The organism is Nocardiopsis coralliicola, assembly GCF_054779695.1.
The window spans coordinates 1-55,268 of the sequence record NZ_BAAGXT010000042.1 but is presented as its reverse complement, the minus strand read 5'-3'; the positions used below and the strand labels follow the sequence as shown (position 1 = coordinate 55,268).

52 protein-coding genes, 2 tRNA genes and 2 pseudogenes are annotated in these 55,268 nt (G+C 73.9%); 30 read left to right on the top strand and 26 right to left on the bottom strand.

What is annotated here, in order from left to right:
• The coding region (locus tag ACYVGT_RS22610) for a type II secretion system F family protein (protein ID WP_460861911.1) at positions 1-461 on the top strand (461 nt) is incomplete at its 5' end.
• 90 nt (positions 462-551) lie between these two features.
• Positions 552-1,295 carry a type II secretion system F family protein gene (locus tag ACYVGT_RS22605; protein WP_460861909.1) on the top strand — a complete coding sequence of 248 codons (744 nt, stop codon included), beginning with the start codon at positions 552-554 and terminating at the stop codon, positions 1,293-1,295.
• Here ACYVGT_RS22605 and ACYVGT_RS22600 read toward each other — a convergent pair.
• From ACYVGT_RS22600 to ACYVGT_RS22575, 6 genes and pseudogenes are all read right to left on the bottom strand, one after another.
• On the bottom strand, positions 1,273-1,986 hold the full coding sequence (locus ACYVGT_RS22600; RefSeq protein ID WP_460861907.1) for a hypothetical protein: 714 nt from the start codon (positions 1,984-1,986) through the stop codon (positions 1,273-1,275). The two genes, ACYVGT_RS22605 and ACYVGT_RS22600, sit on opposite strands and share 23 nt — an antisense overlap.
• Positions 1,987-2,354: 368 nt before the next feature.
• Positions 2,355-3,053, bottom strand: a pseudogene (locus ACYVGT_RS22595) (hypothetical protein); the annotation flags it as partial.
• Positions 3,054-3,386: 333 nt separating this feature from the next.
• Positions 3,387-3,722, bottom strand: a pseudogene (locus ACYVGT_RS22590) (Rv3654c family TadE-like protein); the annotation flags it as partial.
• A 5-nt stretch (positions 3,723-3,727) separates the two neighbouring features.
• Positions 3,728-4,093 carry a TadE family type IV pilus minor pilin gene (locus ACYVGT_RS22585; protein WP_460861905.1) on the bottom strand — a complete coding sequence of 122 codons (366 nt, stop codon included), beginning with the start codon at positions 4,091-4,093 and terminating at the stop codon, positions 3,728-3,730.
• Between the two features lie 5 nt (positions 4,094-4,098).
• Complete coding sequence (locus ACYVGT_RS22580; RefSeq protein ID WP_460861903.1) at positions 4,099-4,389, bottom strand: DUF4244 domain-containing protein; 291 nt, start codon at positions 4,387-4,389, stop codon at positions 4,099-4,101.
• A 551-nt stretch (positions 4,390-4,940) separates the two neighbouring features.
• Entirely contained in the window at positions 4,941-7,226 is a 2,286-nt protein-coding gene (locus tag ACYVGT_RS22575; protein ID WP_460861924.1) for a DEAD/DEAH box helicase, read from the bottom strand.
• Positions 7,227-7,453: 227 nt separating this feature from the next.
• Here ACYVGT_RS22575 and ACYVGT_RS22570 point away from each other — a divergent pair, with 227 nt between their 5' ends.
• Both ACYVGT_RS22570 and ACYVGT_RS22565 read left to right on the top strand, forming a co-directional pair.
• Complete coding sequence (locus tag ACYVGT_RS22570; protein WP_460861900.1) at positions 7,454-7,801, top strand: STAS domain-containing protein; 348 nt, start codon at positions 7,454-7,456, stop codon at positions 7,799-7,801.
• A gap of 17 nt (positions 7,802-7,818) precedes the next feature.
• Positions 7,819-8,373 carry an ATP-binding protein gene (locus tag ACYVGT_RS22565; RefSeq protein ID WP_460861898.1) on the top strand — a complete coding sequence of 185 codons (555 nt, stop codon included), beginning with the start codon at positions 7,819-7,821 and terminating at the stop codon, positions 8,371-8,373.
• A gap of 111 nt (positions 8,374-8,484) precedes the next feature.
• Here ACYVGT_RS22565 and ACYVGT_RS22560 read toward each other — a convergent pair whose 3' ends face one another.
• The 4 genes from ACYVGT_RS22560 to nth form a co-directional block, all read right to left on the bottom strand.
• The gene (locus ACYVGT_RS22560; protein WP_460861896.1) at positions 8,485-9,150 is read right to left on the bottom strand and encodes a peptidylprolyl isomerase; all 666 of its coding nucleotides are present in this window, start codon (positions 9,148-9,150) and stop codon (positions 8,485-8,487) included.
• A gap of 148 nt (positions 9,151-9,298) precedes the next feature.
• A complete protein-coding gene (locus ACYVGT_RS22555) occupies positions 9,299-10,489 on the bottom strand; it encodes a MarP family serine protease (protein ID WP_460861894.1) in 1,191 nt (396 codons plus the stop codon).
• 3 nt (positions 10,490-10,492) lie between these two features.
• The gene (locus tag ACYVGT_RS22550; RefSeq protein WP_460861892.1) at positions 10,493-11,239 is read right to left on the bottom strand and encodes an NUDIX hydrolase; all 747 of its coding nucleotides are present in this window, start codon (positions 11,237-11,239) and stop codon (positions 10,493-10,495) included.
• 65 nt (positions 11,240-11,304) lie between these two features.
• Positions 11,305-11,961 carry an endonuclease III gene (gene nth / locus ACYVGT_RS22545; protein WP_460861918.1) on the bottom strand — a complete coding sequence of 219 codons (657 nt, stop codon included), beginning with the start codon at positions 11,959-11,961 and terminating at the stop codon, positions 11,305-11,307.
• A 463-nt stretch (positions 11,962-12,424) separates the two neighbouring features.
• Between nth and ACYVGT_RS22540 the strand changes: the two genes are divergently transcribed.
• Positions 12,425-13,108, top strand: a complete 684-nt coding sequence (locus ACYVGT_RS22540) for a Crp/Fnr family transcriptional regulator (protein WP_460861890.1) — start codon at positions 12,425-12,427, stop codon at positions 13,106-13,108.
• 744 nt (positions 13,109-13,852) lie between these two features.
• Here the strand turns inward: ACYVGT_RS22540 and ACYVGT_RS22535 are convergent.
• The 4 genes from ACYVGT_RS22535 to ACYVGT_RS22520 all read right to left on the bottom strand — a co-directional run bounded on the left by ACYVGT_RS22535 (position 13,853) and on the right by ACYVGT_RS22520 (position 16,449).
• Positions 13,853-14,665, bottom strand: coding sequence for an MBL fold metallo-hydrolase (locus ACYVGT_RS22535; protein ID WP_460861888.1), 813 nt, complete (start codon positions 14,663-14,665; stop codon positions 13,853-13,855).
• Positions 14,662-15,555, bottom strand: a complete 894-nt coding sequence (locus tag ACYVGT_RS22530; RefSeq protein WP_460861915.1) for an NUDIX hydrolase — start codon at positions 15,553-15,555, stop codon at positions 14,662-14,664. Before ACYVGT_RS22530 ends, ACYVGT_RS22535 begins: the two co-directional genes overlap by 4 nt.
• 259 nt (positions 15,556-15,814) lie before the next feature.
• Entirely contained in the window at positions 15,815-16,276 is a 462-nt protein-coding gene (locus tag ACYVGT_RS22525) for a RidA family protein (protein ID WP_460861886.1), read from the bottom strand.
• A 2-nt stretch (positions 16,277-16,278) separates the two neighbouring features.
• A complete protein-coding gene (locus ACYVGT_RS22520; protein ID WP_460861884.1) occupies positions 16,279-16,449 on the bottom strand; it encodes a DUF4177 domain-containing protein in 171 nt (56 codons plus the stop codon).
• A gap of 79 nt (positions 16,450-16,528) precedes the next feature.
• On the opposite strand from ACYVGT_RS22520, the gene ACYVGT_RS22515 reads away from it, so the two are divergent.
• The 3 genes from ACYVGT_RS22515 (at position 16,529) to ACYVGT_RS22505 (ending at position 21,518) form a co-directional block, all read left to right on the top strand.
• Positions 16,529-17,605, top strand: coding sequence for an ArsA-related P-loop ATPase (locus tag ACYVGT_RS22515; RefSeq protein ID WP_460861881.1), 1,077 nt, complete (start codon positions 16,529-16,531; stop codon positions 17,603-17,605).
• The gene (locus tag ACYVGT_RS22510; protein WP_460861879.1) at positions 17,602-18,807 is read left to right on the top strand and encodes an ArsA family ATPase; all 1,206 of its coding nucleotides are present in this window, start codon (positions 17,602-17,604) and stop codon (positions 18,805-18,807) included. Before ACYVGT_RS22515 ends, ACYVGT_RS22510 begins: the two co-directional genes overlap by 4 nt.
• A 347-nt stretch (positions 18,808-19,154) precedes the next feature.
• The gene (locus tag ACYVGT_RS22505) at positions 19,155-21,518 is read left to right on the top strand and encodes a penicillin-binding protein (RefSeq protein WP_460861876.1); all 2,364 of its coding nucleotides are present in this window, start codon (positions 19,155-19,157) and stop codon (positions 21,516-21,518) included.
• 90 nt (positions 21,519-21,608) lie between these two features.
• On the opposite strand, the gene ACYVGT_RS22500 is transcribed toward ACYVGT_RS22505, so the two are convergent.
• The gene (locus ACYVGT_RS22500; protein WP_460861874.1) at positions 21,609-22,064 is read right to left on the bottom strand and encodes a GatB/YqeY domain-containing protein; all 456 of its coding nucleotides are present in this window, start codon (positions 22,062-22,064) and stop codon (positions 21,609-21,611) included.
• Positions 22,065-22,188: 124 nt separating this feature from the next.
• Between ACYVGT_RS22500 and ACYVGT_RS22495 the strand changes: the two genes are divergently transcribed.
• The 9 genes from ACYVGT_RS22495 (at position 22,189) to ACYVGT_RS22455 (ending at position 31,190) form a co-directional block, all read left to right on the top strand.
• Positions 22,189-23,103 (top strand): metallophosphoesterase, encoded by a 915-nt coding sequence (locus tag ACYVGT_RS22495; RefSeq protein ID WP_460861872.1) that lies wholly within the window; start codon positions 22,189-22,191, stop codon positions 23,101-23,103.
• A gap of 474 nt (positions 23,104-23,577) precedes the next feature.
• On the top strand, positions 23,578-24,696 hold the full coding sequence (locus ACYVGT_RS22490) for an LLM class flavin-dependent oxidoreductase (RefSeq protein ID WP_460861870.1): 1,119 nt from the start codon (positions 23,578-23,580) through the stop codon (positions 24,694-24,696).
• On the top strand, positions 24,693-25,310 hold the full coding sequence (locus ACYVGT_RS22485) for an FMN reductase (RefSeq protein WP_460861869.1): 618 nt from the start codon (positions 24,693-24,695) through the stop codon (positions 25,308-25,310). Before ACYVGT_RS22490 ends, ACYVGT_RS22485 begins: the two co-directional genes overlap by 4 nt.
• 415 nt (positions 25,311-25,725) lie before the next feature.
• Positions 25,726-26,400: a hypothetical protein gene (locus ACYVGT_RS22480; protein ID WP_460861867.1), complete on the top strand. Its 675-nt coding sequence runs from the start codon at positions 25,726-25,728 to the stop codon at positions 26,398-26,400.
• A gap of 508 nt (positions 26,401-26,908) precedes the next feature.
• Positions 26,909-27,877 carry a hypothetical protein gene (locus tag ACYVGT_RS22475; protein WP_460861863.1) on the top strand — a complete coding sequence of 323 codons (969 nt, stop codon included), beginning with the start codon at positions 26,909-26,911 and terminating at the stop codon, positions 27,875-27,877.
• Positions 27,878-27,978: 101 nt separating this feature from the next.
• Positions 27,979-28,377 (top strand): hypothetical protein, encoded by a 399-nt coding sequence (locus tag ACYVGT_RS22470; RefSeq protein ID WP_460861860.1) that lies wholly within the window; start codon positions 27,979-27,981, stop codon positions 28,375-28,377.
• A 133-nt stretch (positions 28,378-28,510) separates the two neighbouring features.
• Positions 28,511-28,756, top strand: coding sequence for a hypothetical protein (locus ACYVGT_RS22465; protein WP_460861858.1), 246 nt, complete (start codon positions 28,511-28,513; stop codon positions 28,754-28,756).
• Complete coding sequence (locus ACYVGT_RS22460; protein WP_460861856.1) at positions 28,753-29,718, top strand: SRPBCC family protein; 966 nt, start codon at positions 28,753-28,755, stop codon at positions 29,716-29,718. The genes ACYVGT_RS22465 and ACYVGT_RS22460 overlap by 4 nt, the downstream gene beginning before the upstream one ends.
• 188 nt (positions 29,719-29,906) lie before the next feature.
• Positions 29,907-31,190 carry a hypothetical protein gene (locus tag ACYVGT_RS22455; RefSeq protein ID WP_460861854.1) on the top strand — a complete coding sequence of 428 codons (1,284 nt, stop codon included), beginning with the start codon at positions 29,907-29,909 and terminating at the stop codon, positions 31,188-31,190.
• Positions 31,191-31,323: 133 nt separating this feature from the next.
• Here ACYVGT_RS22455 and ACYVGT_RS22450 read toward each other — a convergent pair.
• Positions 31,324-31,397: transfer RNA gene (locus tag ACYVGT_RS22450), tRNA-Pro, on the bottom strand.
• Between the two features lie 153 nt (positions 31,398-31,550).
• Here ACYVGT_RS22450 and ACYVGT_RS22445 point away from each other — a divergent pair.
• The 6 genes from ACYVGT_RS22445 (at position 31,551) to ACYVGT_RS22420 (ending at position 35,833) form a co-directional block, all read left to right on the top strand.
• Positions 31,551-31,877: a hypothetical protein gene (locus ACYVGT_RS22445; RefSeq protein WP_460861852.1), complete on the top strand. Its 327-nt coding sequence runs from the start codon at positions 31,551-31,553 to the stop codon at positions 31,875-31,877.
• A 178-nt stretch (positions 31,878-32,055) separates the two neighbouring features.
• On the top strand, positions 32,056-32,706 hold the full coding sequence (locus tag ACYVGT_RS22440) for a DUF4178 domain-containing protein (protein WP_460861850.1): 651 nt from the start codon (positions 32,056-32,058) through the stop codon (positions 32,704-32,706).
• Between the two features lie 77 nt (positions 32,707-32,783).
• A complete protein-coding gene (locus ACYVGT_RS22435; RefSeq protein WP_460861849.1) occupies positions 32,784-33,320 on the top strand; it encodes a DUF2617 family protein in 537 nt (178 codons plus the stop codon).
• Positions 33,317-33,643, top strand: coding sequence for a hypothetical protein (locus tag ACYVGT_RS22430; protein WP_460861847.1), 327 nt, complete (start codon positions 33,317-33,319; stop codon positions 33,641-33,643). The genes ACYVGT_RS22435 and ACYVGT_RS22430 overlap by 4 nt, the downstream gene beginning before the upstream one ends.
• Before the next feature lie 175 nt (positions 33,644-33,818).
• Complete coding sequence (locus ACYVGT_RS22425) at positions 33,819-34,238, top strand: DUF350 domain-containing protein (RefSeq protein WP_460861845.1); 420 nt, start codon at positions 33,819-33,821, stop codon at positions 34,236-34,238.
• On the top strand, positions 34,238-35,833 hold the full coding sequence (locus ACYVGT_RS22420; RefSeq protein ID WP_460861843.1) for a polyamine aminopropyltransferase: 1,596 nt from the start codon (positions 34,238-34,240) through the stop codon (positions 35,831-35,833). The genes ACYVGT_RS22425 and ACYVGT_RS22420 overlap by 1 nt, the downstream gene beginning before the upstream one ends.
• Before the next feature lie 34 nt (positions 35,834-35,867).
• Here the strand turns inward: ACYVGT_RS22420 and ACYVGT_RS22415 are convergent, their stop codons facing one another.
• The gene (locus ACYVGT_RS22415; RefSeq protein WP_460861841.1) at positions 35,868-38,957 is read right to left on the bottom strand and encodes an AfsR/SARP family transcriptional regulator; all 3,090 of its coding nucleotides are present in this window, start codon (positions 38,955-38,957) and stop codon (positions 35,868-35,870) included.
• Positions 38,958-39,103: 146 nt separating this feature from the next.
• Positions 39,104-39,262 (bottom strand): hypothetical protein, encoded by a 159-nt coding sequence (locus tag ACYVGT_RS22410; protein WP_460861839.1) that lies wholly within the window; start codon positions 39,260-39,262, stop codon positions 39,104-39,106.
• 634 nt (positions 39,263-39,896) lie between these two features.
• Here ACYVGT_RS22410 and ACYVGT_RS22405 point away from each other — a divergent pair.
• From ACYVGT_RS22405 to ACYVGT_RS22395, 3 genes are all read left to right on the top strand, one after another.
• Positions 39,897-40,595 (top strand): hypothetical protein, encoded by a 699-nt coding sequence (locus tag ACYVGT_RS22405; protein ID WP_460861835.1) that lies wholly within the window; start codon positions 39,897-39,899, stop codon positions 40,593-40,595.
• Positions 40,596-40,598: 3 nt separating this feature from the next.
• Positions 40,599-41,357: a hypothetical protein gene (locus ACYVGT_RS22400; protein WP_460861833.1), complete on the top strand. Its 759-nt coding sequence runs from the start codon at positions 40,599-40,601 to the stop codon at positions 41,355-41,357.
• Positions 41,358-41,713: 356 nt separating this feature from the next.
• Positions 41,714-42,394, top strand: a complete 681-nt coding sequence (locus tag ACYVGT_RS22395; RefSeq protein WP_460861831.1) for a hypothetical protein — start codon at positions 41,714-41,716, stop codon at positions 42,392-42,394.
• A gap of 28 nt (positions 42,395-42,422) precedes the next feature.
• On the opposite strand, the gene ACYVGT_RS22390 is transcribed toward ACYVGT_RS22395, so the two are convergent.
• Positions 42,423-43,706 (bottom strand): hypothetical protein, encoded by a 1,284-nt coding sequence (locus ACYVGT_RS22390; RefSeq protein ID WP_460861826.1) that lies wholly within the window; start codon positions 43,704-43,706, stop codon positions 42,423-42,425.
• Positions 43,707-43,877: 171 nt separating this feature from the next.
• On the opposite strand from ACYVGT_RS22390, the gene ACYVGT_RS22385 reads away from it, so the two are divergent.
• A complete protein-coding gene (locus ACYVGT_RS22385) occupies positions 43,878-44,657 on the top strand; it encodes an NUDIX domain-containing protein (RefSeq protein ID WP_460861824.1) in 780 nt (259 codons plus the stop codon).
• A gap of 469 nt (positions 44,658-45,126) precedes the next feature.
• On the opposite strand, the gene ACYVGT_RS22380 is transcribed toward ACYVGT_RS22385, so the two are convergent.
• Entirely contained in the window at positions 45,127-45,936 is an 810-nt protein-coding gene (locus tag ACYVGT_RS22380; protein ID WP_460861822.1) for a PhzF family phenazine biosynthesis protein, read from the bottom strand.
• Between the two features lie 262 nt (positions 45,937-46,198).
• On the opposite strand from ACYVGT_RS22380, the gene ACYVGT_RS22375 reads away from it, so the two are divergent.
• The 3 genes from ACYVGT_RS22375 (at position 46,199) to ACYVGT_RS22365 (ending at position 48,368) form a co-directional block, all read left to right on the top strand.
• Positions 46,199-46,603, top strand: a complete 405-nt coding sequence (locus ACYVGT_RS22375; protein WP_460861819.1) for a hypothetical protein — start codon at positions 46,199-46,201, stop codon at positions 46,601-46,603.
• 106 nt (positions 46,604-46,709) lie between these two features.
• On the top strand, positions 46,710-47,519 hold the full coding sequence (locus tag ACYVGT_RS22370; protein ID WP_460861913.1) for a DUF2786 domain-containing protein: 810 nt from the start codon (positions 46,710-46,712) through the stop codon (positions 47,517-47,519).
• Positions 47,520-47,945: 426 nt separating this feature from the next.
• Positions 47,946-48,368 carry a PPOX class F420-dependent oxidoreductase gene (locus ACYVGT_RS22365; protein WP_460861818.1) on the top strand — a complete coding sequence of 141 codons (423 nt, stop codon included), beginning with the start codon at positions 47,946-47,948 and terminating at the stop codon, positions 48,366-48,368.
• Between the two features lie 57 nt (positions 48,369-48,425).
• Here ACYVGT_RS22365 and dnaN read toward each other — a convergent pair whose 3' ends face one another.
• The 6 genes from dnaN to ACYVGT_RS22335 all read right to left on the bottom strand — a co-directional run bounded on the left by dnaN (position 48,426) and on the right by ACYVGT_RS22335 (position 55,036).
• Positions 48,426-49,577 carry a DNA polymerase III subunit beta gene (gene dnaN / locus ACYVGT_RS22360; RefSeq protein ID WP_460861814.1) on the bottom strand — a complete coding sequence of 384 codons (1,152 nt, stop codon included), beginning with the start codon at positions 49,575-49,577 and terminating at the stop codon, positions 48,426-48,428.
• A 269-nt stretch (positions 49,578-49,846) separates the two neighbouring features.
• Positions 49,847-50,320, bottom strand: coding sequence for a DUF4442 domain-containing protein (locus tag ACYVGT_RS22355; RefSeq protein ID WP_460861810.1), 474 nt, complete (start codon positions 50,318-50,320; stop codon positions 49,847-49,849).
• A 32-nt stretch (positions 50,321-50,352) separates the two neighbouring features.
• Positions 50,353-51,702 carry an acyltransferase family protein gene (locus ACYVGT_RS22350; RefSeq protein ID WP_460861808.1) on the bottom strand — a complete coding sequence of 450 codons (1,350 nt, stop codon included), beginning with the start codon at positions 51,700-51,702 and terminating at the stop codon, positions 50,353-50,355.
• 524 nt (positions 51,703-52,226) lie between these two features.
• Positions 52,227-52,676: a hypothetical protein gene (locus ACYVGT_RS22345; protein ID WP_460861805.1), complete on the bottom strand. Its 450-nt coding sequence runs from the start codon at positions 52,674-52,676 to the stop codon at positions 52,227-52,229.
• A gap of 296 nt (positions 52,677-52,972) precedes the next feature.
• Positions 52,973-53,060 (bottom strand) — tRNA-Ser (locus ACYVGT_RS22340).
• A 71-nt stretch (positions 53,061-53,131) separates the two neighbouring features.
• On the bottom strand, positions 53,132-55,036 hold the full coding sequence (locus ACYVGT_RS22335) for a MinD/ParA family ATP-binding protein (protein WP_460861803.1): 1,905 nt from the start codon (positions 55,034-55,036) through the stop codon (positions 53,132-53,134).
• Positions 55,037-55,268 lie beyond the last annotated feature (232 nt).

Here is a 55,268-nt window from a genome sequence, read left to right as displayed (position 1 = left end):
CTGCGGCGCGCGAAGGCGGCCTCGCCGGCGAGCTCGGCCCCGCGCTGGCGGCGGCCGAGGCGGGTGCCGACCCCGTGCCGCACCTGCACCGCGCCGCGGAAACCCCGGGGCTGGGCGGGGCTGCGCGACTGGCCGCCTGCTGGACCGTCGCAGCGGTCTCCGGGGCGGGGCTGGCCGACGTGGCCGAGCGGCTCGCCGCGGCGCTGGCGCGCGAGGAAGCCCAGCGCGCCGACCTGTCGGCGCAGCTCGCCGGAGCGCGCACCACCGCAGTCCTGCTCGCGGTGCTCCCGGCGGGAGGGCTGCTGATGGCGGCGTTCAGCGGCGGCGCCCCGCTGGCGTTCCTCTTCGGCAGTCCGGCGGGGCTGGCCTGCCTCGCCGGCGGGGCCGCGCTCGACGCCGCCGGCCTGTGGTGGACCCGCGGCATCATCCGCAGGGCGCTGCCGCCGGCAGAGGGGAGATAGGGGAGCGATGTCCGGCACGTGGCACAGGATCCGCCGTATCCGGCAGAGCACCGAACCCGAGCGGCAGGCTGCCTGCGGCGGAGGCAGCGGATGACGGCGGTATTCCTTGCCCTCGCGGGAGCCGCCCTGGCAGGGGCGGTGTTCCTGGCATACGGCGGCAGATCGGTGAGCGCCGTGCGGCTCAGCGCAGCGGCGCCGCAGAGACCGGAGCCGCGCGCGATCGGCACGGCGGAGCGGACACCGGGGCGGGGTCTGCAGGTGGCGTGCGCGATGGCGCCCGCGGCGGCGCTGGCGGCTGCAGCGGGGCTCCCCGCGGCGCTGCTGCTCGGACCGCCGCTGGGGGCGGCGTGCTGGTGGGGACTGCGCCGGACCGCCGGCCGGCCGAGCCGCCCCGCCGCGTCAGCGGCGGGGCTTCCGCTTGCAGTGGACCTCCTGGCGGCGGGGGTGCGCGCCGGCGGCGAGACGACCGCGGTGCTGTCGGCGCTGGCCCCGTCGGTGGGCGGCCCCCTGGGCGCGCTGCTGAGCGAGGTGGCGGACCGGCAGCGCCTCGGCGAGGCACCCGGGCGGGCCTGGGCCGCCGTGGGCGGGCCGCCGGAGGTCGCGGCCGTGGGGCGCACCCTCGACCGCGCCGCGCAGACCGGCGCGCCAGTCGCCGACCTGCTGGACCGGCACGCTGAGGAGGCGCGGGAGCAGGCACGGGTGCGCGCGGCGGCGCGTGCGCAGCGGGCAGCGGTGCTCGTGGTGGCGCCGCTGGGGCTGTGCTTCCTGCCGGCGTTCGTACTGATCGGCGTTCTCCCTCTGGTGGCGGGCCTCATCGGCGGGGCTGCGCCGTGATCCGGCGCCGCCCGGTGTAGCGGGGCGGGAAGCGGGGCCATCCCACCGCCAGCCGCATTCCCAGCACCGCGGCGAGCAGCAGCACCAGCGCCCACGACGCGGCGGCGGACACGGGCGAGGCCGCGGGCGGCGCCGCGGAGTCGGCGGCGGACGAGCCGTACCGGATGATGGGCTCCTCGCTGACCGGAACGCTGCCGCCGGAGGCGGGTTCCGAGCCGTCCTCCTCGGGTGCGGCTTCGGCATCGGCACCGTCCGGTTCCGCGGCGTCGGACGGTTCCTTCTCCGCTGCGTCTTCCGCTGCGTCGCCGGACTCGTCCGCGCCGGGTTCGCCGTCGGCGCCGGTGGAGTCGTCCGGGGCGTCGTCGGAATCGGGCCGGTCGTCTTTCGGCGGGGCTGCGCCGGCGGAGCCGCCGACGGCTGCCGGCGCGGCGGGCGGCGCCGGCGGATCCGGAGGAGCGGGTGCCTTCGGCGGGGCCGGTGCTGCGGGCGGCTCCTTCGGCGGCGCCGCGGGCGCCTCGGCTGCCGGGCGCGGGGCGGCCGCGGTGAGGCCGCCGACACTGACGGACTGGTTTTCCGGGTCGAGCTCCACCGGGCCGATCGGCGTGGTGAACCCGCCGGCGGTCGCGCAGAGCGCGCCGCAGGCGGCGAGGGCGGCGGCACCGGAGCGCAGCCGTGCGAGCCGAAGTTTCATGGCAGGGACCTCTCGGTACATCGGAACGGACGGGGCGGTCGAGACGGAGCACGGGGCGGCCCGAACGGCCACCCGCCGCCCCTCCGCTCGGGGGCCGGGCCGGCCCCGCCTCGACGGCGCCACCGTGACCTGCGGCGGAGCCAGCGCGAGGCCGCGCAGTGCAGCGCGGCCGGTGTCCGCACACGCCGATGCGGTCGGCCCGAAGCCGGGGAAGCATGCTGACCGCTTGATGGGCCGGGCGACAGCGGGGCGGCGGTTCTATTCGGCCGCCCGGTGCGGCCCCTCGGGAGCGGGTCGGATGCTGCGCCGCCGGCCGCCGCCGCGCCGCAACGGCGGCTTCCCGACCGTTGATGGGGGTGGTGTCCTGGTCAGTGGCCGTAGGCGATCAGTGATCGCTCGACCAAGGCGCCGATCAGCCGGTGGGGCCGGACCTCGGCGTTGAGCGCGCAGATGCGCTGGCGCACGCAGAGCGGGAACGTCGGCCGGCACCGGCTCCGCGGGCTCTTCCGAGGCTGGATGAGCTGGATGAGGAGGTGGCCCGGGGGCCTGGGCGGCAGTCTCGACGCCGGCTCCGGTGAAGCCCTTGCCGCACACGATCGGGCACGGCCCCGGCGCGGCCTGCTGGGCGCGGAGCAGGTGCAGGGCCGGTCCGCGCTCGTCGAGTTCTCTGGGGCGGCCAGGGGTACGCGGTGACTGTGCAGTCGGGGGTTGTGATGAGCATGCGTGTGGCGCCCCAAGAAGGCGTGGTGGGAGGCATCGCGGCCGTAGCCCGGCGATCTCGCCCCGGCTGGAGTTCTCGGCAGTGGCACGGCCAGCGCAGCAGCGGAGTGCCGTGCATCAGACGCAGCCTCTCGTGCCAGGTCGGGGCTGCGCGGGCCAACCGCTGTGCGGCGGCGTGCAGGGCGGGGCGGCATCACGCAGGTGGCGGTGGTATTCGGACTGGCCGGGCAGGCGGCTGAACAGGTGGCCGATCCGCCGGGGGCGGTGCGCAGCCAGCGGCGCTCGCCGCCGCAACCCCGGAGTACGCGGGCGGTGGCGCAGGCGAGTTCGGCGCCGGTGAGCAGGCGCGTCGCGGGCCCGCTAGGTGGCACCGCTGGCTGCACGGCGACCGCGAGCTGCCCGGCCGGGGCAGCGGCGGGCGGGCCCTCCGGGCATAGGGCGGCGGTCCGGCTGCTGCCCCGGCGCCGGAGACCAGCGAGCGCTCTCGGAACGAGAGGGGCGGATCGGCGGCACCGCGCCCCTCGTTGGGCGCAGCGGGTACAGCCGCCCGGTGGGCCGCGGCCGGGGCACCGCGCCGGTCGGCTCTGGCTCCGCCGGACGCGCAGTGGCGACCGCGCCGCACTGCGGAGCGGCCGGGGTGGCGCTGCGGCATCCGGCGGGGCGGTGTGCGGGCCGGCACGGGCGCGGGCCGTGGCGGCGGCGCCGGGGAGGGAGCGCGCAGGGAGGACGACCTCGACGACGGCGTCGAGGCCGTGCAGCGTGCAGGAGGTGAGGCGGGCCCCGTTGGCTGCCGCAGTGGCGGCCGCGGCTGCACACGCCTCCGGCTCGCCGCGGGCCGCCGCTCCGGCGGCGGAGATCGCGGCGAGGTCGGCGGCGGAGACCGCCCGGTGCCGGTCGGCGCGGGCGCCGCCGACCAGGACCGCGGCCACCGCAGCGGCCCAGATCAGCAGGGAGAGCACCAGCACCCAGAGGGTGCCCGAGCCCCGGTCTGCCCCCGGGCCGGCCGGAGCGCGCACGGGCGTCACGGCGGGACCGCCTCGAGCGGGGCGGTGGCGCGCGACCCGACGGTGATGGGCACGGCGCCGGTGCCGGGGACGAGCGGGACCGCCGCGGTGACCTCGACCCGCACCCGGTCGCCGTGGTGGGCGACGTCCGCGTCGGCACCGGGCGGGGCGGCTTCGGCGATGACCGCCAGGACCGAGCCGGCGTCGTCGCCGCGGGCGTGCGCCCGGGCTCCGGCGCGGGCGGCGTCCACGCAGGCCAGGTGCGCGGCCACGGCGGACACCGCGGCCACGCCCACCGCAAGGACGAGGACGAGGGCGGGGAGCGCCGCAGCGGTCTCCGCCGTGACCATGCCGGACTGCGCCCGGCCTCTGCGCCTGACCATCGCCGTCAGCCCGTGGACTGGAGCGCGCTGACAACGATCCCGGTGAGGACCTCGCGCACTTCGCCACTGGTGAGAATGGCGTAGAGCACGGCCGCGAAGGCGACCGCGGAAACGGTGCCGATGGCGTATTCCGCCGTCGACATGCCGCGATCGCGGAAGCGGTGCGGGAGGACTGGACCGCTGGGCCGGAAGAGGCGGTGCCGCAGGAGTGCGGCGGCGAGGCGGATGGCGCTGCTGATGCGGTGGATGCGCGGGGTCGGTTCGGGGGCGGACGGCGACGGCGATACTGCGGGCACAGGGCCTCCTGCAGGCGTGGACGTGCCGCGCGACCTGGGGTGTCGCGGGCTCGGAATCCACGGTGCAGCGGATCCGGCGCGCAGGGAATGGGAAATCTCCGGCCTGTGGATAACCGGTCGGGAATTACCCACAGCCTGTGAATTGAGGTGTGGAAAACTCGGCTCGTCCGCATTCTGCTCCGGCTCCCGACAGGGTTGCGGAAGGGCGGATTCGAGTCTTCCCGCCGCGGCCCCGCCTCCCTGATCACGGGCGGATATCGGCCGTTCCAGCACCCCGGGTTCCGGATGGGCGGCTCTCCCGCCCGTCCACCGGCGCGCCGCGCCGAATCCCCGCGATCCCCAGGAATTCCCGGCGTCCGCAACCCGCACCGGCGACTGCCGGGGGGGAGACACACCACGGCGGCCCGCCGTCCACAGGCGGGTGGCGCCGGCGTGCCGGGGACGCCGGCCGGCTCCGAGCCGCGCCGCGCGCAGCCCCGGCAGCCTGCCGGGCCGCCCGGTGTTCACCGCGGTTCTCCGGTGGACCCGCCCCGCTCACTCGCTCGGGCCGCTCAGGCGGGGGCGGCGGCGAGGAGGGCGTCGAACAGGCGGAGGGCGCCGGATTTGCTGAGGGGGTCGTTGCCGCTGCCGCATTTGGGGGACTGGATGCACGAGGGGCAGCCGGCGGCGCATTCGCAGCCGGCGATGGCGCCGCGGGTGGCGGCGAGCCAGTCGCGGGCCGCGTCGAAGCCGCGCCCGGCGAAACCGGCGCCGCCGTCGTGGCCGTCGTAGACGAACACGGTGAGGCGGCCGGTGTCGGCGTGCAGGGCCGTCGACACTCCGCCGATGTCCGAGCGGTCGCAGGTGGCGAAGAGCGGCAGCAGGCCGATTGCGGCGTGCTCAGCGGCGTGCGCAGCACCGCGGGGCTCGACGCCGTCGGCGCGGAGCCGTTCCAGGGCCTCCTCCGACAGCGTCCACCAGACCGCACGCGAGTCCAGCGGCCGCTCGGGCAGGTCGAGGCTCTGCTCGCCGAGGACGGCGCCGGTGCGCACGTCGCGCTTCAGGTAGCCGACGACCTGCCGGCCCACCCGCACATCGCCGAAGCCCACGGTGTGCGGACCCCACGCCTGCTCCCGGAGCGTCGACCGGATTTCGATCTCGGTCACTTCGCGCGCGAACGTCGCGTAGCCCGGCTCCTCGGCGTGCACCAGCGCCACCCGGTCGTCCAGGTCCAGCTCGTCCACCAGATAACTGCGGCCCTGGTGCAGGTAGACGGCGCCCTGGTGGACGCTGCCGAACGCCGCCGCCTCGTCGATCGAACCGAGCAGCTGGCCGCTGCCGCCGTCCACGATCTGCACCGGGGGGCCGCCCGCGCCGCGGATGTCGGCCAGGTCGCTGGCCCGCTCGCGGCGGGTCCAGAACCAGCCCCGCGGCCGCGCCCGCAGCAGGCCGCGCTCGACCAGGCCGGCCGCGACCGCGCCGGCCCCCGGGCCGAACGCCTCCAGGTCGCCGGCGGTGAGCGGTTCCTCCTGCGCGGCAGCACACAGGTGCGGACCGAGGACGTGCGGGTTCTCCGGGTCGATCACCGAGGCTTCGACCGGCCGGCCGAACACCGCGCCGGGGTGGTGCGCCAGATAGGTGTCGAGGGGGTCGTCGCGGGCCACGAAGACGGCGAGCGCGTCCCGCCCGCGCCGCCCGGCCCGGCCCGCCTGCTGCCAGAGCGACGCGCGGGTCCCGGGCCAGCCGGCGATGACCACGGCGTCCACCCCGGTGATGTCGACGCCCAGCTCCAGCGCGTTGGTCGTGGCCAGTCCGAGCAGCGAACCCTCGCGCAGCGCCGCCTCCAGGCCCCGCCGGTCGCCGGCGAGGTAGCCGCCGCGGTAGGCGGCGACCTTCTCCGCCAGGTCGCCGCGGCCGCCGTCGGCGAGCAGGCGCTGCGCGGTCAGCGCCACCACTTCGGCGCCCTGCCGCGACCGGACGAACGCGAGCGTGCGGACCTGCCGCGCGACGAGGCCGGCGAGGATCTCGGCGGTTTCGGCGGGTGCCGTGCGGCGCACCGGGGCGCCGTTCTCGCCGGTGCGCTCGGTCAGCTCCGGTTCCACCAGGGCGAAGTCGACGGCGGGGCGCGGCGAGGCGTCCCGGGTAACGGCGGAGACGGGCGCCCCGACCAGCCGCTCCGCGGTCTGCTCCGGCGTTCCGGTGGTGGCGGAGGCCAGCACGAACACCGGCGCGGTCCGGTACCGGGCGCAGACCCGCTGCAGCCGGCGCAGGATGAGCGCCACGTGCGAGCCGAACACGCCCCGGTAGTGGTGCGCCTCGTCGACGACGATGTAGCGCAGCCGGCGCAGGAACCGCGCCCACGAGGAGTGCCAGCCGAGGATCGCGTGGTGCAGCATGTCGGGGTTGGTGAGCACGTAGTCGGCGTTGGCGCGGATCCACGCCCGCTCCTCGCGCGGGGTGTCGCCGTCGTAGACCGCGGCCAGCGGGCCCTTCGGCAGCACCTCCTGCGCGGCGCGCAGCTGGTCGGCGGCGAGCGCCTTGGTGGGGGCGATGTAGAGCACACTGCCGCCGTCCAGGAGCGCCTCAGCGGCGGGCAGCTGGAAGCCGAGCGACTTGCCGGAGGCGGTTCCGGTCGCGATGATCACATTCCGGCCGGCGCGGGCGGCTTCGGCGGCGTCCACCTGGTGCGTCCACGGCGCCGCGATCCCGGCGCCGGCCAGGGCCGCGCGCACCTCGGGAGGTGTCCATGCGGGCCACTGTTGGGTCTCTCCGCCGCCACGGGGGAGTCGCTCGACATGTGTGACCTGGGCAGCGCGGGTAGGGTCACGCCACGACCGACCGAGTGTCGCCTCCCACAGATCCGCCCGATCCACCTGCCGCTCCCCTCCGTCCGCTCGATTTCCGCGCCCGCTCAGGCCGTCTGCGGTTTCGCACCGGCTTCCGGGGGAAGAGACGCGCGGAGCCCCCGTTTTCTTCCGGGAAGCGTGAGGGCGCAGTCGGCGAGCGTGGTTGAATGCCGCTCTGTGGGGTAACGCCCGGCACAGATCACTCGCGATATTCCGCGGTTCGGCGTTGGAGGACTCTAGTGGACCTGAAGCTTGATCACTACAGCAAGGACGACACCGAGATCGTCGTTGTCGAGGGTGAGATCGACGTCTATACCGCGCCCCGGCTCCGTGAGCTGCTGATCGACCTGGTCAACAAGGGCAACTTCCACCTCGTGGTGAACATGGAGAAGGTGGAGTTCCTCGACTCCACGGGGCTCGGTGTGCTGGTCGGCGGACTCAAGCGGGTCCGCGCGCACGACGGCACGCTCGACCTGGTGTGCACGCAGGAGCGCATCCTCAAGATCTTCCGGATTACCGGCCTCACCAAGGTATTCGGCATCTATGAGTCGGTGCAGGAGGCCATCGACAAGCGCTCCGCCAAGTAGCGGGCCGAGCGAGAGAGATGGCCCTCGTCCAGCTGACGATCAGCGCGCTGCCCGCCCATGTGCGCACGGCCCGCCTCATGGCCACGGCCGTGGCGCGCCGGGCGGGCATCGCCGAATCCGCCCTCGACGAGATCCGGCTCGCCGTCGGGGAGGCATGCTCGCGCGCCGTGGAGGCGCACCGGGCGCACTGCCCCTGGCGGCCGATCGAGATCGAGCTCATCGACGGCTCGGCCGACGGCATGCGCCGCGGCGGGGCCGCCGAAACCGCCCCGGAAGGGGCCGGCGCCGCGCCGCGCCGGTTCGAGGTCGCGGTGTTCGACCGCGCCCCCGCGAAGGAGCCCGACCCGGTTCCGCCCCCGGCCGGAACCAACGGCACCGCCTCCGCAACTGCACCGGAGGCGGTCCGCCTCTACCCGGGGGAGCACACTCCGCCCGGCGGTGTCACCGGCCTCTCTCCGGATGTGGGCCTGGCGGTGATCCAGGGCCTTGCCGACGAGGTCAGCATCGAGCCCGACGAGCGGGGCACGGTCGTGCGCATGAGCTGGCCCCTGGAGGAGGCCGCCGCCGCCTGAGCCGCCTCTCCGGGCTCTCCCGCTGCGCGGGGCGGGCCCGGAGCGCAGCGCCGCACAGGCGCGCGCACAGCGCCGCTCACGGCGCTGTGCGCGCATCGGGCCGAAGGGCGGCTACCCCTCGCGGTGGATCTGCACCGATTCCAGGACGATGTCGTCGACCGGCCGGTCGTCGGCGTCGGTCTCGGCACCGGCGATCTCCTCGGCGACCGCCAGGTCCTCCTCGCTGGCGACGCGGCCGAAGATGGTGTGCGCCCCGTTCAGGTGCGCCGTCTCACCCGTGGTGATGAAGAACTGCGAGCCGTTGGTGTCCGGCCCGGAATTGGCCATGGCCAGCACCCCGGGCTCGGTGAACTCGAGTTCCGGATCGATCTCGTCGCCGAAGGTGTAGCCGGGGCCGCCGGTCCCGGTGCCGGTCGGGTCGCCGCCCTGGACCATGAAGTCCTCGATCACCCGGTGGAACACCGTGCCGTCGTAGAACTCCTGCTTCCCGGTCTCCGGGTTCTCGCCGCGCTCGCCCTCGGCGAGTTCGGCGAAGTTGAGCACCGTCTCCGGTGCCGACTCCGGGAGGAGCTCCAGCTCGATCTCGCCCGCGCTGGTCTGCAGCGTCGCCCCGGTGATGCCGGCGGCAGCGTCCAGATCGGCCTCCGGGGCACCCGACTCCGGGCCGCCCGGTGCGCCGCCGTCGGCGGACGCCTCACCGTCGGAGCCGGACCCGCCGCAGCCGGCGGCGAGCAGCACGGCCGCGCCAAGGGCGGCGAGGGGCACGATTCTGGGCATAGGACGTCTCCGCGGTTGAAAGGCTGCAGGGCGCGCCCAGATTAGCCGGAGCTGCCGCTGCGCGCCGCGGAGCACCCGGGCGCAGCCCCGCGCGGCGCCCGGCCCGGCTACCGGGCGTGCTCGGCCGTCCGGAACCGGGCGCCGGCCGTCAGTCGCACTGCATCGTGTCGACCTGCTCGGTCGCGGAGCGGCCCTCCGCGGCGTTCTCGGCGACCTCCTCCGCGGTGAGCACGTAGCCGGTCTCCTCCTCGTTGGTGGCCGCCGCGAACACCACGCCGTACACGGTGCCCTCGGGCGACAGCAGCGGCCCGCCCGAGTTGCCCGGCCGCACCAGCGCGCGGACCTGGTAGATCTCCCGGCTGACCTGCTTCTCGTGGTAGAAGTCCGGCCCCTGCGCGGTCTGCTCGGCGCGGATACGCGCCGGGACCGCCGTGAAACCGCTGTTCTTCGGGAACCCGGCGACGACCGCGTCGTCGCTCTTCTCCGCGTCAGGCTCGAACTCCAGCGGATCGAGGCCCAGGCCGGGCACGTCGAGCACCGCCGTGTCCTGCTCGGGGTCGTACAGGACGACCGTGGCCTCCAGCTGCTCGCCGGAGCGGGTCACCACGCGCAGGTCCTCGGTGACGCCGGCGACGACGTGCGCGTTGGTCATGATGCGGTCCGGCGCGTAGGCGAATCCGGTGCCCTCCACGCGGCGCTGGCAGGACGGCGCCGTACCGAGCACCTTGACGATGCTCTGGCTGGATGCGCGGAGCTCCTCGGTGGTCAGCACGGCCGGGTCCGGCGGCTCCACCTCGGCCGGCTCGCCGGTGCCGAGCCCGCTGAAGACCTGCGGGAACGCGCTCTGGTCAACGATCTTGCGGAAGGTGGAGAACCAGGTGTCGGCCTGTTCCGGCATGACCCGGTCGACGGCGCGCAGCACCCGGGAGTGCTGCACCTGGTCGGTGACCACGGGCAGGGACGAGTTGGCGACCGCGCTGCCCACCAGCCACGCGACGAGCAGCACCGATGCGGCGCTGACCAGGGAGCCGCCGACCGCGTCGAGCACCCGCGCCGAGTCGCCGGTGACCCGGTTGCGGAGTACGGCCCCGATGTAGGAGGCCACGAACTGGCCCATGGCGGCGGAGAGGAACACCACCGCGATGGCGAGCAGCGCCTGCCGCCCCGGATCGGAGACGAACGACTGGATGATGCCGGGTGCGCCGAGCGCGGCCAGCACGCCGCCGCCGATGAACCCGGCGAAGCTCAGGACGCCGACGATGAAGCCCTGCCGGTAGCCGGAGCCGGCGAAGAGCAGGACGAGGACGATCAGCAGCGCGTCGAGGAGGAGGCCGTCCATCCGTCACCCGGTCCCGGGCGATGCGGGTGCGTGCGCACCGGGACCGTCCGGCGCCGGCGCACCGGACGGGGGCCCGGCGGGCGGCCCGCCGGGCGGTACCGGGGCGGGCGTATCCGCCGGCGGGGTGAGCGGAACGACCGGCGCGGCTCCGCCGGCGTTCCACGGCTGCTCCCAGCCCCCCATCCGGAGCAGCTCGTCGACCACGCCCGCGGTGAAGCCCCACACCAGCAGGTCGCGGACGCGGAAACCGGGGCCCGCACGGCGGCCGGCGACATCGACCACCACCCGGTTGGCCGGGTCGGACAGCTCGGCGACGGGCACGGTGACGGCGTTGGCGACTTCGCCGGCGTCGGCGGCGTGCACCGCCGAAGGGGTGCGCCACCAGGCGATGACGGGCTGCACGCGGAAGCCGCTGTGCGGGATGTAGAGCTCCGGCATCCGGGCCAGCGGCTCGATGCCGCCGGCGTCGACGCCGGTCTCCTCCACCGCTTCGCGGACCGCGCACTCCTCGGCGCTGCGGTCGCCCGCCTCGAACGAACCGCCGGGGAACGCCGGCTGGCCGGAGTGCCGGCGCAGGCCGTTGCGGCGCTGGATCAGCAGGAGTTCGGGCCCGCCGGCGCCCTCGCCGAAGAGCACGAGCACGGCCGAGCGGCGGCCGCCGTCCACCGGCGGGCGGAGCAGGGCGGGGACGCGCATGCGCGGCGCCGCGTCGGCGAGTGACGCGAGCCAGGGGGGCGGTGCTTCGTTCATGGTCGCCTTTCCACTTCCGCGGCCGGCCGCACCGGAGCCTGCCCGGAAACGCCGCTGCGGACGCGTCATGACCGGGGCCCGTCGCGCAGAAGGGCGCGCGCCTCGTCGGGGTCGGTGGGGCCCTCACCGTAGGACGGGCACAGCGGCGCGAGCGTGCAGGCGCCGCAAGCGGGCTTGCGGGAGTGGCAGACGCGGCGGCCGTGCCAGATGACCCGGTGCGAGAGCATCGTGTGGTCCTTCGGCGGGAACAGCGCCCCGATCGCATGCTCGACCTTCACCGGGTCGGTCTCCGCCGTCCAGCGCCACCGGCGGACCAGCCGCCCGAAATGGGTGTCGACGGTGATGCCGGGGACGCCGAACGCGTTGCCGAGGACGACGTTGGCGGTCTTGCGGCCGACACCGGGCAGCTTCACCAGCGCGTCCAGGGTCCCGGGCACTTCGCCGCCGTGCTCCGCGCAGAGCGCCTGGGAGAGCCGGATGACGCTGTCGGCCTTCGCGCGGAAGAACCCGGTGGGGCGCAGGATCTCCTCGACTTCGGCGCGGTCGGCGCCGGCCAGGTCGGCGGCAGCGGGGTAGCGGGCGAACAGCCGGGGCGTGACCGCGTTGACGCGCTTGTCGGTGGTCTGCGCCGACAGCACGGTGGCGATGAGCAGTTGGAGCGGGGTCGTGAAGTCGAGCTCGGCGCGCGCGTCCGGATAGACGTGCACGAGCTCGCGGTACATCCGGCGGGCGCGGCGGACCAGCGCGAGGCGGGTCTCGCCCGGCTTGCCCGCCGGTCCGGCGGGCGGCGCGGCGGAACGCGCTCGGGCGCCGCCCGCGGCGCGCCCGCGCGCGGCGGCGGTCGACTTCGGTTCACCAGGCACACCCGAAGCCTACGTACTCGCCCGCCGTTCCGCCGGATTCGGCCCCGCCGGCGGGCACACAGCGGCTGCGCCGCACGTCGGAGGGGGCGGGCCGGAGCGCCCCGACGCCGGGTGGACGGTGATCCAGATTATGTCCGCATTGGCCGGTTAACGGCGGTGGCGGCACGGTTCGGGGAGCAGAGGCGATTAAGATCATGGGGGCTGACGTCGGCTGTGACGGGCTGGTCGGTCACCCGGACGACAAGCCGAGATAACGACCTGGTTTCACACACAGGTGCGATATAGGTCACACTGTTGACGGTCAGGTTGCTAGGAGGAAGCGGTGGACGAGACCAACGAGGTGCTGCGAAAGGCACCCCTATTCGAGGCGCTCGACGAGGATGCGACCAACGCGCTGCGCGCGTCGGTCAGTGAGGTGCGCCTCGGCCGGGGCCAGACCCTCTTCTCTGAAGGCGACGAGGGCGACCGGCTCTACGTGGTGCTGAGCGGGAAGGTCAAGCTCACCCGATCCGCGGTGGACGGCCGGGAGAACCTGCTCGCGGTGCTGGGGCCGGGGGAGATGTTCGGCGAGCTGTCGCTGTTCGACCCGCGCCCGCGCACGGCTAGCGCGATCGCCGTCACCGACACGGTGCTGGCCGGACTCGGCCACGACGACCTCCGCCCGTTCATCGCGAACCAGCCGCAGGTCGCCATGCAGCTGCTGAAGGCGCTCGCCGCGCGGCTGCGGCACACCAACGACGTGATGAGCGACCTGGTCTTCACCGATGTGCCGGGCCGCGTTGCCAAGCAGCTCCTGGAGCTCGCCGACAAGTTCGGCAAGGAGGGCGAGGACGGCCTGCACGTCCACCACGACCTCACCCAGGAGGAACTGGCGCAGCTCGTCGGCGCCTCCCGGGAGACGGTGAACAAGGCGCTCGCCGAGTTCGCCCTGCGCGGCTGGCTGCGGATCGAGGCCAAGGCCGTCGTACTGCTGGACGTCGAGCGGATGCGCCGCCGCGCCCGCTGACGCGCTCCAGCACGGCACCTGCACACCGCGCAGCGCCGCCCTCAGCCCCGCCGGAAGGCACGGGCAGGGCGGCGCGCGTCGTTTCCGGCCCCCTCACTCGCGCTCCGCGCCGCGCCGCCGCCGGGCCATGCCCACCCCACCCGCTTCGGCCGGGCGCGCTCTCCACGCGGCTCAGCGCCGCACACCGGCATCGCCGGGCAGCGAGGAGCCCGCCACCGGGGCCGGGCGCGGCCGGCTGGGATGCAGCCGCTGTCCGGCCGCGCACCCGGGCAGCAGCGGGAACCGGGCGCGCCGAGAAGCCAGCGGGGCTGCAGCGGGCAGCCGCGCCCTCCCCGGGTGCCGGCCGTGCGGCCCGCGCCGGAGCGGCTTCCGCGGCACCCGCCGCGGCACCGCCGCCAGCGGCATCCGAGCGAACGGATGGGCGGGGCGCCGGAGCAGCCGGAGCCACGGCGGGTCTTCACCGGAGGATGCCGCGGGGGCCGGATACAGCTGAGGGCGCAGCACCGCGGAAGGCGCAGCACCGCGGAAGGCGCGGCCGCCCCGCCCCGCACCGGCTCAGCAGGACGCGCATCCCGGGCGGGCTCGGGCTGCGCAGCCGGGAGCAGCACGCTCGGACGCGGGCGTTCGCGCGGCGCCGCACCGCGGGGACTGGTGCCGGCCGGGCCGGCCCCGGCCCGGCCAGCGCGCAGTCGCGGCCGGCCCGGTCCGCGGCGCGGAAGGGGCGGCCCGGCAGCGTGCCGCAGCTCAGGCTTCGGCGAATTCGGGCGGGACTTCGCCGCGTGCGGCCAGGTAGCGGAGCTGGGAGCGGGCCGAGGACTCGGCGGCGGCGCGGACCGAGGGGTCGACATCGGCGTAGACGTGCGCGACGACCTCGGCGGACGTGGCGGCGCCGGCCGCGACTGCGGCGGCCACCTGGGCGAGCCGCTCCTCGCGGTGCGCGATGTAGCCGTCGATCGCACGGCGCGGGTCACCCAGGACGGGGCCGTGGCCCGGCAGCAGGGCGCGGAGCTCGGCCTCGCCGGCAAGCGCGCTCAACCGGCGGAGGGTGTCCATGTAGGGGGCGAGACCGCCGTCGCCGTCCATGATCACCGGGGTGCCGCGGCCGAGGATGCTGTCGCCGGTGAGCAGGACGCCGTCGGCGGGCAGGTGGATGCAGACCGAGTCGGCGGTGTGGCCCGGCGCGGCGATGATGCGCAGCCCCAGGCCGCCGGCGTCGATCACGTCGCCGTCCGCCAGCGGTGCGCCGCCGATGAGGAACTCGGGCGAGACCGACCGCACCGGCGATCCGGTGAGGTCGGAGAAGTACCGGGCGCCGCCGGTGTGGTCGTCGTGGTGGTGGGTGAGCAGCGTCAGGACGACGCGGCCGCCCTGCTCCTGGACGGTGCGGGCGACGCGCTCGAGGTGGCGCTCCTCGTGCGGCCCCGGGTCGACCACGACCACGTCGCGCGAGCCGGGCTCGCGCAGCACCCAGGTGTTGGTGCCGTCGAGCGTCATCGGGCCGGGGTTGGGGCAGAGCAGGCAGCCCGCCCGCAGCGTCCCCGATCCGTCGATCCTCATCGGACCCCTCCGTTCTCCGCTCCCCGCTGCGCGGCCCGGGAACCCGCGCTCGCGCCGGCGGCGCTTGCCGCACCCTCCGAGCTGACCGCGCTGTCTGCGCCGCCCGCGCGCGGAGGCGACGGGCGCCCCTGCGGCATCGGATAGCGCGTGCCGTCGGGCGCGACGATGCACAGGCCGCCGTCCACCGCTTCCAGGCGGGGCAGGAGCGGCTCGATCGTGCGCTGCTGCGCCATGACCCCGGCCGCGGTGCCGCACGCGTCGAGGTCGAGGCAGGTGGAGACGGTGGGCGCGAGCATGAACAGGGCGCCGTCGCGCCACTGCTCCACGGCCCGCTTCGGCCGGACCCACTCCACCCGGTCGGCTTCACCGCCGACGTCCCGCGTCTGCTGCCCTTCCGGCAGCAGCGCGGCGAAGAAGCGGGTGTCGTAGCGGCGCGACTCGCTCTCCGGGGTGATCCACTGCGCCCAGGCCCGCAGCAGGTCGGCGCGGAGCACCAGGCCGCGCCGGCGCAGCATCGACGCGAACGGCAGCGAGCGGTCGATCAGGGCGGCGCGGTCGGCCTCCCACTCGGCGCCGCGGGTGTCGGCCACGACGGCATCCGGCGACGGGCCGGCGAGCAGCACGCCGGACTCTTCGAAGGTCTCCCGCACGGCGGCGCAGACGAGCGCGCGGGCCGTGCGGACATCGGTACCGAGGGTGTGCGCCCAGGACTCGGGCGGCGGGCCTGCCCAGACCGCGTCGGTGGCGGGGTCGGCGTCCCGCTCGTCGACGCGGCCGCCGGGGAACGCGTAGACGCCGGGCGCGAACGGCATGGAGGGCGCACGGCGCAGCATGTAGACCTCGACGGCGCCGGCTCCGGCTGCGGGGCCGGGGGCGTCGCGGACGAGCATGACGGTGGCGGCGTCGCGCGGTGCCACCGGCGCGCCGGGGCCGGTGCCGGACGCGGGCTCCGGCGGAGCGGGGACCGCCGACGTGCCGGGCGCCGCAGCCGAAGCGGCCCCGGATGCGGCGCGGGGGGCGGGGCCGGGTGTCGGGGACGGTTCGGCCATGGTCGTCCTCCTCGGGGCTCAGAGGCACGGCGGCGCGGGGCCGCCAGGGCGAACGGTACTCCGCGGCACCGCCCGCCCCGCCGGCCGGGTGGCGCCCAGTTCAGGCCACCTCGACGATCATCTCCACCTCGACCGGGACGTCCAGCGGCAGCACCGCGACGCCGACGGCGCTGCGGGCGTGCACGCCGGCCTCGCCGAAGACCTCGCCGATGAGGTCGCTGGCGCCGTTGATGACGCCCGGCTGCCCGGTGAACGCCGGGTCGCTGGCGACGAACCCGACGAGCTTGACCACGCGGCGGACCGCCGACAGCTCGCCGACCTCGGCCTTGACCGCCGCGATGGCGTTGAGCGCGCAGATCCGGGCGAGCTCGGCCGCCCGCTCGGGCGTGACGCCGGCGCCGACCTTGCCGGTACCGGCCAGCGCGCCGCCGGCCACCGGGAGCTGGCCCGACACGTAGACGTGGCTGCCGGTGCGCACGGTGGGCTGATAGGACGCCAGCGGCGGCACGATCTCCGGCAGCTCCAGGCCGAGCTCGGTGATCCGCTCCTCCGGCGTGGCCACGGCTACTTCTCCCGCTTCATGTAGGCGACCAGCTGCTGGTTGCGCGGGTCCCCGTCCACCGACGGGCCGGGGATCACGGTGACGAGCTCCCAACCGTCCTCGCCCCAGTTGTCCAGAATCTGCTTCGTCGCGTGCGACAGCAGCGGCACCGTCGCGTACTCCCACTTCGTCATGGCGGCAAGCCTACTCACCCCGGTCGGCCCCGTGCTGCGCTCCCGCCGGGCTGTGGATCACCCGCATAGACTTCCGGAGGTGAGCGGAGGCGAACCCCACCCGAGTCCCGGCGCGCGGCTGCACGTGGTCACCGGCAAGGGCGGCACGGGCAAGACGACGGCCGCGGCGGCGCTGGCACTGGCGCTGGCGTCCGGCGGCGGCCGGGTGCTCCTGGTCGAGGTCGAGGGGCGCCAGGGCATCGCCGAGCTGTTCGGGCTCGACCCGCTCCCCTATGAGGAGCGCCCCATCGCCGAGGCGCGCGGCGGCGGTGCCGTATCGGCGCTCGCGGTCGACGCGGAGGCCGCGCTCCTGGAATACCTGGAGATGTTCTACGGGATGCGCCGCGCCGGGCAGGCGCTCACCCGGTTCGGCGCCGTCGACTTCGCCACTACCATCGCGCCCGGCGTGCGCGACGTGCTGCTCACCGGCAAGGCCGTGGAGGCGGTCCGGCGCCGCCGCGACGGGCGCCGCCTGGGTTCCGGCGGCGGCCCGTCCGCCTACACCGCGGTGGTGATGGACGCCCCGCCGACCGGGCGCATCGCGCGCTTTCTGAACGTCAACGCCGAAGTGGCCGGGCTCGCCCGGGTGGGGCCGATCCGGACGCAGGCCGACAAGGTGATGGACACGATCCGCTCGGCCGCCACCGCCGTGCACTTCGTGGCGCTCCTGGAGGACATGCCGGCCCAGGAGACACTCGACGGGGTCGCCGAGATCCGCGGCGCCGGCATGCACCCGGGCCGCCTCATCGTGAACATGGTGCGCGCTCCGCTGTTCGCGCCCGGGGTACTCGCGGACGCGGCGGCGGGTGCGGTCGACACCGGGGCGCTGGCCCGGGGCGCCAAGGCCGCCGGGCTGGATATGCCCCAAGAGGTGGCCGCGGGGCTCGCCGGGGAGATGGCGGCGCACGCGCAGCGCATCGCAGCCCAGGACCGGGTGCGCCGGCGCCTGGACCCGCTCGGCCTGCCGGCGGTCGACCTGCCCTACCTCGGGGAGGGGGTCGGCGTGCCCGAGCTGTACCGGCTCGCGGACCGCCTCGCGGCGTCGCTCGGCGAAGGCGGCGAAGGCGGCGAAGGCGGCGAAGGCAGTGGAGGCTCCGGCAGCAGGGAGGACGGGTGACCGCGGATCCGGGCGCACGGCCCGGCGGGGGCGGCGGCCGCCCCGCCGGGCGGCTCGACGTCGATGCGCTGCTGCACGACCGCAGCATCCGCACGGTGGTGTGCTGCGGATCCGGCGGAGTCGGCAAGACCACCACCGCCGCCGCCCTGGCGGTACGCGCGGCCGAGGCGGGCCGGGACACCGTCGTCATCACCGTCGATCCGGCGCGCCGGCTCGCGCAGTCGCTGGGCCTGACCGAGCTGGACAACACCCCGCGCCCGGTGGCGGTGCCGGGCGCAGCGGCGGCCGGCGGGTCGCTGCACGCGATGATGCTCGACATGAAGCGGACCTTCGACGAGATCGTCGAGGCGCACGCAGACCCGGAGCGGGCGGCGCAGATCCTGGCCAACCCCTTCTACCAGTCGATGTCGGCCAGCTTCTCCGGCACGCAGGAGTACATGGCGATGGAGAAGCTCGGCCAGCTGCGCGAGGCCGGCGAGTGGGACCTGATCATCGTGGACACCCCGCCGAGCCGGTCCGCCCTGGACTTCCTGGACGCACCCAAGCGCCTCGCCCGGTTCCTGGACGGCAAGCTGATCCGGGTCCTGGCGGCGCCCGCGCGCGCGGGCGCGTTCCGCCTGCTCGGCGCGGGGGTATCGCTGGTGACCGGGATGGTCTCCAAGATCGTGGGCGCGCAGATGCTCAGCGACGTGCAGTCCTTCATCCAGTCCTTCGACACGGTCTTCGGCGGCTTCCAGGAGCGCGCCGAGCGGACCTACCGGCTGCTGCAGGAGCCCGGAACGGCGTTCCTGGTGGTGGCGGTGCCCGAGCCGGACGCGCTGCGCGAGGCGGACTACTTCATCGAGCGGCTGGCCGCGGAGGGGATGCCGCTGACCGGCCTGGTGCTGAACCGCACGCACCGGCCGGCGGTGCCCGGACTCTCCTCCGCCGCGGCGCTGGAGGCGCGCCGCGCCCTGCAGGAGCTGCCGGACGGGGCCGCCCACCCGCTCGCGGAGCAGGCGCTGCTGCTGCACGCTCAGGCCGCGCGCACGGCCGAGCGGGAGGCGGAGCTGCGGGCGCGGTTCGCCGAGCGCCATCCGCGGGTGCGCACGGCCGAGGTGCCGATGCGGGCCGAGGACGTGCACGACCTGGCCGCGCTGCAGGACGTCGGCGGCGCGCTGGCCGGCCGTCCGGCTGCCGGAGGCGGCCAGCCCGAGGGGTGACGCATCCCGCCCCCTCCCCGGCCGGTCACTCCCGGCACTCCGGCCGCCGGGGCCGCTCCCGGAACCCGCGTCACCCCCGCTTCTGATCCGGACGCGCACCCCGCTGCGCGGCGGCCGCCGGAGCCCGGGTACACCGGCGGTGTGTCAGGATGAGGACAGTGCGTGAGAGACCACTAAGCGGACCGAAAATCGGGCCTTACGGTGGGACGAGCGCCGCCGCCGTCCCTTCTCCGTGCTCACACACCGGGCGGATATCCCCCTTCGCCACCGTTTGCCCCGTGAGCCGTCGAACACATGCACCGCGGGCGCTCTGCCGTACGTAGTCTGATGGGGTGGGTCAGGGGAGAATGCTGCAGAGAATCGGTCAGCTGGTCGGAGTCGGCGTGATCGCCGGCGTACTCGTCGCGGCGCTTGCGCTGCCCGCGTTGGGCGGGCTCGGCATCACCGCGCGCAACGTCGCCACCGGCTTCATGAACATGCCGAGCGACCTGGAGACCCCGCCGCCTCCTCAGCGGTCGGTCATCTACGACAACGAGGGCGGCGTCATCGCCGAGATCTACGACCAGAACCGCGAGCTGGTCGGCCTCGACAACATGTCGCCGGTGATGCAGGACGCGATGATCGCGATCGAGGACTCGCGCTTCTACGAGCACGGCGGCATCGACATCTCCGGCACGTTCCGCGCGGCGCTGCGCACGCTCAGCGGCTCCACCCAGGGCGGCTCCTCGCTGACCCAGCAGTACGTGAAGAACGTCCTCGTGGAGAGCGCCAGCACCCAGGCCGAGCAGGAGGAGGCGCAGGAGACCAGCCTCGCCCGCAAGCTCCGCGAGCTCCGCTACGCGATCACCATCGAGAAGCGGATGACCAAGGACGAGATCCTCGAGGGCTACCTCAACATCGCCTACTTCGGCGACGGGGCCTACGGGGTGGAGTCCGCGGCGCAGCACTTCTTCGGCGTCCCCGCCTCCGAGCTGGACCTGGCGCAGTCGGCCACGCTGGCCGGCACGGTCCGCTACCCCTACCTGTACAACCCGCGGCTCAACTCCGAGGACGCCCAGGACCGGCGCAACGTCGTCCTCAACCGGATGGTGCAGGTCGGCGCGGTCTCCAAGGAGGAGGCCAAGGAGGCCAAGGAGGTCGACCTCGAAGAGCAGCTGGACATCACCAACCCGTCGAACGGGTGCGTCCCCTCGGACCAGCCGTTCTTCTGCGATTACGTGGTGCAGGAGATCGAGAAGGGCGACCGGTTCGGCGAGAACGAGACCGAGCGCGCCCGCTGGCTGCGCACGGCCGGCCTGAAGATCCACACCTCGCTCGACCCGGACATGCAGGACGCCGCCCAGGACGCGGTCGACAAGTGGGTGCCCCGCACGAACGAGTCCCGCAAGGTGGCCGCCGAGGTGCTGGTCGAGCCGGGCAGCGGGGAGATCCGATCGATGGCGGTCGGCCGCGACTACGGCCCGGACGAATCCAAGCTCGGCGAGACGTCGGTCAACTTCGCGACCGACGCCGACCGCGGCGGCAGCACCGGCTTCCAGGCCGGGTCGACGTTCAAGGCGTTCACCCTCGCGGCGGCGCTGGAGCAGGGCAAGGGCTTCGGCACCGGCTACGGCGGCGGTTCCTCGACGACCATCACCGGCCAGCGCAACTGCAACGGCGATCCGCTGGCGCCCTGGCCGGTGAAGAACGCCGGCGACACCGAGGGCGGCTCGAGCAGCATGGTGTCCGGCACCAAGGGGTCGGTCAACGTCTACTTCGCCCACCTGCAGAAGGACGTGGGCCTGTGCAACACGATCGAGATGGCGGAGAAGCTCGGCGTGCACCGGGCCGACGGCCAGTCGTTCGACAACCCGCAGACCAACGCGAACAACTCCTTCACCCTCGGCAGTGAGGAGGTGTCGCCGCTCACGGTGGCCAACGCCTACGCGGTCTTCGCCTCCGGCGGCACCTACTGCGAGCCGCAGGCCATCACCTCGATCGAGGACCGCCAGTCGGGCGAGACCATCGAGATCGAGTCGGAGTGCGAGCGGGCGATCGACAAGGACGTCGCCGCCGGCGTGAGCTACCTGCTGCAGCAGACGTTCAAGGGCGGAACCACCGACGGCCTGGGCATCGGCCGGCCCGCTGCGGCCAAGACCGGGACCACCGACGGATCGGCTGCGGCGTGGTTCGCCGGGTTCACGCCGAACCTGGCGGGCGCGGTGTTCGTCGGCGACCCGCGCGGCCCGCAGAACTACCCGCTGCGCAACGTCAACATCGGCGGCCGCCACTACGGCGCGGTCTACGGCGCCACCATCCCGGGCCCCATCTGGCAGGACACGATGGAGAAGGCAGTGGACAAGGTGCCCGAGGAGAAGTTCCCGGGCGCGCCGTCGAAGTTCCGCGGCGGCGGCTCGGCGTCCGGCCCGTCCGCGCCGAACATGACCAACGCCTCCGTGGACGGCGGCGTGCCGGACGTGGTCGGGCTGCGGGAGAGCGAGGCCGTCGCCGAACTGGAGGAGGCCGGCTACACGGTGAACGTGTCCGGTGCGGGCGTCCGGTCGGGCGAGGCGGCGGGCACCGTCGCCGCGATCAACCCGGACCCGGGCACCGACCTGCCGGAGGGCGCCACCGTCAACGTCTTCCTCAGCCAGGGCTCGGAGCGCCGCACCGGCGCCGCAGGCGGCGCCCCCGAACCGCCGCAGTACGCGCCGGCCCGCTGGGACGAGTAGCCCGGAGGCGGCACAGCCGCCGCACAACCGAACGGGCCGGGGCCGGCGCTGCAGCACAGCGCCGGCCCCGGCCCGTTCCGGCCGCCCGGCTCAGCCCGCCAGCTGGCGCTTGACCTCGGCGGCGACGCGCGAGCCCTCGGCGCGGCCGGCGACCTTGGGGTTGGCCAGCTTCATGACGGCGCCCATTTGCTTCGGACCCGTCGCGCCGGCCTCGCTGACCGCGTCGGCCACTAGTGCGGCGAGCTCGTCGTCGCCGAGCTGGGCCGGGAGGTAGTCGGCCAGCACGTCGGCCTCTTCCCGCTCGGCGGTGGCCTTGTCCGCACGGCCGCCGGCGTCGAACGCGTCCGCGGCCTCGCGGCGCTTCTTCGTCTCGCGGGTGAGCAGGCGGACGACGTCGTCGTCGCTCAGCTCGCGGGCGGCACCGCCGGAGACCTCCTCGGTGGAGACGGCGGTGAGGGCCATGCGCAGGGTGCGCAGGCGCACCGCGTCGCGCGCTTTCATGGCGGCGGTGAGGTCGGACTTCAGGCGGTCTTTGAGTTCGGACATGGCAACGATCATAGGGTGGACCGGCCCGGGCGGCACGGGAGTATCGGCGGCCCGCAGCGGGAGCGGGCGGATGCGGCGGGTGCGTAGGCTGCAGCAGCGACGACCACGAGGAGAACGGCGAACAGTGAGTACGGGACGAGGACTGCGGCGCGCGGCGGCGGTGGCGGTGGCGGCCGGCGCCGCCGGAGTGGGGTACGCGGCGCTGATCGAGCGCAACTGGTTCCGGCTGCGGCGGCACACGGTGTCGGTCCTGAACGGCACTCTGCCGGACGGCCGGACGCGGCTGCGCGTGCTGCACCTGTCCGACGCCCACCTCTCCCCCGAGCGGCGGCGGCTCATCGAGTGGGTCCGCGGCCTCGACGCCTACGAGCCCGACCTGGTGGTGAACACCGGCGACTCGCTCGGCCACCCCGATGCGGTCGAGCCCTTCCTGGAGGCGCTGGGGCCGCTGCTGGACCGGCCCGGCGCGTTCGTGTACGGCTCCAACGACCTCTACGGGCCGACCGTGAAGAACCCGGCCCGCTACCTGTGGCGGAGCAGCAAGGCCGACTACGAGGAACGCGGCGAGCCCGACCTGCCGTGGCGGGAGCTGGGCGCCGGCATGGTGTCGGCGGGCTGGCTCGACCTCAACAACCGCAAGGGCCGGATCAGCGCGGGCGGCTTCAGCGTCGCCGCCGCCGGCATCCACGACTCCCACATCGGCCTGGACGCCTATGGCGACGTCGCGGGCCCGGCCGCCGACGCGCACCTGCGCCTGGGGGTGCTGCACTCACCCGAGCCGGGCAATCTGGACCGGTTCACCGGCGACGGCTACGACCTCCTGCTCGCCGGGCACACCCACGGCGGCCAGCTCTGCCTGCCCTTCTACGGCACGCTCGTCACCAACTGCGGGATCGACCGCCGCCGCGCCTGGGGCCTGAGCCGCTACGGCAGCTCGTGGCTGCACGTCTCCGGCGGTCTCGGGACCTCCCCCACGGCACCGGTCCGCTTCGCCTGCCGGCCCGAGGCGACGCTGCTCGACCTGGTCGCCGCGGAGTAGCACGGCGCCGCCGGCTTCCCCGGCCGGCCTCCTCCCCCGGCTGTGCCCCGGCCGCTGCGCCGGGCAGCGGGAGCGTGTCCCGGCGACCGCCCGGCACCGGGTGCGGCCCCGGGGCGGCAGCTCCCCAGGCAGCGCTGCGGTGCAGGCACCGGCGCTGTCCGGCGGCGGTCCGGCACCGAAGCGGCGGTGCCGCGCTGCGCGCAGCTGCGCGCGGAGGGGGCTCCGCTTCGATTCCGCCGCTGCCCTCCCCGCCCCTCCGCCGCCCTGTGCCCTGCCGGCCGGCGGTGCGGAGCTGAGCACCGCCCCTGATCCTGCCGCTCATCCATGCCCTGACCAGCTCCGATTCTCCGAGCACGGGAGCCCGCTCGGACCGGTGGAGAAGGCGGGAATGGAATCGGGCAGGGTCGTGTTCCCTGGAAGTAGTTGAAATTGGAACCAAAATGGACGCGGTTGGGCGTCTGGAGGGCGGAGAGCATGCAGTTCGGGATCTTCTCGGTCGGCGATGTGACGACCGACCCCACGACGGGCCGCACGCCCACCGAGGGCGAGCGGATCAAGGCGGTCCTGCGGATCGCGCAGAAGGCGGAAGAGGTCGGCCTGGACGTCTTCGCGACCGGCGAGCACCACAACCCGCCGTTCGTGCCGTCCTCGCCCACCACCCTTCTCGGCTACGTGGCAGCCAAGACCGAGCGCATCGTCCTCTCCACCGCGACCACGCTGATCACCACCAGCGACCCGGTGAAGATCGCCGAGGACTTCGCGACGCTGCAGCACGTCGCCGACGGCCGGGTCGACGTCATGATGGGCCGCGGCAACACCGGCCCCGTCTACCCCTGGTTCGGCCAGGACATCCGCCAGGGCATCCCGCTGGCCATCGAGAACTACCACCTGCTGCACCGGCTCTGGCGCGAGGACGTCGTCAACTGGGAGGGCAAGTTCCGCACCCCGCTGCAGGGCTTCACCTCCACGCCGCGGCCGCTCGACGGCGTCCCGCCGTTCGTCTGGCACGGCTCGATCCGCAGCCCGGAGATCGCCGAGCAGGCCGCCTACTACGGCGACGGCTTCTTCCACAACCACATCTTCTGGCCCAAGGAGCACACCCAGAAGATGGTGGCCCTGTACCGGCGCCGGTTCGAGCACTACGGTCACGGCAAGGCCGAGCACGCCATCGTCGGCCTCGGAGGCCAGGTGTTCATGCGCAAGAACTCCCAGGACGCGGTCCGCGAGTTCCGGCCCTACTTCGACAACGCGCCGGTCTACGGGCACGGGCCGTCGCTGGAGGACTTCTCCCGCGAGACGCCGCTCACCGTCGGCAGCCCGCAGGAGGTCATCGACCGTACGCTGGGCTTCCGCGACTACATCGGCGACTACCAGCGCCAGATGTTCCTCCTGGACCACGCCGGCCTTCCGCTGAAGACCGTGCTGGAGCAGCTCGACATCCTCGGCGAGGAGGTCGTCCCGGTGCTGCGCCGCGAGTTCGCGGCACGGCGCGCCCCGGGCGTCCCCGACGCCCCGACCCACGCCTCGCTGGCCGCCGCGCAGGGCGACCGGGAACTGCAGGCCGCCGCTGCGGCCGGAGAGGAGCAGGAATGAGCGAACGCCGCATCGCCGCCGTCTCCGCGGGCCTCAGCGTGCCCTCGTCCACGCGGCTGCTGACCGACCGGCTGTCCGCCGCAGCCCAAGGCGCCCTGCGGGCACAGGGGGAGGCGGCAGCGGCGTCGGTCACCGAGCTGCGCGACCAGGCGCACGCCCTGACCGACAACCTGCTGACCGGGTTCCCGGCCGGCGACCTCAAGGCCGCGATCGACACCGTCGCCACCTCGGACGGCCTGATCGCGGTGACGCCGATCTTCAACGCCTCCTACAGCGGGCTGTTCAAGACGTTCTTCGACGTCCTTCCGGAGGGCGCGCTGCGCGGGAAGCCCGTGCTGATCGCCGCGACCGGCGGCTCGCCGCGCCATTCGCTGGCGCTGGAGCACGCGCTGCGGCCGATGTTCGCCTACCTGCGCGCGACGGTCGTGCCGACGTCGGTCTATGCGGCGTCGGAGGACTGGGGCACCGGGGACACGGCGCACAGCGCGCTGACCGAGCGGATCGAGCGCGCGGCCGGCGAGTTCGCCGAGCTGGTGGCCGCCCGCACCGGCGGTCCGGCCGACGACCCGTTCGCCGAGCCGGTCCCGTTCGAGCAGCTCCTCGCCGGCGACTGACCAGGTCCCGCTGCCGACCTACTCCGCCCCGCTCTGCATGCGAGCGGGGCGGAGCCGTGTCAGGGGCCGGCTTCGGCCACCTTGAGGCAGACGGCCGACCGGAAGGCCAGGTACTCGTCCAGGGGGTCGCCGCTGTACTGGTTCCACGGGTAGGACGTGGCATGCGGGCCGAGTTCCAGCAGGTGGCCGTATGCCTCGTCGCAGCGGTCCTGTGCGAGTAGGGCCCCGCCGATCCCGCCGCCGAACCCGACCGAATACGGCGTGGCTGATTGCCGAGGACAGAAAAGAGGAAAGAAAAAGGGCCCGCTGGTTCCCTGCCGACAGCAGGCGTACGCTTTCAGCGCCCAGTAGGGGGACCCATCTGTGCCGCAGCAAGGGCAGGTCGCGGTCGTCTGCCCAGCCGAACGGATGGCGTATGGAACTGCGCGACGATCTTGCCGCGCAGGTGCAGAAGTACTATGACGGGCAAACCAGCCCCGCAGCGGAACTCAGGCCCACCGATACGAGCTTCAGCGAATGCGTCCTCTCGGGGATGCACCGGGCGGATATCGTCCAGGAGCTCTGGCAGAACCGAGCCGGAAACGACGTCTGGAAGTGTATGACTCCCCTTCGCACACTGGCCGCGGCGGCAGCAGTCGCCCTCCTATTTACCGGCTGCTCTATCGGGTCCACAACGGACCCCCGACCGTCTCAGTCACCGTCGCCCTCTCACGCGTCCTCCCCCTCCGGCTCGCCGGAGGAGGTCATTGCCGAGATGACCGACCTCACCGTGCCCGACGGGGCGAAGGATGTCGTCGCCGAAACCGAGACGAATAGGGACGGTCGCCTAGTCCTCTCCGCTTCGTTTACCACCGACCGCGATGGCGCCGAGTCCTTCTGCGAGGGCGAGAATCTCGGGGTCTACCGGGACCCCGAGGGCCCGTCCGAAGAAGCCCGGAAGACGCACGACACCGCCGTGGAGACCGTAGACGGGGCCATTGAATGCCGCGGCGTCAAACCCGATACCGGCACTATCCAGCGCGAAATCCTCATCCTCTACCCGGAGGAGGACAGCGCCGAGGTGCACGTCAGCGCCTTCGAGGTCGATTAGAGGGACCGCCGGTCATCCGCACATTGCTGCAGCCCTCAGCCGCCGCGCCGGGTCCACCGTCTCGCCACATCACTTTTCCCAACTGGCTTCATTCACAAGTCCAGGCAGGCGGACTCCTTCTCCACAATGCTGTATCTGCAACCCGATACCAACTCTCTCCGCCCCGCGACCTACATCGGCCGTGGCGTGATCCGGCCAACCCGCCCGGGGCAGAGGCGGGCGCGCGAATCCTGGGCGGCCCGGCAGCTGACTTGTCCAGCCGGAGAAGGCCAGTGAAGACGAATCGGAGTCGTTCCACGATCGGCACCGCCGTTCCGCGAGTTATGCGGACCCCGTCCCGTAAAACGCCCGACTAATTTGGGGCCCCAGAGCCTCCAGCGCACCCCGCCGACTCCGCATAAGTTTTCCCTCGATGAGGTCCCCCCGCCTTGAGGAGCGCCCCGTGTTTTCGGAACGGCAGCCACTTCGCCAGTGCGAACGGGGCGCCGGCACAGTGGAATACGCTGCGGTGATCCTGCTGGTGGCCGCGGTGGCCGCTGCGGTGTTCGCGGCGGCCGTTCCCCAAACTGTCGGTGCTCTGTACGAGGAAGGGATATGCCGGATCGAGCAGCGCGGCGGCTGCGATGAGATCGGCGAGCAAGGGGGCCCGGACGGAGGCGAAACCCTCGTCGAGCCCCGCATGGAGGATCCCGGCATCCCCACCGCTCCTGTCTGCGAACCCCTCTGCGAAGCGGTGCCCGGCCACGTCAACCTCGCAGAATGGCCCGATCCGCCAACGCACCCGGAACGGCGCACCGCCCAGGAGTCCCAACTCGCCCACGACAGCGCCAACGTGGACGACATCTCTCGCAAAACGTTCTGGACCTGGCCGTGGACGGTGCTGGAGACCAAGAAGCAGGACGCCTACCTCGTGGCAAACGGCGGGGCCTTTCGCGGGATGTGGACCGCCCGACGAGCGCTTCTGCACTTTCTGGACGGCTCTGGCAACGACTTCGAAGTGGATGTCGATGAGGTCCTGGAAGATGTCCCCGAGTTCCGCGAAGCAGTCGCCGACCAACGGCAGGACATCGGGCGCCAGGCCATTCTTCAAGCGCAGGAGGATGGTGCCGAGGGCCCGGTCACCTTTCCTGTCTCCAGCGAGTGGAACGCGTTCGGCACCGACCCCGACGGCGGCTACATCTACGACGACTCCGATTGGATCAACACGTTAGGAAGTTGGAACCATGCCGAAACCGGCGAGGTCACAGTCTTCCCCCCTGAAGATCCTGGGGGCGAGTGGACCTACGAAATGCGCTCAACGACCCATCTGCAGAAGTACTACGACTGGGACCGGGACGAAACCGGTCCAGTGCTTGACGTAGGACCGTTCGACTCGTCTTTTAGCGAGATGGACCTCTCAGAGATGCACCGGGCGGGGATCGCCCAGGAGTTCTGGGCCAAGGGCGAGACGGGCGCAACCACCACGGGCACGCTCTGAGTAAATCGGACCTCGTCAAGAGAGTCTCCAAAGGGCGCCCCTTGCTCCGGTCCGCAGCCCACCGGCCCCCGGCCCTGCGCACTACACAGTCAGGAGAACCGATGCGCCTTACCGTCACGCTCGCCGCGTCCGTCGCAGTCTGGGTGCTCGGCACGGCAGTGCTCGCGCTGACCCTCCTCTGGCTCGTCCCCACCGAGCACTTACTGAACCCCCCCGGGATGATCCTTTGGACCGCCGTTCCCCTCGCGGCGATCAGCGCAGCCCTGGTCCTCACTGCCGCAGCGGTCCACCGCCACCAGACCCCAGCCGCCGACTTGACCGCGGCTGCCGCCCTCGCGCCCCCGTCCCTGGGCGTGGTGTGCTGGATCATCCTGCAGTTGTCGCTCCTCATGCCCGCCTACCTGCTGGCGGCGCAGACGCTCTGCTGCGCCACTGCATCCACAGCGGTCTGGCTCGTGATCCGCCGCATTCAGAACCGCTCCGCCTTCCGCATGAACTGACAGCGCCCCAGGCCTCCCCACCGCTCTAGCCCAGATGCGCTGCGGCCCCTTCCGGGCTGCCGCGAAGGGCGGACGCTTCACCTGCCCGCAACCCAGGTTGACAGCCCGACCGTGCGCAACCTAGGTTGACATCATGGACGCTGTTGAACTGGCGGCGACCGCTTCGGACACCTCCGCACCGGTGGACGGCCTGCGGTCCGTAGCCGCACTGCGGAGGCTGGTGGACTCCCTGGAGCTGCTGCAGGTCGAGCACGCCCTGCGCGCGGGGGAGTCCTGGACCTCCATCGCGGCGGCGCTCGGAGTGACGCGGCAGGCCGTCCACAAGAAATACGCCGCGCGGCTCAGCCATATCGACCCCACCGAAAGAGGCAGACGATGACGAATCCGTCCGCGAAGCCGACCTTCCTCAGCAAGGGGTTCGACCGCACCATGATCGAGGGCGCGGCGAGCAGCGAAGCCGTGCGCGCGGGGCATCCCGAAGTCGACTTCGAGCAGCTCCTTCTCGGCCTCCTGGTCTGCGGCGGGCCGGCCGCCCGGCGGCTGATGGACGCGGGCGTGGACTTGGCCGCAGCCCGCGTGGCAATCGACGAGCTGCACCGCGAGGACCTCGCCCTGCTCGGGGTCCGGATCCCGCTGCCCGTACCCGACCCCGCCGCGGCCGCGAGTGCGGCGGGGATGCAGCGGCTGACGCCCCGGCTCCGCGAACTCGTCGACGAGTGCCCGACGGCCGGCGGCGACCGGGCCCTGCTCGCGGCTCTCATCGACGACGAGGGAGGCCGCGTCCGGCGGGTGCTGGACCGGGTGGGCGCCGACACTGACCGGATCCGCGCCGATATGGATGCGGCGCTCGACGGCGAGAACGGTGCGGATGCCTCCGCGGGCGGCGCCACCGCACGCTCCGGGTCAGCGGAGGGCGGCTGGCAGTACGCCACCTACGACATCGAGCTGCCGGTGGCCGCGGAGCTGGTCTGGAATCTGGTCAGCGACCCTGCGCGCCACGGCGAGTGGGAGCCGTCCGCCGTATCGTCGCAGGTGACCGCGGACGGGTCCGTGGAGATGACCGACCGGGAAGGCGCGACGACGCGCACCTGGATCGCGCAGGCAGTCCCGGGCCGCGAGGTCACCTGGGAGAAGGAGCCGCCGGCCAGCGGCATCCCCGCCAGCACCCTCCGGGTGGCCGTCGAGCCCCTCGGCGACCGCTCGCGCCTGCACCTCCGCACCGAGGTGCGCAGCGCCCTCGGCGACGGCGTGCGCGGACGCATCGGCAACCGGATGGTCCGGTGGATCATCCGCAACCAGCTCCGCATGCGCGCCCAGGCCATCGCGCAGTCGGCTGCCTGAGCCCGGGCCGGAACACCGGCGGAGTTCTGCCGATGGGCGATGTGCGCGCCGGTCCTGCGCACCGAGGGGCGCCGGACCGGCGCGCATTCAGCAGCAACGCGGCGAGATCCGGGGGCCCGCGGATACACTGGGCGACGCGATCCCGGAATCGGCCGGGATAACATCCCCCCGCGATTGTGAATCCGATGATGAGCGAATCAGAAAACCGCCTCGTTCCCCTTGCAGCGGCGACCGTGCTCACGCTCACCCTTTCCGCGTGCCAAGGCAGCGGCGAAAAAGAAGGACCGCACCCGGACGCCGAATCCAGCGAAGAGGTGAGCGAAACCGAGCCCTCGCTCGGCGATCCGGGAATTCTCGCCGCCTCCTGTCCCGAAGTCGAGCCGTTCTCGATCGACAGGGAACTGCTGCCGTTCACCTTCACCCTGTTCTCGCACGAGGACGGCAGCCAGATCGTCAGCCGCCGATTCAGCGCCGACCTCACCGGCGCCGAGGTTCCGGACTTCCCCGGCGGACGCGCCACCGAAGGCAGCGTGGAACTCCCCGAATGCTCCGCCAGCCAGTCGGACAACCGGAAGGCGGCATCCGAGCTGCCCCAGACCCTGATCCCGGAGCAGGAGCTGCTCCTGGTCGAGATCGAGGAGGACGTGGGCGGAACCGCCACCCCCTCCGTCGGCGTGCTCGACCCCGAGGGGAACCTGTCCGCCCTCACCGGCGGCCAGGATCCCGGCGACTTCGAGACGCCGGTGGAGTACACCGGCGCGGTCTACGATTCCACCCGCAACCGCGTCCTCTACCGGGAGGCGGGGACGGACGGAAACCCCGACCTGTTCCACGCTTTCGACCTGGAGACCGGGGAAACGTCCGAAGCATTCGAATGCCCGCTGCACTGCGGCAACCACTGGATCGACCAGAACAGCGGACTACTGGGCTGGAGCGACCCCGGCCAGCGGGGCGAGAAAGGCCTGCTGATGTCGCCCGACGGCGCCATCATCACCGAACGCGCCGATCACGCCGGGTACTGGAGCGCCGATTCGCCGGAGGCCGCCGCCGTTTACCGGGGCGAATCCGGAGAGGACGGCGTCCTCGACGAGGCATCCGCGTACTACATCGGCGCAGCCAAGGACACGGACGGCTCCGCGGTCGGATTCGTCTCGGACAGCGAACTGCTTTTCGGCGGTGACGAGCTCCCGGTCTTCGATGTCCGCGAAAGCGAGATCGCCGACCTGTACGAAGAGGACCGGTTCACCGCCAGCGAACCCGTCGTCGCCTCCTACACGCTGGTCCCGGAGAGCCCCCGCACCAACGAGTCCCCCCTCATCACCCCCGAGCGCGACGAGGTCGTCTTCCTCTCCACCACCGACACCGGCGACCGCAGCTGGTACCGGGTCCCCGCCGACGGCTCCGAGGATCCGACCGAAATCGGCCCCGTCACCCTGGAAGACGACCAGGTCCACGGCGTCGCGGTCCACTAGGGCGGGCATGCCTGCCTCCCCGGCCCGGGCCCGCCGGCTCCGCCCCGCACCCGGTTACCCGCCGGCCACCCCAAGGACGCCCCCGCACACAACAAAGAACGGGTGCCCACCTCAGTGGACACCCGTTCTGCTGTCGGGGTGGCGGGATTTGAACCCACGACCTCTTCGTCCCGAACGAAGCGCGCTGCCAAGCTGCGCTACACCCCGTGCAACGGGATTAAGTCTAGCGGACTCGGAGGAGTGCTCGCACACGGTTTGCCGGGGGTTCCCGGGCGGGTGGGGGTGAAACGTCTCTGCAGAAGTCGGCCGGGGGTGGTCGGGGCGGTTGCCGGGCGGGCGGATGGCGCTCACCTTCGGGGCATGGGTGCCGATCTCATCCCTGACCCCGATGACATGCGGCCGGCCCCCTGGTGGGTGCGGCTGTCCCGCTGGCTCAACGGCGCACGGGCCTGCGCCGTGTCCGACTGCATCGGCCTCGCGGAGTCCGGGCTGTACTGCGCCGAGCACATCGACGCCATCCGCGAACTCCGCGCCCGCGAGGGGCCGCGGCTCTGCGCGCGCGACGGCTGCCCCGAACCGCGGCACGGCGGCGCCGTGCACGGCGAGCTGTGCCGGGCGCACGGCGACGAGGCGCTGATCCGCGGGTGCTGGGGCCGCGGCCGGTGGGACACCGGGGCGCGCCGCTGACTTCCCGCCGCCCCTCCAGCGGGGCAGCGGGCAGGCGCCGGATCCGCGTCCGCGCGCGTGTGCCGGGGTAGGAGGCGGGGCCATGTCCGGCCCCGCGGAACCACGCAGCGGGCGGTTCCGTCACAATCCTGGACGGGGCGCGCTGCGCCGCCCGACTGCCCAGGAGGAGTCCCCCCGCGTGAACACGCTGCCGCTGCTGATCCTGCTCGCCGCGCTCGTCGTCATCGCCGCGCTGCTCGTGCTGCTGCTGCGGCAGCGGCCGCGGCCGCGCACGGCAGCGCCGGCCGCGCCCGCAGCGCGCCAGGACCCCTTCGGCGACGTCGGCGCGTCCGGCGGCGACCCGCTTGCGCTGCGCGTCGGCGACATGGTCGAGTTCGGCGCCGAGCGCGGGTGGGTGCGCGGCACCCTCCGGCTCAGCGAGGGCGGCAGTGACTGGGCCGAGCACTTCATCCACCTGGACGACCGGTACGGCACCGCCGACGAGGTGCCCGGCGGTTCCGGGCCCCGCCGGTGGCTGTCGGTCGAGGCCGACCCCGATGTGCAGATGGCGCTCTGGACCGGCCGGCCCGAGGCCGACCTCGCCCCCGGGCCGCGCACGCTGGACTTCGAGGGCCGCACCTACCGGTTGTCCGAGCGCGGCACCGCCGCCTACCGGTCGGAGGGGACGACCGGGCTGCGCGCGCAGGGCGGGATGGACTACGCCGACTACGAAGCCGACGACGGCGCCCTCCTCGCGTTCGAGCGCTTCGACCACGGACGGTGGGAGGCCGCAACGGGCGCCCCGGTCCACGCCGGCGACGTGCTCATCTACGGCTCGGGCGCCGGATGAGGCCGCACTCCGCCGCCGTTCCCGTCCCGGCCGCAGGCGCCGGCCCGGCACGGAGCGGCGCACCCGCACACGCCGCAGTGCCGTTCGCCGACACCGCGGCATCCGATCTCGTGTGGACCCTGGCCGCGCCCCCGGCCGCGGCAGTGGCGCAGGCCGCCGCGGTGCTCGGCGGCGTACGGCTGGAGCTGCGCGTCCTCGCCGCCTCGCACCAGGTGGCTGCGGAGTCCGGGGGCACTCCGCTGATCGAGACGGTGGCCTGCCGCCCGGGGGCCGCGGGCACCCGTCCCGGCGCGCTCCCGGCCCTCATCGACGACCCCGCGCGGGGCTACCGCTTCCGGTGCAGCATCGCCGTGCACCGGCCAGACGTGCTCCGCGACCGGGTTGCCCGGCTCCTGACCGCGGTGGAGCAGCATCCGGCCGCGGTCGCCGCGGTGTTCCCCGGCGATCCGGCGGCGGCCACGGCGCTCACCGCCGACGCGCCCGCGCCGGGCACCGTCCGCTGGTCGACCTGGCACGCCTATCCGCAGACCGGCGAGCTCGTCCGCACCGAATCGCACCTGGTCTTCGGGGATCGCAGCCCTGCACGCCCCGCCCCAGGGAGGGAGTGGCCATGAACGACTCCGGCTCCGCGTCCGCCAACACCGTGTGGGTGTTCATCATCGGCGGCGTCGCCGTCGTCGGACTGCTGTCGCTGCTAATGCCCGGGATGAGCGGCAACCCCCGCTGCGGCGACTACAGCCTGCGCGGCGGCGAGTACATCCGGACCGAGAACCGCGGGACCTACGACAAGCGCGGCGGCGAATACATCTACGTCGGCTGCAAGAGCGGCCGCTCCGGCTTCTCGTCCGGCTCCGGCTCGGATTCCGGCTCGGGATCCGGCTTCTGGAGCACCGGCGGCTCGGACTCGCGCGGCGGCGGCCCGGGGTGGGGCAAGTGATTCCGCTGGAGCACCCGCCGCACGGCGGGCACCTCCGCGCCGGCGGTGCCCGCCCCGCTGCGACGCCCGTGGCAGCCCGCACGTTCCGCACTGCCCGCAGCACCGCCCCGACCGGCGGCCGCACCGCCCTCGTTGCCCTGCCCGCTCCCCTGGAGACAAGGAAGCCCCGATAGCGATGTTCATCGTCTACGAAGCACTGGCCTGCCTCGCCTACGGCATCCTCGGCATGCTCCTCATGGCGGCCGGCTACGCGCTGGTCGACCTGCTCACCCCCGGGAAGCTGCACCGGCTGATCTGGACCGAGCGCAACCCCAACGCGGCCCTGGTGCTCGGGGCCAACACCGTGGGGGTCGCGATGGTGGTGGCCACCGCCATCTTCGTCAGCACCGGCGGCCTGGCCGAGGGCCTCGTCCTGGCCGGCGTCTACGGCCTGGTGGGGCTGCTGCTGATGGGCCTGTCGTTCCTGGCGATCGACCTGATCACGCCGGGCCGGATCGGCGAGGTCGTCACGCACGCCACCCTGCAGCCCGCCGCCTGGATCAACGCCTCCGCCCACGTCTCGGTTGCGCTGGTCGTCGCAGCGGCCATCTCCTGATGGCCCTCAGCACGACCGGCACCACCTCTGCGCGCCTGCCCGTTCGTCCGCGGTGGGCGCGCTTTCTCGTGCTGCTGGCGGTGTTCGTCTGCGCCGCGTGCGGCCTGGTGTACGAGCTGGCCCTGGTGGCGCTCGGCAGCTACCTGCTGGGCGACACCATCACCCAGGCGTCCATCGTGCTGTCCGTCATGGTCTTCGCGATGGGCATCGGGTCGCTGGCGTCGAAAGGGCTGACCGGGCGCCCGGCCTTCTGGTTCGCGATGGTCGAGGGGGCGCTGTCGCTGGTGGGCGGCCTCTCGGTGCTCGCCCTGTATGCGGCCTACGCCTACCTGTCGCTCTACCAGCCGGCGCTGATCCTGTGCGCTTTCACCATCGGCGCGCTCATCGGCGCCGAGATCCCGCTGCTGATGAAGCTGATCCAGCGCATCCGGGAGCAGGACGCGGCGGACGCGGTCGCCGACCTGTTCGCCGCCGACTACGTGGGCGGCCTCATCGGCGGCCTCGCCTTCCCGTTCCTGCTGCTGCCGGTGTTCGGCCTGGTGGAGGGCGCCCTCATGGTGGGCGCGCTGAACGCCGTGGTCGGCATGTGGGTGGTGCTCTGGCTGTTCCGGGCCGACCTGTCCCGGCGCGCCCGCGCGCTGACCGCCGGGTCGATGGTGCTGGTCGTGGCGGTGCTCTCGGGCGCCTTCGCCCTGTCCGGCCAGTTCGAGGTGACGGCGCGCCAGGCCCTCTACCGGGACCCGATCGTGCACGCCGAGCGGTCCGACTACCAGGAGGTGGTGCTCACCCGGTCAGGCCCGGACCTGCGCCTCTTCCTCAACGGCGACCTGCAGTTCAGCTCGCTCGACGAGTACCGGTACCACGAGGCGCTGATCCACCCGGCGATGGACGGGCCCCGCGATTCGGTGCTGCTCCTCGGCGGCGGGGACGGCCTGGCGGTGCGCGAGGTCCTGCGCTACCCCGACGTCGAACAGGTGACCCTGGTCGACCTCGATCCGGCGGTCACCCGGCTGGGCCGCGAGGACCCGGAGGTCTCCGCCCTCAACGAGGGCGCGCTGGACGACCCGCGGGTGGAGGTGGTGAACACCGACGCGTTCGGCTGGCTGCAGGAGAACCGGCGCGGCTACGACGTGGTGGTCGCCGACCTGCCGGACGCCGACGACGTCGCGACCGCGAAGCTGTACTCGGTGGAGTTCTACGGCCTCGCGCAGCACGCGCTGGCCGACGGCGGCCGGTTCGCCGTGCAGGCCGGCTCGCCCTACTTCGCGCCGGACGCCTACTGGGGCGTGGAGGAGACGCTGGAGGAGGCGGGCTGGAGCGCGCGGCCCTACCACGTCGACGTGCCGGCCTTCGGCGACTGGGGCTACTACCTCGCGGTTCCGCAGCAGGCCGGCGGAGCGGACGGCCCCGGCCCGCCCCTCGCGCTGCCCGAGGACGCACCGGAGACGCGTTTCCTCGATTCCGCCGTACTCGAGGCCGCGGAGGTCTTCCCCAAGGACCGCGCGGCCGCGGGCTCGGACGTCCGGGCGTCGACGCTGCTGGATCCGGCGATCATCTCCTACCAGCAGGACCCCGGAGCCTGGCAGGGCTACTGAGGGGCGGTGCCGCGCTGCCGCGGCAGTACGGCGGTCAGGACACCCGGGGCGCCGGGGCCAGCTCGCCCAGCGCGGCGCGCGCCTGCGCCGCCTCGGGGACGCCGATGTCGCCGAGGAGCTCGGCGGCAGCGGCGAGGTGGACGCCGGCGGCACCGGCGTCGCCCCCGGCCGCGTCGAGCAGGCCCAGACCGAGTAGCGCCCGCGCCTCCGCGTAGCGCTCCTTGCGTTCGCGGGCGATCTGCAGCGCCGACTGCTGGGCTTCGCGCGCCTCGCCGTGGCGGTCGACGGCGGCCAGCGTGGTGCCCAGCTCGGTCAGCACTTCGGCCTCGGCGTTGTGCAGGCCGGCGGAGCGGCCGAGTTCGAGGGCGCGGTGGTGCAGGGCCACGGCCTCCTGGGGGCGGCCGGCGGCCCGCTCGGCGACGGCCAGGCCGTTGAGCGCATAGATCTCGTCACCGTGGTCGCCGCTGTCCCGCGCCACGGCAACGGCCTCGGTCAGCCGGGCCGCGCCCTCCTCGGGGCGCTCCAGGCCGACGAGGGACTCGCCGACCACGCGCAGCGCCGAGGAGCGGAGATCTGCGGCTTCGTCGCCGGCGTCAAGGATCGCGCGCACTCCGGCGACGGCGCCCTCATAGTCGCCGAGGACCTGGCGGACCGCGCCGACATTGAGCCGCTGCAGCAGGGCGAGACGGCGGTCCGCGACTTCCTCGGCGTAGTTCAGCACACGCCCCAGCGCGGCCTCGGCGTCCCGGAAGCGGCCGAGCCGCTCGAAGATCATGCCCATGTTCGCGTCCACCCGCATGAGGCCGCGGGCGTCGCCGAGCCGCTCCAGGATGGCCCGTGCCTCGCCGAGCGTCTCCAGGGCGAGCAGGAAACGGCCTGCCATGCACTGGGCGATACCGAGCCCGATCAGGGTGACGGCGCTTCCGTGCTCGTTGCCCTCCCGTCGGCTCACTTCGAGCGCCTTCTCCTGGGTCGCGAGCAGCAGCTCGGTCCTGCCATGCGAGGCGTAGAAGCGCCAGACCGAGTCGGCGATCTGCCAGGCGTGCTCGCCGGCCCGGGCCGAGGCGAAGAAGTCCACGACGGACGCCAGGTTGTCCTGGTGCCGCTCGAACCAGGAGAGCGCCTCAGCGCGATCAGCTATCGCGTTCTCATACCGCGATGGCACGGTCCGCACGCCGTGTTCGTGGCCGCGCGGGCCAAGCTGGTCGGCGGCCTGGTCCGCGGTGTGCTCGTAGTACTCGGCAAGCCGCCAGCGGGCCTCCTCGGCCGCCTCGGGGCCGAGCTCGGTTGCGGCCTTCTGCCGTGCGTAGACGCCGATGAGGTCGTGGAACCGGTAGTGGTCGGCGCCGGGCTCGTCGAGCAGGCAGACGCTGACGAGCTCCTGCAGCAGGTCGTCGGCGTCGGGTGGGTCGAGGTCGAGCAGCGCGGTGGCGCCGAGCAGGTCGATGCTGGCCCCGATCATACTGCCGAGCAGGCAGAAGGCACGCCGCTGCTCCGGGGTGAGACTCAGGTACGACAGCTCGAAGACCGCCTCGACGCTCTGCCCGTCGACCTGGAGCTCGCGGAACCGCCGCCGCTGCTCACCGAGGCGCCGCTCGACGTGCGCGAACGTCCACCGCGGGCGGCTGAGCATCCGGCCGGAGACGATGCGCAGGGCGAGCGGAAGCCCGCCGCAGAGCCGGACCACCTCTGCGGCCCTGTCCTGCTCCTCACCGACCCGCTCAGGGCCGAGGACGGCGGTGAGCAGGTCCAGCGACTCGGCCTCGCCGAGCATGCCCAGCGAGACGTAGCCGACGCCGCTGAGGCCGGGCAGGTCGTTGCGGGTGGTGATGAGGGTCAGCGAGCCGGGCGCGGCCGAGAGCAGCGCGGCGACCTGGGCGTGGCCGATCGCGTTGTCGAGGACCACGAGGACCTTCCGGCCGGAGAGCCGGGCGCGCCACAGCGCCGACCGCTCCTCCGCGGAGTCCGGGACCGCTTCCGGCGCAACGCCGGTGGCGCGCAGCAGAGCGCCGAGCGCCGCGGCGGCGGCGACGGGCTCCTGGTCGGGGCTGTAGCCGTAGAGGTCGATGAAGAAGCGGCCGTCCGGGAAGTGCCCGGCGAGGCGGTGCGCCGCGTGCACCGCCAGCGCAGTCTTGCCGACCCCGCCCGGCCCGGTGACCACCCGCACGGCGGCCCGACCGCCGTCCTGCCCGCCCAGGGCCAGCAGCCGTTCGAGGTCGCGGCGGCGGCCGGTGAAGTCGGGGATGTCGCGGGGCAGGTCGTCGCGGGTCACCCAGGGCGCCGACTCGGCGCGCGACACCGGCTCGGGCACGGCGGGCAGTGCTTCGGCGGCCGTCCCCTGCGGGGGCGTGGCCGCGGCGGTACCGCCGGCGGAGTGGGCACCGCCGGGCTCGTCGGCGGAGCGCCCTTCGGTGTCGGTGAGGATGCGCTGGTGCAGCGCGATCAGCTCCGGGCTGGGGTCGACGCCGAGTTCCTCGGCGAGCAGCCGCCGGTTGTCCTCGTAGCTGGCCAGCGCGGCGGCGCGCTGGCCGGTGCGATAGAGGGCGGTCACCAGGAAGTAGCGCAGCCGCTCACGCAGCGGCTCCTCCCGGACCAGCGGGGTGAGGCGGGTGACGATGTCGCCGTGCCGCCCCAGCCCGAAGGCGCATTCGGCCCACTCCGCGACGGCCGCCCACCGCTCTTCGGACAGCGGCTGGACGAGGGTGTAGGTGATCTGCTCCGACCCGGTACCGGAGAACGGGGCACCGCGCCAGCAGTCCAGGGCGCGGTTCCACAGGACGAGCGCCTTCTCCTGGTCGCCGGCGCTGCGCGCCTCGGCGACGTGGGATCGGAAGCGGTGCAGGTCGACGTGCTCCGGGTCCGCGTCGGCCATGTAGCCGCCGGCCGTGGTGCGGATCAGGTCGGGGAAGGCCCGGCGGAGGTGCGAGATCTGCACCTGAATGACGGACTTCGCGGTGCGCGGCGGATCGTCGCCCCAGAGGTAGGCCACGAGGCGCTCGATCGGCACCTCTTTGCGCACGTCCACCAGGAGCGCACCCAGGATGCAGCGCTGCCGGGGGCCGCCGACGGCCACCGGCTCGCCGCCATTCCACGCCGAAATTGGGCCGAGCACGCCGAAATCCACAAACGGCACTGTACCAAGGCCATTTGCGGAGAACGGTCGCGTCGGTCCGAACAGCGGTGCCATTCGGCCGCCGAATTCCGTATTCGGCGCCGGGGTTCCGGCCACCGGTTTGTCACCCGGCGGGGTACCGGCCGGACGCAGCGGGCTCAGTCCTTGTCGTCGGCCTTCTCCTCGCGGCCCTCCTCCTCGGGGGCGGGCTGCGGCTGGTCGCCCTCGGCCGGGACCGGGTCCTCGAACGGCTTGAGCTTGGCGATGATCGCCTCGAACTCCGCGTCGATGCCGGGGCTCACGGGGGTTGCAGTCATTCGGGCCTCTCCTCTGCTGTCCTGTCCACGCTGTCCAAGCCGTCTTCTCCCTCGCATAGCGGTGCGGGGGTACTCGCGCCGGGGCTCCGCATCTTCGTCGCGCCCGCCACCGCCGTCGACCCACGGCTTGGTCTTGCCGGTGAACCGTCCGGGTCCCCGCTCGGAGCCCCGTTCCGCCTCCCCGCGGCCGACGGTGATCAGCATGCATCCTCCCCTGACACGGTGGGCCCGGCGCAGCCGGATACCCCGGGGCCGGAAGGAATCCGTCCGGCGGCGGGGCATCCGCGGGCCGTCCTCCCGCGGAGCCTCGGTCGCCGAACACGGCGACCTTATTGGCGCGGTCTTCTGCCGGCCTTTCAGTCGGGTTTCAGCCCTGCAGCGCGCGCTGCGGCCCGCCCCTACCGGGGCACCGGGGGAGGCGGGAGCCGGGGTGCGGGCATAGGCTGCCTCCCAGTGGCCGCCCCGGCCAGGACGGTGCCGACGCGGCGGCCGGACGCCGGGGCAGCGGCCCCGCGTCCCCAGCGGTGCACCGCGCCAGCACTGCCCCCGCTGGACGCAGGCCACACCCGATTTCCGTGACCGGATTCGGACTCTTCCGCCCCGAATCGCCCCCTCCGCCCTAGGCTTCGCACTCGTGGCTCACCACTACCCCGACCTGGCCGAAGACGACGGCCCCCCGCTTCCGCTGCCGCGCACCCTGCGCGGCCGCGCTCTAGCGGTGGCCGCAGTAGCCGTTCTGGCCGCGGTGCTCGCCGCAGCCGTGTGGGCGGGCGGCGGCTTCCAGGACGCCGAGCGGACGATGCTCACCACCGTGGATCCGGGGAAGACCGTGCGCACGCCCATGATGGCCGCGGCGGTGCACTCCGCGAGCGCCGGCCGCGACCCCGACACCGGCGGCTTCGTGCTGCGGGTCCGCGCCGACGTGGAGATCCTTGCCGATGCCCCCGTCGGTTCCGACGAGATCTCCCGGGTGGTCAAGCCCCGCTTCGGCCGCGACGACCTGCGCGCCGAGACGATGTCGATCGTCCTGCCGCGCCACCCGGAGGGCACGGTGTCCGAGCTCCAGCCGCGCGCCGGCGAGGAAGTGGAGCTGGTGTGGATGCTGGCCGAGGGGGACCCGACCGATACCGCGCCGAAGTCGTCGGCGGAGATCTTCGGTGAGGACCTCTTCGCCGAGCCGGACGACGTCTCGGAGCAGCTGGCCGCCGTCGACGCGGTGGAACTGACCCTGACCGGGGCGTCCTACGACCCCGGGTTCACCGATCCGGCGCGGTCCTGGGGCGACGACGGCAGCACCGCCGGCGTCGTCACACTCCCGCTTGAGGAGGACTGAGCCATGTCGGTCCGCTGGGGCACCGTGAGTGCGTCCGCCCTGCTCCTGGCGCTCCTGCTGGGGGCGCAGTCGCTGCGCATCCACCATGATGAGGAGCGCACCGAGCCGATCGCCGCGTCCGGAGCCGCGTCGGCGCCGGTTGACGCGCAGTCGTTCACCGCGGAGGTCGTCGACGTGTCCTTCGCCTCCGCGGTCGCCGAGGAGGACCCCTTCGACTTCGACGCGGGCGCGGACGCCGGCGGCGGTTCCGGAGCGGATCCCGGTGGCACCGGGGGCGCCGGCGCGGGGAGCGCCGGCGGCGGTGCCGGCTCCGGTGGTTCCGGCGCAGCGGAGGAACCCGGCGCGGAAGGGGTCCCGGCCCCGGCCGACGGCGCCGCGGAGGCGATCGAGGCGAACGGCGTCTGGGTCGTCGTGACCGTCGACATCACCGCCGCCCGCGAACACCTGGACCAGGTGAAGGCCGAGCTGGACGCCGGCGGCGGCACCGTCTACACGCACAACACCTGGCTCACGTCCGCACTGGGCTCGACCGGCACCGGCTTCCCGGCGGGGATACCGGTGCGCGGCTCCGTGCTGTTCGAGGTTCCGCCCGGCCAGCTGACGGCACCGGAGCTGCGGCTGAACGCGTTCTCCGGGCTCGACCGGCGCCTGTCCGGGCTCGCCGAGATCGATCTGGAGCTGTCCGGTTCGGACCTGCGCTCGGCCGTGGACGGCGCCGAACCCGCCCTGTCCGTCCCGCCCGCCGCACAGCAGGAGGTGTGACCGGCATGCACCCTTCTCCCCCTCCGGGGCCTTACGGGCCGCGCCCTGCGCATGGACCGCACGGCGGCCCCGGCCCCTACGGCCCGCCGCCCCCCGGCCCGCCCGGCGGCTACCCGCCTCCGCAGGGACCGCCGCCGATGCAGGGGCCCCCTCCGGGGTACCCGCCGCAGGGCCCGCCCCCGGGATACCCGCCGCAGGGGCACCCGCCCTATCCACCGCCTCCGCCGCACGCGCCGCCGCAGCAGCAGCCGCCCCCGCCGCATGCGCCGCCGCCCGGCCAGCATGCCCCGCAGAGGCCCTGGCAGCCTCCCGCTCCCCCGCCGGCCGGTCCGCCGCCGCACCAGCAGCAGCCCGGCATGCCCGCGGACGGCCGCGAGCAGCGGCACGGGCGGCGGCACTCCGGCCGCGGAGGACCGGAGGGGAGGGGCGGGCCGCGCGCCCCGCTGTGGCGGCGGCTGCAGCTGCCCGCGGTGGCCGCGCTCGCAGTGATCGCGCCGGTCAGCCTCGCGCTCCCGTGGTGGCTCGAACGGTCCGAGATGCAGGAGCGCGGGACGATCCCGCCGGACCCGGCCCGCGCCGACGGCGGCTCGGGCACGCTCGCCGGCAGCGAATGGGAGATCGGCGGGCTGCTGGTGGACGAGATCGGCGAGCAGGACCCGCCGCCCGAGGGCGTCGCGCTCGTCGACGTCGTGTTCCGGACGGTCCCGTCGGACGCCGCGGCCGCGGACCTGCTCGCCTCCTGCACCTTTGAGGCCACCGACCGAAGCGGGCGCACCTGGCAGCCCGACTCCTCCTTCGACCTGCGCGCCTCGGTCACCGAGGCCGGCGCGATGCTGCCCGGCATGCTCGGCTGCTCCGGCGAGGACGGCGGTGCGCTGCCCGCCGGGGAGGAGGCGCCGATGCTGGTCAGCTTCCTGGTGCCGGAAGAGGCGGCCGAGGAGCTGACCTTCACGGTGCGCGTCGACACCCGCTCCACGGACGACGGCGGTCCGGGCATGCCCGCGGCACTGGAGTTCGAGGCGCCCGAACCGGAGTAAGCCGCGCGGGCAGCCCCGCCGCCGCGCCTCAGGCCGGCGCGGAACTGCGCGCGCGGCGCCCGCGCGCGGGCCCGCCGGAGGCCCGCAGGATGAGTTCGAAGGCGGCGGCCAGCAGGCAGATCCGCAGCAGGTACTTGACCGCTTCCAGCGCGATCTCCATCGGCTCCAGCCACGGCCACCAGAAGCCGAGGAACTCGCCGGGGCCGACAGCGGTGTAGATGCCGCGCTCCATCCAGTCGAAGCCCAGCTCCAGCAGCACGTAGTAGAGCGAGAAGGACAGGTAGAAGACGGGGCTCACGCCGAGGATGAACCGGAAGGCGTTGAGGAACGGCACGTACTTGTCTGCGGCGTCCCGGCGCAGCCAGCGCGCACCGGCCTTGAACGGCCCCTTCCGGGTCAGCGCCTGCTCCATCCGGTCGGCGCGGCTGCCGCGGCGGAACAGGCCGCTGTAGCGGTCCATCTGGGCGCCGTAGATGACCGCGGTGATCGTCAGCCACAGCACCGGCTCCACGAACGCGCCCTTGAGCATCTCCCAGACGGTCGCAGCGGCGGTGACCGCGCCGAGTACCGCGGCCTGCAGGGGGAGCGGGAAGACGAGTTCGTTGAACCAGGCCAGCGTGCCCATGGCCGCGTCGTGCACGGCGACGGCCGCGGCGCGCCCGCTCATCCAGGTCCAGAAGGACGTGGCCATCTGCACAACGGTGAAGACGCCGAGGAACATCCAGGTCGACTCGAAGAGCGCGGTGGCCACGCCGGCGGCCTTGTTCCCGGAGCGGTTGTAGAGGTGCTCGAACAGCGCGCGCAGGCCGAAGGCGCCCAGCGCGATCGCCAGCAGCGGCCCGGTCATCTCGACGGCGCCAAGGTCGAACAGCGTGTCCAGGCCCTGGTCGTTCACCGCGGTGGTGAGGAACTGGCGGAACTCCTCGGCGAGGAGGTCCCAGGCGCTGTAGAAGATGAGGAACGGCAGGATCGCCATCGCGACGGCATCCACCACGTTCCGCTCGGCCTCACCGATGGTGCGCCGGCCCTCGCCGGCACGCATCCGGCGGTACTCGGCGTCCACGTTCGGCAGCGCTGGCCGCAGGAGGTGGAACATCACAATGTAGCCGGCGAGTTGGAGCAGGAGGACGATGCCGAGCACCGCGTAGCCGAGCACCGGTTCGAAGCCGGAGAGCTTCGCCATCCCCCGCAGCGCCATGCGGTGCAGGAAGTCGGCGAGGAACCAGACGCACAGGAGCGGCGCCCAGTACCTGCGGGCGAGGTCGAGGGCGTAGAGCGGGAGTCGCGCCGCAAAAGGGGCTGAGCTGGCCATCGACGGTGAATCCTAGCGATTGGGGCGCTACCGTGGCCGCCTTGGCCGCATTCGGCCTCGCCTGCGCAGCCGGGTGCGATAGGAACGGGGGCGGCGGGCCGCGGTGCGGTGCGCGTGCGGCACGGGGCGTGTTGCGGGACGGATACGGCGTCGGGACGGAGAGGAGCCGAGGTGGGCGAAGGCGACGGCAACGGCTGGGTGAAGCTGGCGGACGGCAGTTACCGGTGGGGGCGGTTCGGAGCATCCGGCCTGCTCCTGCACGCGGCCGGGGAGGACGGGCGGACCCGCGTCCTGCTGCAGCACCGGGCCGCATGGAGCCACCAGGGCGGCACCTGGGGACTGCCGGGCGGCGCGATGGACTCGGAGGAGACCTCGGTGGCGGCAGCGCTGCGCGAGTTCGGCGAGGAGGTGGCCGGTGATCTGGGCGACATCGATGTGACCGGCATCTTCCGCGCCGACGCGGGGACGTGGCACTACGACACCGTACTCGCGGCCGCCGACGCGCAGCGCCCGTTCAGCGCGGGCAACGCCGAGAGCGAGGAGATCCGCTGGGTCGCCGCCGACGAGGTGCCGCAGCTGGTGCTGGTCCCCGCATTCGGCGAGGCGTGGCCGCTGCTGGCGGCGGCGCTGCCGGCCCGGTTGCGCGTCGCAGTCGACGCGGCGGCGGTCCTCGGCGGCGAGCCGGCCCCGGACGCGGCCGCGGACCTGCGCGACGCGCTGGCGCGTATCGCCTCCGACGGCATCGCGGGCGGCGCCGTCCCCGACCCCGCGGCGCTCCCGGAGCTGCACCTCTGGTACCCGCGGTTCCGGCTCTTCACCGATGCCCCGATCGGCCCTGCGCCCGGCGTTGAAGTGGCCCGGGCCGGCGCCGAGGCGCCCGCGCCGTGGCTCCGGGTCAGCCAGGACTGGCTCGCCGCGGCCGGCCTTTCGGGCCTGCTCCGCTGCGTGTAGGGACCCCTGCGGCCTGCGCCGCCCGGTGCCTGTCGGAAGGCGCGCCGCCGTGGCCCGAGCCGAGCGGAGCAGCACGGCCACCTGGCGCGCCCTGGGCCGCACCGGGCAGGGCGGGGGGTTCATCCGGGGGCCGGTCCGGCTGGAGCCGGAGGCCGCCTCGCCTCCGGCGGCCCGGCGCCGGTGCCCCCCGGCCGCCGGAGGCGCTGAACGCCGCGGCGCCAGCGGGCTGCGCGGGTGCGCCCGCCGGAGCGCCGGCCGGAGGACCGGGCGCCGGCCGCTAACGCAAGCGCAGTACTCGACGGGTGCTCTTTGCGCTCCGGGCGCCGGATTCCGGCATCGCCGGGCCGCAGCGCCAATTTCCCCGGACCGGATCCCCGCAATTCCAGCCGCCCGGAGCAACGCACCGCAGCACCGGGCGGCGGCAAATTCCGCCCCGTTCGGAATTCACTATTCAACGGTCCGATATGTGTCAGTACAGCAGGCGGCCCTCACCGACGGAGACCGCGCTGCCGCCGATGGCGACGCGGTCGGGCGCATCGGCGGGCAGCCGCAGCTGCAGCACACCGCCGCGGGCCGAGACCTGCTCCGCGGAGAACGCCTCGCGCCCGAGCCGCCCGCCCCACAGCGGCGCCAGCGCGGTGTGCGCGCTTCCGGTCACCGGGTCTTCCGCCACGTCCACGGCGGGGGCGAAGAAGCGGGAGACGAAGGCGTGCTCGGCGCCGGGCTCCTCGGCCGCGGTCACGATGACTCCGCGGTCGGCGTAGGGCACCAGGGCCGCCCAGTCCGGGCGCAGCTCGCGCACCTCGCGGGCGCTCGCCAGCTCCACCACCAGGTCTCCTGTCCCGGCGGCGCCGGCCCAGCGCGGTTCGGCGCCGAGGGCGGCGGCGAGGCCGTCGGGAACCGGCACCTCGCGCGGCGGATTGGCGGGGAAGTCCATCCACAGCAGCCCGTCCGCCCGTGTGACGGACAGCGTCCCCGCCGCCCGGGTGGCGAACCGGACCGGCTCCTCGGCGCGCTCCTCGCTGAACAGGACGTGCGCGGCCGCGAGCGTGGCGTGGCCGCACAGGTCGACTTCCACGGAGGGGGTGAACCAGCGGAGCCCGTACGGACCACCGGTCTGCGACGGCCGCACCACAAACGCGGTCTCCGAGAGGTTGAACTCCGTGGCGATGTCCTGGGCCCGGTCGCCGTCCAGCGGCGCGTCGGTGACCACCACTGCGGCGGGGTTGCCCGCGAAGGGGCGGTCGGTGAAAGCGTCCACGATGCGGTAGGGCGTCATGGCGGCCACGCTAACAACCGGTGTCTCCCCGGCCCGGGAGCGCACTGCGGGCGCGGAGGCGGCGCGCCCTCCGCCGGCCGGCCGTCTCCGGCCGTCCCCGGCCGTCCCGGGCGGCGCATGCGGGCACTTACCGGGGCCGCATCTCGTTGGGCGGAGTGCACGGCCTGCGCGTCAGGGGTAAGTCAGGGGTGGGCCCTGATGGATTGCCTGCGATGCGCGGGCAGTCTGGATGGGAACGGTCCCGGCTGCGAAGGAGAAGGACATGACGCTGGAGCGCGGCAACGCATTCACCCCCGTCGCCTCGGCGACGATGCTGTGGCCCTGGGGGTGGGCTACCGGCGCGGGTGTCGCCACCGGTGCCCTGTCCCTGCTGGGCAACGGGTTGGCGCTGAGCAGCGGACTCACCACCGGAATCTTCTTCTTCGCCCTGGTCGGCGGCGCCGTGGCGCTGCTGTCGTCGAAGGGCGACCGCCGGGCCCGCCGCTGGGCGTCGCAGTACCCGTGGAAGTTCGCCGGCCCTCCGGCGCTGCTCGCCGGCCTGGGCGTGGGGGTCGTCACGATCTTCTCCGGCGGGCTGTTCGCCGGGATCGGCCTCGGGCTCATCACGGCCGCCGTGCTGTGGGTGATCCTGGGCGTCATCGGCACCGTCGCGGGCGGCCGCAACTGAGGGGCGCGGCGCTGAGGGCGCGGGCGGGTGGCCGGTAGGCTCGGAGCCGGTCACCGAGAGGAGCCCGTTGACTTCCCACACGTCCGTCGACGACGCCCGAGCGAAGATGGTCGAACGCGTCCGCGGCCTGCTGCGGATGGCCGAGGACCCGTCCGTCACCGACGCGGAGAGCCAGGCGTTCACCGCGAAGGCTGCCGAACTGATGACGCGGCACGCCATCGCCGAGGCGGAGGCGCGCGCCCAGCGCGGCGAAGAGGCCGAGTCCGTCTCGCGCCTCGACTTCCCCGTGTCCGGTGTCGGCGGGCACGGCAAGGCGCGGGTGAAGGCGCTGGCCGGCATTGCGGCCGCGCTCGGCTGCCAGTCCGCGGTGCGCGGCAACACCGCCGCCAACACCGAGCGGACCCTGATCATCGTCGGTACGGACACTGCGCTGGACTCGCTCCGCGTACTGCTGCCCTCCATCACCCTGCAGATGGAGGCGTCCGCGCGGTTCACGGCGCGCAACCACATCGCCGACCTGCGCGAGCTGCGCAACCTCGACCGGTCTGCGCTGGCCACCGAGCGCAGCCGCTTCTACCGGTCGTTCATCCGCGCCTACGGCTATGCGGTGGCCGAGCGCATCAAGGAGCTCCGCGCGCGGCTGCGCGAGGAATCCGACGACGCCGACGGCGACGAGGGCGGCAGCAGCGAGGGTGCGGCCGGCGGAGCAGGAGCCGACCTGGTGCTCCGCGCCGACGTGAGCCGTGTCCAGGAGGACTTCCAGCGCCGCTTCCCGCAGTTGAAGCCGACGCGTCCGGAGCGCACCCACCATCGGGCCGGCGCCCGCGCGGGCTACCTGCGCGGCCGCAGCGCCCAGCTGGGGATGGAGACCTCGGTCGGCGGCGGGGACACCTCGTCGCTGCCGCACGGCACCTGATCCGCCCCGCACCCGGCTTACCCGCGGCACCGTTCCGGCGCGGCCGCTGCCGCCCGGTGCGCCCCGCATCCGTCCGCCGCGCCCGTTGCGCGGCGCCGTGTCCCCGGAGGCACCCGCAGGCCGGATTGCCCCTGCGGCCTCCGTTCCTCACCGGTGTCCCCGGGCGTCCCCAGTTGTCCACATAGCCTGTGGATAAACCTGTGTACAAGCAGGGGATTGCCGGTGGATAACCCTATTTTCCCGGGTCAGCCCTGTGGAAAAACGGGGCAGACCCCGCTCTGGCGCCCGGATACGGCCCGCAACGGCCGCCCCGCCGCGAAGTGATGGAGGTCACTCTTCGGGGAAGGGAAGGGGAGAGAGCAGCGCCGCCGAGCGGCCGAGATCCGCGCACCGGTGCGACCCGACTGCCGACGGGAGTCTGCCGGAATGACCCAAGCCACGCTCAGGCCCTTCCGCTCCTACAAGACCGGAGCCCTCACCACCTACGCCAGCGACGGGGTGACCGGAACGGACACCCCGGTCAGCTACGTCGTCGACGGCGACCGGGTGCTCTTCCGCACCTGGGAAGACTCCGCCACCGCGGCGCAGCTCCGCGACCATCCGGTGGCCGACCTCCGCCCGTCCAGCTACCGCGGGCAGCCGTGCGGGCAGCCGGTGCGCGGCCGGGTCCAGCTGCTGGAGGGCCCCGAGGCGCGGCACGCGAGCCTGCTGCTGCAGCGGCGCCACCCGGTCCTGCAGCGCTGGGCCGTGCCGATCTCCCAGCGGCTGCTGCGCTACCGCAGTCTGCACTACGCGCTCCTGCCGTTCGACCGCGATCAGATCCGCAGCAACGAAGGCTGCCCGGACTGACCTGCTCCCGCCTTCCCGTACCCGCCGCCCGCACCCCGCGGCGGGGGCGGGAGCGGTTCAGACCGATCGGAGCGGCATCACCAGGTAGCGGAACTCTGCACCGCCGGTTTCCGCGATGACGACGGGGCGAGTGGGCGCGGCCATCCGGATCCGGACCGCTTCGGTGCGGACCGCCGCGAGGCCGTCCAGCAGGTAGCCGGGGGCGAAGGCGATGCGGATCGGCGCACCGGAGTAGTCGGCGGCGAGCGCCTCCGCGGCCTGGGCGTCCTCGCCGGAACCGGCCTCCAGGACCACTTCGCCCGGCCGGAAGGAGAGCCGGACCGGCGAGGTGCGGTCGGCGACCAGGGCGACCCGCTTGACGGCCTCCACCAGCGGCCCAGCGGCAACGTCCGCCGTCTCCTCGAACGCGTCGGGGAAGCGGGACTCCACTTCCGCGAAGTCGCTGTCGATGAGGCGGGACGTCGTGCGCCGGCCGCCCGCATCGAAACCGATCATGCCCTCGCTGCGCACCGCCGCGGCGCCGGCGCCGGCGCCGAGCGGCAGCGTGCTGAGCGCGATGGCCGCCTCGTCTGCGGCGGAGAGGGAGCGGGCGATGTCGTGCAGAGTTCGGGCGGGCACCAGCGCGGACGCGGCGGGGTCGGGGTGGTCGGCGTGCCAGTCGAGTCGGCGCAGTGCGATCCGGTAGCGGTCGGTGGCGGCGAGAGTGAGCTCTTCGCCGCCGAATACGACGTGCACGCCGGTGAGCATCGGCAGGGTGTCGTCCCGGCCCGCGGCCGGCACCACCTGGCGGATCGCGGCGGCCAGGTCGGCTGCGGGTGCGGTGCCGACTCGGGCGGGCATGTCGGGGAGCCGCGGGTAGTCCTCCAGCGGAAGGGTGAGCAAAGTGAAGTGCGCGTGGCCGCAGGTGAGGCGGACGCGCGCGCCGTCGGCCGCAACCTGGACGGGGGCGTCGGGCAGCATGCGGGCGATCTCGGCGAGCAGCCGGCCGGAGACCACCGCGGCGCCGGTGCCGCTGCCCGGTCCGGCTGCGGTGATGGGAACCTGCGAGCGCGCCGACACCTCGTAGTCGAAGCCCGAGAGGCGGAGCTGCCCGCCGCCGGCCTCCATCCGCAGTCCGGCCAGCACGGGGACGGCGGGACGCGCCGGGAGCACCCGGGCAGTCCACGCGACCGCTTCGGCGAACGCGCTCCGCTCGACGCTGAACTGCACCCGACCACCCGCCCCTGCTCCCCCGGCGCCGCGTGTGCACCGGTCGCCGACCGCCCGGACGGGCCGACCGTATCCCCCGCGGCCGAGCGCGGGAAGGCCCGTTCCTGCCGCACCGATCCTGCTGGGGCGGGTGGGAGTGCGGAGGCTGCGGGGGCGGGCGCGGGCCACCGCGAGCACGCGGAGCGGGGGGCAGCCGAGTCGGCCCGCCGCGTGCAGCGGGCCGGCTCGGCAGGGGCGGAGGCGGACCTCGGGGCCGCCGACCGGCCGCGTTAGGCGGGGTTCTTGTTCGGCTTCAGGGTCCAGCGGACGGTCATCCGGCCGGTGACCGTGCCGTCGGTGGTGCGCAGCTCGATGTCGACCGGGAACTCGGGCCGCTCGCCGGCGTCGAGTTCGGCGAGGACGTCGGCGCGGTCCCGTCCCAGGACGGCCTCGGCGACGATGTCGCCCATGGCCAGCTTGGTGTAGTGGATCTCCGCGGAGACCGCGAGCGGAACGGCGCGGTCGAGCGTGTCGCCGAACGTGCCGATGACGATGGCCCCGGACGCCGACTCGGCGAGGGTGAACATGGCGCCCGCGTGCGGTCCGGCCAGGTGGTTGTGGTGCGCCGGCTCGTCCGGGAGGCGGAGGACGGCGCGGCCGTGCTCCAGCTCCTCGAAGACCACGCCGAGGGTGCGGGCGAAGGGGACGGCGGCCAGGAAACCGGAGGCGACCGCGTCCGACTCTGCTGAGCTCATGGTGGACATGGCGCCATGTTACTCGCGAGTAACAGCAATTGTCACCCGGCTGCACCCAGCGGCATCGCCCGCGGCGCCAGCGGCAGCGTGATCGCGAGCCCGCCGGCCACCGCGGCGGCGCCCACCGCCGGCAGCGGACCGGTGCCCAGGCCGGCGACGGTCAGCAAGAGCAGGCCGCCGCCCATCAGGCCGGCCGCGGCGAGCGCGCGCACCCGCCCCGGGTCGCCGCTGAGCCGGCGCGGCGGCACCTCGAGCCGGACCGCCCAGCGCGCCACCGCCCACAGCAGCGGCACCAGCAGGACCGCTCCGGCCAGGATCCACAGGCCCCACATCGGCGAGAGCGGCGCCGGGGTGGCCATCCCGACCCCGGCCACCAGGACCGCGGCGATCAGGACCAGCGGCGCCATGTGCCAGAGGTAGACGGCCATCAGCCGCGGCCCGGCCCATCCGATGAACCGCGCGGGTACCGGGCGCCCGCTCCAGACGGCGATCCACGGGCGCAGCAGGAGGGCGATGCCGATCTGGCCGACGCCGAGCGCGGCGAGCACCATGGTCGGCGGAGAGACGTTGGACGCCTCGACCGCGAACACCCCGGTCATATTCGCCGAGTGCGGACCGAGCGCGGCGAGCCCGACGGCCGTGCCGAAACCGCCGGCCGCCATGGCCGCGGCGGGGATGCGGCCCACCGCGCCCGCGCTGTAGCGGAACCCGAACTGGTGCACGGCGAGCCAGACGAAGGCGATGTTGGCGTAACCGACAGCGTCGACACCGGAGCCGAAGCGCAGCGCGTCGACCGCCGTGGCTCCGGCCAGCAGCGCCACCGGGACCCGCCAGCCGTACTTCAGGTCGGCGATCGAGAGCAGCGGCGTAGCGACGATGACGAGCACGTACACGGCGAGGAACCAGAGCACCATCCCGGCCGCGTGGGTGGCCACCGACAGCGGCTGGTCGGATACTCCGACGGCGTCGAGCAGGTAGGAGGCGGGGATCCACGCGGCGGTCAGCGGGACCACGGGCCACGCCAGCCGGCGCAGCCGCCGCGCGATCCACTCCGAGGAGCGTCCCCCGCGGGCCTTGGCGGCCCGGTGGCTCTGTACGTTGACGGCGCCGCCGACGAAGAAGATCAGCGGCATGACCTGGACGAACCAGGTGACGATGTAGCCCCCGTCGGTGCTGAGCACGGTGTCCAGCCGCAGCTCTCCGGTGCCGGCCTCGTAGGCGAGCACCGGCAGTGACCAGTGCTGCAGCACGACGAGCACGATCACGAAGAGGCGCAGCGCGTCGAGGAAGAGGTCGCGGCCCTCGCCGGGCACGCTGCGCCGCCGCTCGGGTGACTGCCGCCGCGCCGGGGGAGAGGCGTCCTGCACTGCAGAGGCTGCAGAGGGGGTCATCGATCGCTCCTTGCCGTTGCGGCGCTCCGGGCGCGCGCTGCGCGCTCGGACCGGTCCCGCGGAACGCGTCCCGCCGCAGTGCGGCAGGCCGGGCCTTTCCGCGGGTCCGACGCCCCCGGTTCTTCGGTGGTTCGACCCTACGGACGCCGATACCGGCCCCGCGATGGTGCGCAGATCCCGAATCGGCGGCGGCGGACCCGACCGCGCTTCGGGGTGCTAGCACCACCCCGTCCAGCTCGGGCCCTGGGGGACGCAAGGGCGCGGCGAGCGCGCCCGCCGCGCCCTTCGGCGCGGCAGGGGCCGCGGAGCCGCTCCGGTCCGGATGTGGCCCGCGTCCCACGTGTCACGCAACGGTACCCGCGTTTCCGGCGCCCCGGTCCGCCCCCGGCGGTCCTTCCCCCCACCGCGCGTCCGGATCTGCGCAGACGTCGGTGATCCGTCCAGGTGTGAAGGCCATCTCGTGGCTGCACCCTGCCGTCGCGGGCAGGATCCCGTCCAGCATCAGCACCCCGCTTTGGCACTACTCATACTGCACTCTTGCCCATCGCGGCGATGTAGTCAGCACTTGTTTCGATGAAGCTGCCAAGGGCCTCGCGGTGTCTACGCCCCGCTGCTTCCACCTCGGGCTCCTTCGACGCATCGGTTCGCCATACTCTGCCCAGCTCCTTTCCCGCTTCGTTCAGCTCGCGAAGCGAGAGGCGTACTGAAGGAGCACGGCACACGATGCTGATGTGCGCCTCGGCCAATCGGTAGTCCTGAAGGTTCCAGGCAGACACCCGATCCGCGACCCCCAGACTGCGTTCCTCCCAGACGCGGTTCCGGTAGTCGTTGGCAAGGGCAACGAGCTGGGCGCTCCGGGCAACCATCAGCATCATGCGATCGTCGTGCTTCTCGGACCTCTTCACGAGGTACTGACTGAGAAGCGTGGCCCCTGCACCGATGAGTGTTCCGATGAGTCCGATCCATGCCGCCACGTGAGCCCTTGCAAAGGGAGGGGGTCTCCACAATTCCCGATAGGCCGCCCAGTGAAGCTCATGCGGCATGGCCGCCTACGGCCTGGCACGCCATACGGGACCTCGGAACACCGGGGCTGTTCGGGATGTCTGGGTGATGAGCTGCGCGAACGCGCGCGGAGGCATTCCGCGAATATTCCGCAGACGCCCGCTGCGGGCTGCACACGGGGGCACACGGCTGCATCGGCCCGGACACGCGAAGACCCCCGCTTCGGTGGTGTTTCACCACGTCAGTGGGGGTCTCGGCGGCGCTGCAGCGGAGGGTGTGGGATTCGAACCCACGAAGCCCCGTAAGGACTTAACGGTTTTCAAGACCGTCGCACTCGGCCGCTATGCGAACCCTCCTGGCCGGCATGCCGGACTGGACCGATGCTAACCCACACCTCGGGCCTCCCCGGCCGGGAGGCCCGAGGGTGTCAGCGGGGCCAGGCGAAGGCTTCGCCGACGGTGGCGGAGAGGCGGAGGTAGGCGTCCCGGGTGGACGTGGCCAGGCGCTCCAGGTCGACTTCGGCGCCCTCCTCCAGGTGCGGGTCCCACGGCACGCGCACCACAGCGCGGCAGCGCCCGGCGAAGTGCTGCTCGAGGCGGTCGAGGTCGACCGAGCTCTTGCCGCTGGAGCGGACCATGGACAGGACGACGACCGCGCCGCGCACCAGGTAGCCGTACTCGTGCGCCTCCAGCCAGTCCAGCGTGGCGCTGGCGCTGCGGGCACCGTCCACCGAGGGTGAACTGACGAGCACGACCTGGTCGGCCAGTCCCAGCACGCCGCGCATCGCCGAGTGCAGCAGTCCGGTGCCGCAGTCGGTGAGGCAGATCGAGTAGTAGTGCTCCAGCAGCCGGGTGACCTCGCGGTAGTCCGACTCGCTGAACGCCTCGGAGACCGCCGGGTCGCGGTCGGAGGCGAGGATCTCCAGCCGGCTCGCGGCCTGCGAGGTGAACCCGCGGATGTCGGCGTAGCGGGTGATCGCGTGCTGCTCGTTGAGCAGGTCCCGGATGGTCGCCGCGGTCTCCAGCCGCACCTTGTCCGACAGCGTGCCGCGGTCGGGGTTGGCGTCGACGGCGAGCACCCGGTCCCCGCGCAGCGAGGCGAGCATGGAGCCGAGCGCGACCGTCGTCGTGGTCTTGCCGACGCCGCCCTTCAGGCTGAGCACCGCCACCCGGTGGTGGCCGCCCGCGACGTGCGTGCGGGCGCGGCCGACCAGCTCGTTGCGGCGCTTGTCGGCCGCCGACTCGCCCGGGCTCACCAGGCCCAGCGACGCGGCGTGCACGGCCTTGCGCCAGCCGCCGCGCGGCTTGCTCTTCTTCCCGCCGCCGCGCACCAGCGCCGAGGTGTCCAACTCCTCCGGTCCCGCCTGGATCGGCGGCTGCTCATAGGGCTGGGGACCGTAGCCGGCCGGCCCGTACTGCTGGGGCTGCCCGTAGGGCGGCGCCCCATACGGCGCACCCGGCTGCGCGGGCGCCCCGTAGGGCGGCGGCCCCTGCTGCCCTTGCTGGCCCTGCGGCGGCGCGAAGCCGGCGTTCGGCTGCGACGGATGCTGCGGCGGCGCCGGCTGCTGCTGCGCGGGCCCGGCGCTGTACGGCGCGGCAGGAGGCTGCTGCCCGGTCTGGGCCGGCGGCCCCCAGGCAGCGGCCTGGGGGTCGGGCTGCGGCGGGGCCGGCTGCGGGGCCGCCGGATGCCCCTGCGGAGGCTGCTGCCCCTGCCCCTGGGGCTGCGGCTGCGGCTGCGGCTGCGGCCGCACCGGAGCGGGCGGCGCGCTGTGCAGGAGCGACTGGTGCCCGCCGGTCAGCTGGCCCCACTGGTGCTCTGCGGGTGCGCCGCCGGACGGCGGCGCGTGCCCGCCGGCCTGCTCCGGCGCTCCCGGACCGCGCTGCGGTGCCGGCGCCTGCTGAGCGGGCGGCGGAGCGGCTCCGCGGCCCGCGGTGGTGCGCCCGCCCGGGCGCACCGGCACGGTCCCTTCGAACTCGTCGGTGCCGCCGGGGGCGGCGCCCGCGGGTGCGGGGCCGGGGCCCAGCCGAACGGTCTCGTCCCCCGGGTCCGCTCCGTCCGCACCGGGGAGCGCGGGGCCGGCTGGCGCAGCAGACCCGGCGGCCGGCGCGCCCGCACCTCCCGGGTTGAGGCGCACGGTGCTCTCGCCGGCCTCGTCGGCTTCCGGCAGCGGAGCGGGCTCCGGCGGCTCCTGGGCGGCCGGCTCCGGCGCGCTCGGGCCGGCGCCGGCCGGACCGCGCCGGGGCGCCAGCCGGACGGTCTGCGGCTCGGCGTCGTCGATGGCGCCGTCGTCGGGCGCCTCAGCGAGCGGCGGAAGCATCTCGGGCTCGGGCACGTCGTCCCGGCGCGGCGGCGCCGGATGCGGCGGCTGCACCGGTTCGGGGGCGGAGGGCCCGGGCGGCTGCTGCGGCTCCGGCGCAGCGGGCTGCCGCCCTGCTTCGGGTACCGGCGCGTAGGGAGCGGCCTGCCGCACGGAGGGCGGGCGCCCCGGCCGCCCGCCGCGCTGCGCGGGTGCGGCGGGGGGCCAGGTCCCGGGCGGCCCGGGCGGGGGTGCCTGCGGACCGGAC

What these genes read in the sequence shown, in the direction of transcription:
- ACYVGT_RS22605 (WP_460861909.1), top strand. Translation starts at nt 552, where the DNA reads ATGACGGCGGTATTCCTTGCCCTCGCGGGAGCCGCCCTGGCAGGGGCG.
- ACYVGT_RS22600 (WP_460861907.1), bottom strand. Translation starts at nt 1,986, where the DNA reads ATGAAACTTCGGCTCGCACGGCTGCGCTCCGGTGCCGCCGCCCTCGCC.
- ACYVGT_RS22585 (WP_460861905.1), bottom strand. Translation starts at nt 4,093, where the DNA reads ATGGTCAGGCGCAGAGGCCGGGCGCAGTCCGGCATGGTCACGGCGGAG.
- ACYVGT_RS22565 (WP_460861898.1), top strand. Translation starts at nt 7,819, where the DNA reads ATGGCCCTCGTCCAGCTGACGATCAGCGCGCTGCCCGCCCATGTGCGC.
- ACYVGT_RS22560 (WP_460861896.1), bottom strand. Translation starts at nt 9,150, where the DNA reads ATGCCCAGAATCGTGCCCCTCGCCGCCCTTGGCGCGGCCGTGCTGCTC.
- ACYVGT_RS22555 (WP_460861894.1), bottom strand. Translation starts at nt 10,489, where the DNA reads ATGGACGGCCTCCTCCTCGACGCGCTGCTGATCGTCCTCGTCCTGCTC.
- ACYVGT_RS22550 (WP_460861892.1), bottom strand. Translation starts at nt 11,239, where the DNA reads ATGAACGAAGCACCGCCCCCCTGGCTCGCGTCACTCGCCGACGCGGCG.
- nth (WP_460861918.1), bottom strand. Translation starts at nt 11,961, where the DNA reads ATGTACCGCGAGCTCGTGCACGTCTATCCGGACGCGCGCGCCGAGCTC.
- ACYVGT_RS22535 (WP_460861888.1), bottom strand. Translation starts at nt 14,665, where the DNA reads ATGAGGATCGACGGATCGGGGACGCTGCGGGCGGGCTGCCTGCTCTGC.
- ACYVGT_RS22530 (WP_460861915.1), bottom strand. Translation starts at nt 15,555, where the DNA reads ATGCTCGTCCGCGACGCCCCCGGCCCCGCAGCCGGAGCCGGCGCCGTC.
- ACYVGT_RS22520 (WP_460861884.1), bottom strand. Translation starts at nt 16,449, where the DNA reads ATGACGAAGTGGGAGTACGCGACGGTGCCGCTGCTGTCGCACGCGACG.
- ACYVGT_RS22505 (WP_460861876.1), top strand. Translation starts at nt 19,155, where the DNA reads ATGCTGCAGAGAATCGGTCAGCTGGTCGGAGTCGGCGTGATCGCCGGC.
- ACYVGT_RS22500 (WP_460861874.1), bottom strand. Translation starts at nt 22,064, where the DNA reads ATGTCCGAACTCAAAGACCGCCTGAAGTCCGACCTCACCGCCGCCATG.
- ACYVGT_RS22490 (WP_460861870.1), top strand. Translation starts at nt 23,578, where the DNA reads ATGCAGTTCGGGATCTTCTCGGTCGGCGATGTGACGACCGACCCCACG.
- ACYVGT_RS22485 (WP_460861869.1), top strand. Translation starts at nt 24,693, where the DNA reads ATGAGCGAACGCCGCATCGCCGCCGTCTCCGCGGGCCTCAGCGTGCCC.
- ACYVGT_RS22480 (WP_460861867.1), top strand. Translation starts at nt 25,726, where the DNA reads ATGGAACTGCGCGACGATCTTGCCGCGCAGGTGCAGAAGTACTATGAC.
- ACYVGT_RS22470 (WP_460861860.1), top strand. Translation starts at nt 27,979, where the DNA reads ATGCGCCTTACCGTCACGCTCGCCGCGTCCGTCGCAGTCTGGGTGCTC.
- ACYVGT_RS22465 (WP_460861858.1), top strand. Translation starts at nt 28,511, where the DNA reads ATGGACGCTGTTGAACTGGCGGCGACCGCTTCGGACACCTCCGCACCG.
- ACYVGT_RS22460 (WP_460861856.1), top strand. Translation starts at nt 28,753, where the DNA reads ATGACGAATCCGTCCGCGAAGCCGACCTTCCTCAGCAAGGGGTTCGAC.
- ACYVGT_RS22455 (WP_460861854.1), top strand. Translation starts at nt 29,907, where the DNA reads ATGAGCGAATCAGAAAACCGCCTCGTTCCCCTTGCAGCGGCGACCGTG.
- ACYVGT_RS22445 (WP_460861852.1), top strand. Translation starts at nt 31,551, where the DNA reads ATGGGTGCCGATCTCATCCCTGACCCCGATGACATGCGGCCGGCCCCC.
- ACYVGT_RS22430 (WP_460861847.1), top strand. Translation starts at nt 33,317, where the DNA reads ATGAACGACTCCGGCTCCGCGTCCGCCAACACCGTGTGGGTGTTCATC.
- ACYVGT_RS22425 (WP_460861845.1), top strand. Translation starts at nt 33,819, where the DNA reads ATGTTCATCGTCTACGAAGCACTGGCCTGCCTCGCCTACGGCATCCTC.
- ACYVGT_RS22420 (WP_460861843.1), top strand. Translation starts at nt 34,238, where the DNA reads ATGGCCCTCAGCACGACCGGCACCACCTCTGCGCGCCTGCCCGTTCGT.
- ACYVGT_RS22410 (WP_460861839.1), bottom strand. Translation starts at nt 39,262, where the DNA reads ATGACTGCAACCCCCGTGAGCCCCGGCATCGACGCGGAGTTCGAGGCG.
- ACYVGT_RS22400 (WP_460861833.1), top strand. Translation starts at nt 40,599, where the DNA reads ATGTCGGTCCGCTGGGGCACCGTGAGTGCGTCCGCCCTGCTCCTGGCG.
- ACYVGT_RS22395 (WP_460861831.1), top strand. Translation starts at nt 41,714, where the DNA reads ATGCCCGCGGACGGCCGCGAGCAGCGGCACGGGCGGCGGCACTCCGGC.
- ACYVGT_RS22390 (WP_460861826.1), bottom strand. Translation starts at nt 43,706, where the DNA reads ATGGCCAGCTCAGCCCCTTTTGCGGCGCGACTCCCGCTCTACGCCCTC.
- ACYVGT_RS22380 (WP_460861822.1), bottom strand. Translation starts at nt 45,936, where the DNA reads ATGACGCCCTACCGCATCGTGGACGCTTTCACCGACCGCCCCTTCGCG.
- ACYVGT_RS22375 (WP_460861819.1), top strand. Translation starts at nt 46,199, where the DNA reads ATGACGCTGGAGCGCGGCAACGCATTCACCCCCGTCGCCTCGGCGACG.
- ACYVGT_RS22370 (WP_460861913.1), top strand. Translation starts at nt 46,710, where the DNA reads ATGGTCGAACGCGTCCGCGGCCTGCTGCGGATGGCCGAGGACCCGTCC.
- ACYVGT_RS22365 (WP_460861818.1), top strand. Translation starts at nt 47,946, where the DNA reads ATGACCCAAGCCACGCTCAGGCCCTTCCGCTCCTACAAGACCGGAGCC.
- ACYVGT_RS22355 (WP_460861810.1), bottom strand. Translation starts at nt 50,320, where the DNA reads ATGTCCACCATGAGCTCAGCAGAGTCGGACGCGGTCGCCTCCGGTTTC.
- ACYVGT_RS22350 (WP_460861808.1), bottom strand. Translation starts at nt 51,702, where the DNA reads ATGACCCCCTCTGCAGCCTCTGCAGTGCAGGACGCCTCTCCCCCGGCG.